Genomic DNA, 55,083 nt, shown 5'->3' with positions numbered 1-55,083 from the left:
TCTTGCTTATTTTAGTCTCATAAGGTCCCATCTATCAATCTGTTGAGTATTTAAGACAAATAGCTGCCTTTGCTTAAATACTCAACAGATTGATAGATGGCAAAAACAGCAAAAATCACGCCAATTCCAAACTTCCCATATATATTTCGACTAAAAATATATAAAAACTCATCTTTTATAGGTAGTGTTTCAAAATGAAACTCTTTAAATGACGGCTCTTTCCTTGTCCTTGCAAGCAATTCTACTAGATACCCAACAATAACATAACCCAAAACTAACAAGATTATTTTCCATAGGAAGGACAAGTGGCTATTCGAAACAGAAGTAAATCCATGTAGCAGCAGAATGCTCGCTGCGGGAACATATTTCGTGAGATCTAGATGGAATTGTGAACTATGAACATTTGCATAAATTTTATTAGTTTTTAGATCTAAATAATAGTTTCTACCTTGAAAGGTCAAGAGATAGGTTAAATATTCTTTTTCCTTCATTTCAATTGCTTTTCCAACCTTTTAAGGATAATCAATTTTTCTAATGGCCTATTTCCAAATAATAAGAGCCCAGATACTGGGAGAAAACCAATGATAGCTATAAAAGAAATAAAGCTTCCTGAAAAATAATAATCAATTATAAATTTAATTGACGTAAAAAATAGTATAGTCCCAAAAAACAATATTCCTTTACATTGTGTTTGTTGGTTATAAAGAAAATTAGGCCAGTCAAAATATAGTTTCTGATTAAAACTTTTTATAGTTCCTTTTCTAATATTTCTTAGAACAAATATTATCAAAACTAAAACGCAGAGAACAGTCGAACACAAAATAAATATTCTGATAGGCACACTGGCAACCTGAGGTGCTGTTGCTTCTGAATAAATGTTTCGTAAAAGAAAGGAAGCAGGCAGAATAGCCCAAGTGAGATTAGGAGCTTGCTCTTCTTTCTTATCTATAGAGTATAGTTGTCCAGTTTTTCTATCATAAAAAATATTTTTATCTCTGAAATTACCTAACCAAAATACATTCTTATTCATTGATTTCTTCYAAGTAACAACGGTTCATAATCATAGCACTTCCATTCAATAATTGATCATACATTACCTTAAACCATGGTTTATAAGCTAAAACTCTTAGTTTATTGTTTCATCAATTCCTTTATTGCTATCATTCTTTTCATAAAATTGCTTTTTGCTGTTACCATATAAAATATAAAATAAAAGGCAATAACTTCTATTAAGTTTGTCATGGTAGGAGCGTTCAAATATTCTCTCATTTGAAAAACAGTTAAGAAAGAACTCACTGCAAATGTAATTAGAAGAATGTATAATCGGTTTCTCTCTTCTTCTAAAAAATTCTTCCAACCTACATGTTCATATAATTTGGGATTAAATGCTTCAACGTTTTGCCCTAAATACTCATCTTTAAATCCAAAGTGACAAACCAAAGATATAAGAATAAGACACGCACTCAAAACAATTACTCTTAAAATAGGGGATTCAAGTTTTATATTGTTTACTTGAACGAGAAAGGCGTTTCCCAAAATTCCAATCGCTACTACTAACCACCTGAGATTAGGAAAAACTCTCTCATTTACTTTATTTGAAAATACTTTTTTACTTTTTACATCATAAAAGATGTTTTGACCTTGAAAGCCGCCTATGATAACCATAGATTTCGTTTTCTTCATTTTCAATACCATCATATTAATAAAAAACTAGAGCTGAAAGGAATCAAATCCTTCTAAACTTTACCTATCTACCCACTTGAGCTTCAAAGCGTGCTGGTTTGTCGTCCACATTGGTGATGTTGATGGAGTAAGGTTTGTTGTTAGTTACATCAAAAATTTTTTCTCCTTGATACTGAATAATTAAATTTGATTTTTCTATATAAATATCAGCTAAATCACTATTTTCTACATAAGATTCAGTCAACTCTCCCGACTCATCTCTGACCCATTTGAACACATTTTGATTACTTAAATCATAATGTAACTCACTACCACTTACAGACCAATACTCTCTGCCATTTAACTCTAGTTTATTTTTATCATTTTTCTTTAGAATTAACTCTGAATAATATTCCACATCCTGTATCCGAGGATTGACCGTTAGGCTGATCGACTGTCCAGGTTGTAGGGTATATTTACCAAGATTTTGTGCCCATAAATAAAAGAGAAAAGCTGCTGCCAGAACTCCAACAAGCAATAAACTACAACCTAAATTCCAATTCCATTGTTTTTTCAAGGTCATTTGTGAATCTCCTTATAGACCCCATATCATATTAGGACTCTATCCATTCTGCAATATTTCGTTCTCTTTCAATTTTCTCTGCTGACCCGACCACCTGATACATAGCAACAATACTATCATACGAAGAATCAAATAGACCAAACGAAAGATTCTCATCTTACTAAGAGCAGACAAAAACTCCTCCCTTGCATGTCCCACTTCCTGACCTAACTGATCAACCGTTTTGCCAGTTTCCTCTTTAATAGCAGCTGCATTCTTTGAAATCAAATAATAATTTTGGTCTAAACTASTGGTATAGGCTTTGGATATTGGTTCATCTAAGAAAAAATATACTCTATCAGCATACTTATCTTCAGACAAAGTATAGTATATTTCAGCTTCACTCTCCCATTTTTTAGGAAAACTAGTTATTCTAACATTTTCATAGTCCAGATGCATAATTCCATCCAAGACGTCACTAGTCCATTCTTCCGCAAAGTGGTATAGTTTTGCCTTTTTATCTACCATTGGCCAAACTATAACGTACCGACTATGCATGAATTCCTTGGCCAAAGACGAGTTGCTAGCCAGACTGGTCGCACCAATCTCATATACTGACCAAACAAGCAAAATGAGCATTAAGAAAGCTTGAGTTGGTTTGTTTTTAAAATAGTTTTTCATTTTTAACATTTTACTCTTTGATTGCATGCCTGATGGCCTGCTTCCATCCCAGCAATCTCTGTAGTATAGCTGAACTCTACCTGCTGATTTTGCTTGTCACTTGTATCTACCCCAACCAATTCACTAATAGCATTCTGAGCGGAAATACTATCCGACTTGATTTTTCCCATAGTTCTAAAACTCCTTAGAAAATTCATTTTTTATAACAATTTTATCACAAAAATATTACGTATATATTACAAAAATTGATTTCCCTTTTCACACTTCCTTGACATAAACCAACTCTTGTTCACTAGACAGGTCAGGTCGGTAAGTGAAGCCTGCGAAGTTTAATTTCTTCATCTGTTCGACTTCTGTCACTTGGTTAGTTATAAGAGCTGTTAAAAACTCGCCACGCGCTTTTTTAGAAATGGTCGAATGGATTTTCAGCTTGCCGCCTCGGTCTTCTAGAAATTTAAAGCTTATCATGCACTGGCGGATTTTCTTAGAAAAGACCGTTTCAAACTCGCTGGACAGAAGGGAGAAAATCACCTCATCTTCTGCCAGAGCTTGGTCATAAGCTTCTTTCCAAAATGCCTTGAGACTCTTCCCATCTAACTTGAGTGGCATCATAAAGTCCAAGCGATGGGGCGCTATGGGCTCCAGGGCAGGGATGACACCGTAAAGCGCTGATGTGATAGCAAGATGCTTCTCGATATACTGACTTTCCTCCTTGGTATAGTCCTGCCTCTTGATATGGCGGTACATAAGGCCATCAAATAGATAAAGTGCTGGAGCATGCTGCGCAGTCCCTTCTCGCAAAGCCTGAATGGCTTGCCACTCTACCTCCGCTCTTTCTGGGGAGATTTTATAAAATGATGCCAAGTCAGTTACTGACATGGTTGCCAACTCATCCAACACAGTTTGAGTTTGTGCTGAAGGTGGATTCGGGATTGCGGATGGCGCAGTTAGATTCAACTCTTTCGCAGTTGGGATAAGAATTTTCATAGTTTCCTTCTTTCATTTAGTGAATATGGCGGACAACCCATTTACCCAAGGCTGTCTCTAGTAGATAGCTGCCAATGATAAAGCCTAGCAGATTGGTCAAGATATCACCCAAGTCAAAAATGCCAAGATGAAAGAGATATTGGCTCCCCTCAACCAGACTGATAGCCAAGGTAAAATAAGCCACATGTTTCCATGACAGCTTGCAGAGAGAGCCCAGCGGAATGAACATAATGATATTCATGGTGGGTACCAGCTTATCTCCATAAATCCAATTATAGGTAAAAGATTGCAGATCCAGACTGAAGCCCTGCCTGCCGATATTTTTCAAAAAGAGGGTATAGAATAGAATGAGAAAATAGAGGGTGTAACTGGCTAGCACCAGCCAACGAGGAATGTGCCGACTGTAGAGGCCGCGAATAAAAAGCGAGCTGATGGCTGTCAATGTTAGAATGATAGAAGCTGGTATCAACAGGTTCCACTCTGGCTGATTCTTGTAAAAGACGACGGCTACGTAGGCATAAAAAAAGCGCATATAGAGCCAAGACCAAAAAATCAGACTGCCTAGGAAGGCTGCCATATCAAAGATTGTTTGTTTTTTCATCTGAAACCTCCCTTTCTTCTTTTTAAAATTATATCAAATTTCAATGGGACATTCTATTTTTTGCTTGACTTTAATTTACAGAGATGTTATCATCTAGTTATAAAGACTAGATAAGAAAGTGATAAAGATTTGAACGCTCAACAAGTTTTTCCCAAGTGGGACGAATTACCAGAACTGGACCTATATTTGGACCAGGTTCTGCTCTATGTAAACAATGTCTGTGGCTCTTCTATTTCAGCTGCTGACAAGGGACTAACCGCTTCTATGATTAACAACTATGTCAAGCATGGCTATATTGCCAAGCCGGTCAAGAAAAAATATCAACGCCGTCAGGTAGCACGCTTGATTGCCATTACGACCTTAAAAACGGTCTTTTCTATCCAGGAAATTTCAGCTACTTTAAATATGCTGCATAAAGAAGCAGATTCGCGAGAACTCTATGATGACTTCGTTGACTATATGAACGGTAGCAAGCTGGAGGTGGCACCCATCATTTCCACAGCCTGCCAGACGGTCAAACTCTATCAAAAAACCTTATCCCTAATCCAAGTACCAAATGAGGAGGAAGAAAATCTTGAACTACGCGCTTAAACTCAGTAAAAAACTATCCTTCGGAGAGGAAATTGCCAACGCTGTTACCCATGCGGTAGGGGCCGTTCTGATGCTGATTCTGCTGCCTATCTCAGCTATTTATAGCTATGAAGGGCACGGGTTGGTGGCCGCTGTCGGAACTTCTATCTTTGTCATTAGCCTCTTTCTCATGTTCCTCTCCTCGACAATCTATCACTCCATGTCCTATGGCTCGACCCACAAGTATATCTTGCGCATTATCGACCACTCCATGATTTATATCGCCATCGCTGGCAGCTACACGCCAGTCGTGCTGTCGCTGATGAATAACTGGTTTGGCTATCTCATCATTGCTATCCAGTGGGGCACCACCATCTTTGGCATTCTCTATAAGATTTTCGCTAAGAAGGTCAATGAAAAATTCAGCTTGGCTCTCTATCTGATTATGGGCTGGCTGGTGGTCTTTATCATTCCGCAGATTATCGGTCAAACCGGACCAGTCTTCTGGGGACTCATGCTGGCTGGTGGCCTCTGCTATACTGTAGGAGCCGGCTTCTATGCTCAAAAGAAGCCCTACTTCCACATGATTTGGCACCTTTTCATTCTAGCGGCCTCTGCCCTGCAATACCTTGCTATCGTTTATTTTATGTAAGAGAAAAACACAAAAACCGTCTTAGGATTTTCAGACGGTTTCTTTGTTTATGCTGATTATTGATTCATCCCTGCTTTTCCAGAGGACTTCTTTGCTTGTGCGCTTTTCTGACTTGCTTAAAGATTGGATATAAGATTGGGACAGCAATGACTGTCGCTAGACTGGAGCCAAATGTACCAGTAATCTCAGCTACTGCCAGCAAAAAGGCTGCTGGTAAACTACTCCCGCCAAACAGTGTTCCTATCAGAGTGTACTTGAGGATATTAAGCACAATCTTCACCAAAGCAGCTGCTACTGCTGTCACAAGAATATTTCTTAGTCGATCCTTTCTCTGAAAGAGTCCTTCATACAGAAAATGAATCACCACGGCTACCGCAAGAGCTTCTAGCAAGATAACTGGGATTTCCGCTGCATAACCATTTAGCAAGTCAAATATTCCCAATCCGATAGCAGCCGCTAAAAAACCGAGCTTACTGCCAAAAATCAGACAGCCCACTACCACCAGTGCATTCCCAAAGTGAATAAACTGAGCTCCCACAGGAATTTTAAAAAACTGAATGCTCAAAAAAATCAAAGCAGCAAATAAACTAATCATGGTTAAGGTTTGCAAATCAAGTGTTTGTTTCTTCATATTTTTCCTCCATTAAGGCTTGAAAATCAGCGAAAAGCTCTCCTAGATAGGGCTGGTAAACAACGCCCTTCTTTGGATCTATTTGCTCTTTAAAGCTAAAGGCCAAGCTCTTTTCAATAAATTTCAAAATCACCGGCAGGGCTTGTTTGATGTCAATCCCCTGAACAAAAGCCGCAGCTACAAGTGTCGTCAATATATCACCCGTTCCAAAAAATTGCTGGGGCAGAGCTGGACTAGAAAAGAGGTTAAACTCTTCTGTCGCCGCATCAAAATAGGCCACACCAATCTGCTTTTCTTTCATGGGCAAGCCAGTCAACAAGACCTTGCTCGGTCCTAACTCAGCCAAACGTTTGCAGTAGTCCTCCCATCTATCTTCTGATAAACTCTCTTCGTAGGATTCTTCTAACAACAAACAGGCTTCAGTCAAATTGGGCAGAACCAAATCGGCATGTTGGCAGAGGCGACGCATATGGTCTAGATGGGCATCTGAAAATCCCTGATAAAAAGTCCCCTTGTCTCCCATGATAGGATCCACGATAAGGGGCAAGCTTTTTTCCTTTTTAAAGCGCAGCAAATTTTCCACCTGTATGTCAGATTTCAAATATCCTGTTACCAGAGCTGAAAAATCGAATTCCAAGCTCTGCCATTGTTTCAAAAAGGCAAGCATCCCATGCGTATAATCATCTATATAGATGTCTGAAAAACCGCCTGTATGAGACGACAAAATCATGGTTGGCAAGAGAGCAACCTCTAGCTGGCAAATTGCAAAGAGTGGCAGGGCAGCTGTTGCAGCAACCTTACCTAAGCCAGAAATATCTGTGGCCAGAATAACTGTTTTTGTTTTCATGACTCCTCCTACTTGCTCTCTATTGTAAAATATCTGAAAATGAGTTACAATATGAAAAAATCAAATCTGTATGGGGACAGTTTTATGGTTAAAGCAAAATACCAACGCATAATTGATAAGATTACTAAGGATATTAAAGAGGGAAAATTGGCAACTGGTCAGAAAATTCCTTCTGTCCGGAAGCTTGCAGAGCGTTACCACTGCAGTAAGGATACTGCGCAGAAGGCTCTGATTGAGCTCAAATATCAGAAGTACATCTATGCCGTTCCCAAAAGCGGCTACTATGTGCTGGAGAATGCTCAGGAAAAAAAGCAAGATTTGGAGTTGCCTGTGAGGGATGACCGCCACCAAGCCTATGAGGATTTCCGACTCTGTGTAAATGAAACTCTGATTGGCCGAGAAAATTATCTCTTCAACTACTATCCTCAGCAGGAAGGACTGGAGGATCTGCGCCGCTCTGTTCAAAAACTGATGCTGGACTCTGCTGTCTATGCTTCTAGGGATCAGTTGGTACTGACTTCCGGCACCCAACAGGCCCTCTATATCCTTTCACAGATTGACTTTCCCAACCAAAAAGAGCGTATCTTGGTGGAGCAGCCGACCTACCATCGGATTAATGATCTTCTGCTAGCGCAAAAACTTCCTTATGAAACCATTGAAAGAGCACCACAGGGGATTGACCTGCAAGAACTGGAGAGGATTTTTAAAAGCGGAAAGATCAAGTTTTTCTACACTATCCCGCGTTTTCATTATCCCTTGGGCCACTCCTACAGTCGGCAGGAAAAGGAAGAGATTCTTCGGCTGGCACAGCTCTATGATGTCTATATCGTAGAGGATGACTATCTATCAGACTTTGATGGACGGCGGGAACTAACCTTTCACTATCTAGACAATAGCCAGCGGGTCATCTACATCAAGTCCTTTTCTACCAGCCTTTTCCCGGCCCTAAGGATTACTGCCCTGCTCCTTCCACCCCAGATTCAAAAGACCTTTATCGCTTACAAAAGCGCCGTGGACTATGACAGCAACCTCATCATGCAGAAGGCTCTATCGCTCTATATCGACAGTCTCATGTTTGAAAAAAATAGGCTGGCGCTGCTGCAGCTTCAAGAAGAGGAAGCAAGAAAGGCGCAGACACTGCTAGAACAAGCTCAGCTTCCACTATCCAGCTATCTGACCAAGGATGGCATTCTGTTAGACTTGAGGTCACTTTCTTCCGTCAGTGCTCTCAAACACAGCAGCCTGCCGCTTGACTTCTTTGAACAGAGTTACCTTGCTAGCTGCCCTTACCAGTATGCCAAGCTGCCTTATGATAACTTGGAAGAAAATTTAGAGAAATTAAAAGACTATTTAAAACAGGTGTAGAATTCATTTGGAATTCTACACCTTTCATTTATAATCAGGTTTTTCAAGACTCCATCATCCCAGCCTGCAGTTGGTACATTTTCTTATAGGTGCCATCTTGAGCTAGCAATTCTTCGTGGCTGCCGGATTCGATAATGCACCCCTTATCTAAGACATAGATGCAGTCGGCATCCTGAATGGTAGACAGACGGTGGGCAATGGCAATGGTTGTCCGACCCTGCCGCATCTTTCTCAGTGAGGTTTGAATCAGCTCTTCTGTCTCCGAATCAATATTGGCTGTCGCCTCATCCAAAATCAAGATTTTAGGTTTGGTGGCGATGGTTCTGGCAAAGGCTAGAAGCTGCCTTTGTCCGCTAGAAAAAGTCGCTCCCCGCTCAGTCACAGGGGCATCATATCCTTGAGGGAGCTGACTGATAAAGCCATGAGCATCTACAAACTTAGCCGCTTCTATAATTTCTTCTCGCGTCAGCTGCTCTTGGTAAAGCTGAATATTGGAAGCAACGGTACCATGATAAAGGAAGGGATCCTGCAAAACAAGGCCAATCTTTCGCCGCAGCTCCGCCTGACTAAAGTCTTTAATATCACGGCCATCAATCAAAATCTGTCCCTGCTCAAACTCATAAAAACGTAGGAAAAGATTAATAATAGAGGATTTACCAGAGCCAGTCGAACCCACAAAGGCAATCGTCTGGCCTTTTTTGACAGAAAAGGAAATATCCTGTAAAACATTACGCTTTCCATCATAGGAAAAGGAAACATGCTTGAATTCAATATTGCCATCCTGAATTTGCAAGTTTAGATTAGCCTGATCAGGCTCGTAGTCGGTGCGGTCCATAATTTCAAAAACCCGTTCCGCAGCAACCATAGATGTCTGTAAAACAGAGTAATTCTGCATAACATCAATCAAAGGATTAAAAAGCTGATTAACATACTGGATAAAGGCATACATAATACCTGCTGTAATACCCGCCACTTGCCAAGTCAAGCCAAAGTAAGTCAGAATCACTCCATAAGCCAAGATTTTCAGCAGGGACATGGCCGGTCTCAGAAAGAGACTGTTGATATTGAGATAGCGATTGGTAAAGCCTAAATGCTGACCGTTGATTTCTTCAAATTCCCGCAGCAAGCGCTTCTCTTGCCCAAAAGCTTGGATAATCCGCATCCCTTCAATACTCTCAGATAGCTTGACATTCAAATCGCTGAGTTTATTCCGGACCTGCTTCAGCTGACGATTGGATAAATGCTGATAAAGCAAGATAGAAGCTGCCATCAGAGGTAAAAAGAGAGCGATCATGAAGGTCAATTGCCAGTTGAGGGCAAACATGGCGCTCAAAGTAACAACTAGAATCAGTAAGGAGCTCAAAAAATTAGAAAAAATCTCACTGAACATATCTGCGACTGCCTGAGTATCATTAGTCAGGCGGGAAACGATAGCACCAGCTGGCGTCCTGTCAAAATAAGCCATTTGCAGACGCTGGATATTGGCAAAGCTTTCCTGTCGCAAGTCCCGAACCACACTTTGAGCCACACGTGCAAAGAAATACTTTCCCAAGAAGGTAAAAAGTACCCGCAAGAGGAAAAGGCCATAGTAAAGAGCCAGCAAAGGCAGGCCAGCCCAAGCTTGATTACGGCCGATAAACTGATCAATAAAATAGCGAGCCAAGAGCGGCAATGCCGTTGTGACCAGAGTCGTCAGCAGGATGAAGCTCAAGGCCATGCTGCTTACTATTCTGTAGCGCCACATATAGCCTAGGAGGCGATGAAAAGTTGCTTTCTTTTTCATATTAATCTTCCTCCTTCAAGCTTTCTGCCAGCTGCTGATTATGGTATGTCTGAGCATACCAGCCCTTTTGCTCCAGTAGCTCTTGGTGAGTGCCCCGCTCCTTGATTCGTCCCTCTTCCATGACCAAAATCAAGTCTGCATGCACCAAGGCCGACAGACGATGAGCTGTGATGATGGTTGTCTTGCCAGCACGCTCTGACTTTAGATTTTCTAAAATCAGATGCTCTGTCTTGGCATCAACAGCCGACAGGGAATCATCTAAAATCAGAATTTCAGGATTGGTAATAATAGCACGACTCATCGCCAAGCGCTGCTTCTGTCCACCAGACAGAGACAAACCCCGCTCACCGACAACCGTATCCAGCCCCTCTGGCATAGCTTGGATATCCTCATAAACACCGCATAGTTGAGCAGCAGCTAGAACCTGGCTATCTGTCAGCTGGGGGTTAGCAAAGCGGATATTGTCCCGAATCGACAGAGCAAAGAGCATCTGTTCCTGTGGTACATAGCCGATAAGACGGCGCAAGTCTTTGAGGCGGTACTCCCGGATATCATGGCCATTCAGATAGATAGCCCCCTCCTGAATATCCTGCTCCCGCAGCAGCAAGCGCAGAAGAGTGGTCTTCCCAGAGCCCGTCTGACCAACAATTCCCAGTGTCTGTCCCTGCTCAATGGAAAAATGAATAGCCGATAAACTAGTCTCCTCTGCATAAGCAAACTTCTGAATGTCATAATCTAATCGACCATTTTCCGCATGAGAGAGGGGGTGTTCAGACTCCTTGACATCTGACTCCTGAGCCAGCAGTTTCTCAATCCGCTCATAAGAAACAGCACCTCGCTGGCCGATGTTAAAAAGATAGCCTGTAGCCTGCAGCGGCCAAACCAGCATATCCAGATAAGTGATAAAAGTTACCAACTCTCCTATGGTAAACTGCCCTTGGGAGATAAAAATTCCACCGAAAATCAAGGTCAAAACATAAGAAAGACCGATAAAAAGCAAAACCAAGGGGTCAAAAAGAGAATCGTACTTGGCAGCCAAAACATTTTTTTCGTAGACTTCTTGATTGGTCTTAGCAAAAGACTGAGTCTCAGCTTCATGATAACCAAAGGACTTGGTCACTCGAATACCTGAAACACTCTCCTGTACCTTATTGTTCAAATCTGAAAAAGCCTCTTGAGCAGCCTTAAAACTTTCATGATTTTTTCGACCAATCAAGCCTGTGCCCCATGACAAGAAGGGCATGGGCACAATGGCAATCAAGGTCAGACGCCAGTCCAAAATGAAAAACATAGTCAGCAGGGTCACTAGAGCTGTAATAGAAGCATCCACAGCTGACATGACTCCACCACCAGCCAGACTAACAACTGCATTGATATCGTTTGTTGCATGAGCCATCAAATCCCCTGTTCGGTATTTCTGATAAAAAGAGGGAGACATGTGAGTAAAGTGCTCGAACAATCGAGAGCGCAGAATCCGTCCCAGATTATTGGACGTCCCTAAGATATAAAGACGCCAGACATAGCGCAGGCCGTACATGATAAAAGCTGAAGCAATCAGCAACAGCAAATTAAATAGCAGCTCTTGAGAAGTCAGATGTTTGCTAGCAATTCGGTCAATAACCTGACCGATGACTCTGGGCGGTATCAGATTGAAGACACTGACCAAGGACAAGGCCAAAATACCGATGATATAGCGCCGCTTTTCCAACTTAAAAAACCAGGCTAATTTTCTAATGAGGTTCATAATTTCTCCTATTCTTACTAGTCTTTTTATTATACTGTTTTTTGAGGAAAAATGAAACACAGCGGATTGGAACGCTGTGCTTCGATTCTATTTTTTACTGGTCAGCTGGTAACTAACAGCCAGTAAATCAAAGATTTCCTGATCGCTCAGTCTATCATCCAAGGGCAGACTGAGCCAGTATTTCTTATTCATGTGAAAGGCCGGGTAAATCCCCTTTTTCTGAATCAGCTCTGCCACATGATCATTCTTAACATTGAGCACCTCAATAGCGCCGCTTCGCTCTGCTTCAAACTTAGACCAGTCTGTGGTCAAAAAAGCTCCGTACCATTTTTTACTATCCTGGTGGCGGAAAACCCCTGCCTTAGTCGAGCTCTTTCTGGACGACTTCTCCCAGAGGTACTCTATTTGCCCCTGATAAACCTCAGCTGCATGATCCCGCAGTCGCTTACTCTGCTCATAGAGAAAGCCAACTTCGTCAAAACAGTGCTGACGGATAGCCAGCAGAGCTGCCTGACAAGCTTCACGAACCTGACCGACAAACTCACCCGTCACCTGCTCCATCTTGACCTGCAGATAGGCGTCATCAGTATCACAATCAAAGACCTGATAGTCCAGCTTCCCATCTCTGATAGTCACCTCCAAGCGAAAGTCACCCTTCATAATCTTCTGCGAGAAATGGTAAACTCCATCAGACTCCTTAAAACCGTAAGTCTGAAGCTTATTTGGATTAGACTTGTATTTTTCAAATAGTTCCAACATTTTATTAGGAGCCGCTAGAGCCCTTCTCCTCCTTAAAATACAATTTTAGTTCCATGCAACTGATCAACTGCCAGACTATCTATAATTTGCTGACGATTGCCTAGATCAATGCCACCTCCCGGCATGATATCAATCCGATCAGCAGCATGCTCGATTAATTCATCCAGCCAAGCAAAATGCTCCTCAATCGGCTCATTAGCAGGTCCTCCGTGGGTCAAAATTCGCTGGACACCGTTCTCAATCAGCCAATCCATTTCGCTAAACTGGTATTCAGCGGGTATCGCGTCAAAAGCCATGTGAAAGACTACTTCCAGTCCCTTGCAAGCCTCTAGCAGGCGCTGCATCTTCGAAACATCTATTTCGTTCTTCTCCGTCAAGACACCAAAAACCACTCCCTGACTGCCGGCTTCCTTGGCTTTTTGGATATCAGCTAGCATAATTTCAATCTCAAAGTCAGTGTAAACAAAATCACCGCCCCGAGGCCGAATCATGGTCATCACTGTCGCACCGTAAGGCTGAGCTAAATTCACCGCTGCTTGAATCACGCCATAGCTGGGCGTCGTGCCACCAACAGCTAGATTATCACAGAGCTCAATCCGCTGGGCTCCCGCCTTCATAGCCTTTTCTAACAAGGTTACATTTTCCGCACAAAATTCATAAAGCATCATCTCACCTCTGATTTAATATATTGATTTCCTTTATCTATTATAACACAAGAGCTTCGCAATATCAGCTCTTATCAAATTTCCCAGCTTCTCTCTTACACCAATCAAGCCATTTGGTCTGATAGTCTTCCTTGGACAAAATGTGGTTCTGTAAGCATCTTTTCTCCCTCACAATGCTATTGCTCAAATAATAGTATAAAAACTCCATTTGATTCGGAAGACTTCTTCCTCAAATGAAGTTTTCTTTTTTAGATTCCATAACCCATGCTGAACTGGATTTTAGCAGCTCCGTTCTGGAAGCTAATCTTGTTAATGCTGAATTGACTCTGCGGCAGAGCTAGTAGGAAACTATCCCCCTCCGTTGTGATAGATGAATTAGAGGCCTGCATTTGTTGCTTCAGCATTCCTGTCACCCAAGATTTAGGGATAGGAAGAGAGCCCAACTTGGCACTATCGATTGTGATGTGCAAGACATTATCTCTCACCGTCACATCCACCTCTAGGTCCAGCTTACTGCCAATGAAGAGCAGTTTGACTGGATACTGGATGCGCAGCTTATTGCCTTCAATGCTGTAAACACTATTCAGCAGCTCCTGATTCTCAGAGTCAGTCAAAGAAGACTTGAGCACCTGATTAAGCTGGACGCTATTGAGAGAAACCTCCGTGCTGACTCCCTGAGCCGTTACATTGGCATTGCTCAAAGCCGGCTCAATAATGCTCATCCAAGAAGCACTACCTTGAACATTTTTTAATTGTTCACTTTGATTAACAGATGCAGGAACCAGAAATAGCACCGCTGCAAGCAACAGCACCAAAGCAATTCCCACTACTCTTTTTACCATTTTCATGTTTGTATTCCTTTAATTTGAGAAAATCCCTTTAGCTAAAAACACAGAAAGGATTTATCTTATTTTACACTATTTTTGCATAATTTTCTGTAACAAACATATTAAAAAGCTAACAATCCTGTGAGAAAAGGCTGGGACAGATAATCCCAGCCTCTCAATCACATAGCGCTAGTTTTACAAGCCTCATCATAGATAGCCTATTCTTATTTAATCACTTCCTGAGTCTTAGCATAGTTAGCCTCGACTGCTTCTTTTTCTGATTTCCACCAGTCTTGGTTGTCCGTGTACCACTTGATTGTTTCTTTGAGTCCAGCTTCAAAGTTGGTGAACTCTGGCTTCCATCCTAGCTCATCGCGAAGCTTGCTAGCATCAATAGCATAGCGGAGGTCGTGGCCGGCACGATCTGTCACATGATCATAAGCATCAGCTGGCTGTCCCATTTCCTTGAGAATCAGCTCCAGCACTTCCTTGTTATTCTTCTCACCGTCAGCACCGATCAAGTAAGTTTCACCAATTTGACCCTTGGTCAGGATCGTCCAAACACCTGATGAATGGTCATTGGTATGAATCCAGTCACGGACATTCTTGCCTTCACCGTAGAGTTTTGGCTTGATACCGCTCAGGATATTGGTAATCTGGCGCGGAATAAACTTCTCGATGTGCTGGTAAGGACCATAGTTGTTTGAACAGTTAGAAATAGTCGCTTTCACACCAAATGAGCGCACCCAAGCTTTAACGATCAAGTCTGAAGCTGCCTTGGTTGATGAGTAAGGCGAGCTTGGATTGTACTTGGTTTCAGCCGTAAATTTCTCACCTGGGCCTTCTCCATGACCTGGCAAATCTTCACGCAGAGGCAGGTCACCATAGACTTCGTCAGTTGAAACATGGTGGAAACGAATGTTGTATTTACGAGCTGCTTCCAAAAGTGTGTAAGTTCCGATGAAGTTGGTATGGATAAATGGACTCGGGTCATTGAGCGAGTTATCATTGTGGCTTTCTGCCGCATAGTGAACGATAGCATCCGCTTCGGAAGCCAGCTTATCTACCAAGGCTGCATCAGCAATATCTCCAACAACCAACTCAACGCGGTCGCCTAAAATTTCTTCAATGTTAGCCCGATTACCCGCGTAGGTCAGCTTGTCCAGCACTGTCACATGAACATCTGGAAAGTTATTGTAAACATAGTGGACAAAGTTAGAACCGATAAAACCAGCTCCACCTGTCACGATAATTTTTTTGTATTCAGTCATTGATTTATTTTTTCTCCATAATAAAACAAAATAAGGAATTATTTGTTTCGTAAAAAATAGTAATTTTGAAATTATATAAAGGGCTAAGAAAATAAACAAAAAGAGGAGAACCATCATCAGAATGAATCCTAATGGTCCTAGAGAAATAAGAAAATAGAATATAATCAGCAAGAAATAGATAATATATTCAAACACTTGTTCTATTCACTCTTCTTACAAATCTTCTTTTCTTAGAGGTTTGACATCCTTAAGTAGCGGATGGTTCTTGTCTGCTTCTGAGACTTCTGCTTCTTCTAGGTTTTCCCACTGAATGCTCAGAGCTGGGTCTGCATAGTTGACAAAGGCATACTTGGGTTTGAGTTCCAGAGCCCAGTAGTCATTCACCAGATAGCTATAGGAAACGGTGTCAGAAAGGACTTGGAAGCCGTTGGCGACGCCCCGAGGTACAAAAATTCCCTTGCTGGCATCAATTACTGTCTGATAGGTATTGCCAAAGGTGTCACCCTCGCGCAGGTCAACCCAAGACCCCAGTACCTTACCGTCATCTGCAACAGAAATGTACTTGTCCCAAGGCTCAGCATGAAGACCACGCAGGACATTTTTACGAGAAAAGCTGACATTATTTTGCAGTTTTCCTTCTGCAAAGAAGCTTTCAGGAAAGCCTAGCGGCAGCATTTTTTCCTTTTGAAAATTCTCCTTAAACCAGCCTCGGTTGTCCCCACGAACAGGGATATCAAACTCCAGCATACCTGGGATTCCGGGAATCTCACGCGCTGCTAATTCCTTATCAAAAAATTGTTCCGTCATCTTCTTATTCTTCTCCAATCAAGCGCAAGAGATAGTGACCATATTCATTCTTTTTCAATGGCTGCGCCAATTCATGCACTTGCTCTTTAGTGATATAGCCCATACGATAGGCAATTTCTTCCAGATTTGCCACTTGAACGTTCTGCATCCGCTGAACAGTTTCAATATATTGAGCAGCCTCTAAGAGACTTTCGTGAGTTCCTGTATCCAACCAAGCAAAACCACGTCCCATAAGCTCTACAGACAAATCACCACGATCCAAGTAAGCCTTGTTAACATCTGTAATTTCCAATTCTCCGCGAGGACTTGGTTTGATGTTCTTGGCAATTTCTACAACATCGTTATCATAGAAATACAGTCCTGTCACTGCATAGTTAGAGCGCGGCTGTTCCGGTTTTTCTTCGATGGAAATAGCATTCATATTCTCATCAAATTCTACTACACCAAAGCGTTCTGGATCCTTAACATGGTAGCCAAAAACTGTTGCCCCTTTTTCCTTAGCCGCAGCATTTTGGAGCATTTTACTCAAACCTGGGCCATGGTAAATATTATCCCCAAGAATCAGCGCCACGCGGTCATCTCCAATGAAATCAGCCCCAATGATAAAGGCTTGCGCCAATCCATCTGGACTAGGTTGCTCTGCATAAGAGAGCTTGATACCAAACTCAGAGCCATCTCCCAGCAGATCCTCAAAACGAGGCAGATCCGTCGGAGTGGAGATAATCAAAATGTCCTTGATACCAGCCAGCATAAGAGTTGACAGTGGATAATAAATCATGGGTTTGTCATAAACCGGCATGAGCTGTTTTGACGCAGCGCGGGTCAATGGATACAAACGTGTACCAGAACCACCTGCAAGAATAATACCTTTCATATGAGTTTCCTCTCTTAATGTATTCTCCTTATTCTACCATTTTTGAAAGCGGATGTCATCCTTTTCACTAGCCTTAAATAAAAGAAAAAGAGCGGAAATTCCGCTTTCTTCCGCTCTTTGATTCCAAGTTGGTATCAGCCCAAAGCCACATACAAGACCATCATGAGAACAAAGCCCATCATGAGACCTAAAGTCGCCACATCTGTATTGCCATTGGTCTGCGAATCCGGTATCAACTCCTCTACCACCACGAAAATCATAGCTCCTGCTGCAAAGGAAAGGGCATAGGGCAGAATAGCCGTCATGGCCATAACAGCTACTGCTCCCAGAACAGCTCCGATTGGCTCTACAATCGCAGACATGGAGCCCCAGTAAAAGGCTTTAAGCCGAGACTTGCCGTCCGTCCGAATCGGAATGGACAAAGCCGCTCCTTCTGGAACATTCTGCAGGCCAATTCCCAAAGCTAGGCCAATCGCGCCGACAAAGGCTTCCGGGCTAGGATTGGCGGCCAAAGCACCAAAGGCTACTCCAACTGCCAAACCTTCTGGGAAATTGTGAATGGTAATGGCTAAAAAGAGTAGGGCTGTCTTGGACAGCTTCTTTCGGCTATGCTCAGAAACACTCTCTGCCTCCGAAATATCCTTGCTCAAGTGCAAGTGAGGCACCACTGCATCAATCAGCCGCAGGAAAAAACCTCCCACTAAAAAGCCAATCGCTGCGGGCAGCCAGGACAGCTTGCCATAAGAACTTTGGGCATATTCAATCGACGGCGCCAGAAGCGACCAAAAGGAAGCCGCAATCATGACCCCTGCCGCAAATCCCATCATAATATCCAGCAGCTTACGACTGACCTGTTTAAAGAAAAATACAACAGCCGAGCCTACAATGGTACATCCCCATGTAAAAAGCCCAGCCAAGAATGCCTGCATAACCACAGGCTGCGATCGTAACCAGTCCATAATTTCTCCTTATTCTCTAAAATCAATCATACAAAATCGTCTTGGTTTCTCCGATACAGTGTTCTTCCTCATTCCAGTAATGAATCCGCTCGAAAGAGCCTTTCCGCCAGTAGAGAGGCAAACGTTCACGTATGTCGTCCTGCATATCTATTTGGCCAAGTTCCGAAATCTTCCACCATTTGGGCTCCCCTTCATGATCGTTTCCCCTAACTTGCCCCTCAAAGGCAGTACAAAGAAAATCGTAATACACATACCGTTCTTTTTTACTCGGATTAGTGAAGCCTGAAATTCCCTTCAATTTCATGTTTAGAGCAGTCAGCCCTGTTTCTTCTTTTAATTCGCGCCTTGCAGCTTCGAAGAAAGATTCTGGAAACTCCACCTTCCCGCCTGGTTGTATCCACCCTTTAAAGTTATCATGCTGGCGATTAAGCAGTAAAATTTCATCATCTTTTTTTACACAAACATTGACCCAATTCAAAATAGTTTCTGTCATATCAAACCTTCTTCACATACCGCTCAATAGGATAGTCAGCTGGATTCAGCAGCCCCGCTTCTCCTAAAGCCATCTGAGCCAATTGGCGTCCGATGAGTGGGCCAGTTGTCAGACCAGAAGAGCCTAGACCGCTGGCTGCGTAGACATGCGGCAAGTCTGGAACAGACCCAAAGAAAGGAGCAAAGTCGCTGGTATAAGCTCGTGTTCCCACGCGCTCACCTAAAATCTCTGCTTTAGACAGCCTTGGCAAGTAAGTTTCCGATTCTCGCTGCAACTGATTCAGCACCGTCTTATCAACCGTCAAATCAAAGCCCTGATCATTTTCATGACTAGCACCGACACTGACCTTACCTGCTAGAAAAGGAATGATATCCAACTCGCCCTCAGGCATCACAACAGGGTAGTCATCTGTCTTTTCAGCCAGCTTAAAATCACGTAGCTGTCCTTTTTGCGGCCGAACATCTGTCTTATAGTCCAGTGGCTGCAAGATTTCTCCCATCCATGCCCCCACAGCTAAGATAACACAGTCAAAGCTGCGTCCGTCCACAAGAAGTTGCTCTCCTTCTACTGTCAATCTTACCTTTTTCTCAACCAACTCTGCCTTGCTAGCTTTCAGAAGCGTCTCCGTCAAGAGTGCTCCCTCCACACGAGCCCCGCCGGAAGCATAGAGAAGCCTCTCAAAGCCTTGCAAGTCTGGAAATTTCTCATGGACTTCCTGACGATTGAGAAGACTCAAGTCTCCTATTAAGGGCGACTCTTCCCAACGATTAGAAGCCAAATCATAAAGCTCCTGCAGCTTGCTCTCATCCTTTTTCAGCAGATAAACACCTGTTTGTTGGTAAAAGTCTGTCTGAATACCAGCCGCTTTCAGATCCGCAATCAAGTCCTGATAAAAATCAGCGCCCAGACGCGCCATCCTGTACCAAGCTTTGTTGCGACGCTTTGAAAACCAAGGACTGATAATGCCAGCGGCTGCCTTGGTTGCCTGCCCCTTGCCGTCATCAAAGACAGTCACTTCCACATCCGGGGATTGGGACAGATAGTAAGCTGCTGTTGATCCGACAATCCCAGCACCAATTACTGCTACTTTTTTCATGTCGCTCCCTATCAAATATGTCGGAAAGGATTGGTCCAAGCCTGACTAGCCAGAATCTCAAGCTCCCATCCCTCTTCTGCCTTCCATGCATCAAGCTTTTCTTTCAATTTCTCTGTAAAAAGAACCTCAATATGATGTCCAGGATCCAGCGCCAAAAGCCCCTCTGTCAGCATTTCCTGAGCTGTATGATAGTAAATATCACCTGTAATGTAGACCTGCGCTCCCTTGGCAATAGCCTCTGGATAAAAGGACTGACCGCTTCCGCCACAAATAGCCACACGCTCAATCACGCGTTCGAGATCTGCTTCTTCATAAGCGACCAGACGCAAGCTATCTAGTCCAAAAGTTGCCTTGACCTTAGCCGCAAAATCCCCAAAGGTCTGAGGAGCAATCTTCCCAACACGGCCAATACCATGATCTGGACTCGTTTGACTGAGAAAACTTGTCTCTTGAATCTCTAAAAGCTGACAGAACCAGTCATTAAGACCGTCCTCCACAACATCGATATTGGTATGACTGACATAGACAGCAATATCATGCTTGATGAGGTCTAAAATCATCTGATTTTGCGCCTTATCCGCCACTAGGTCCTTGAGCGGGCGAAAAATAGGCGCATGCTTAACGATAATCAGTCCAGCACCTGCCTCAATAGCCTCCGCCACTGTCTGCTCACGAATATCCAATGCCACTAGAACCTTGTCCACTTCCTTATCCAAGGTCCCGATTTGCAGTCCTGAAATGTCGCCCTCCATGGACAGTTCTTGCGGGCAATAGGCTTCATAACGGGCGATGATTTCACTTGCTAGCATGGAGCACCTCCTTGATACTTTCGATTTTTTGGGACATAGCAGAGCGTTCTAGCTCATTTTTTTCTGGGATATGGGCCAGAGCTCCTTCAAGTTTCTTCAATTCTTTCTGCCATCTTAGCTGAAAAACAGGCGATTGCTGCTCTAGCAGAAAAGGTCCGAAACGCTTTTCTTGCTCTGTCAAAGTTTGCTGGCCTGCTTCAGCAATTATGATTTCATAAAACTTTCCAGCCTCTTCTAAGATATCCTCAGCCAGCAAGCGAAAGCCGTTAGATACCAGCCAGCTGCGAAGCTCATTCTCTCGGTTATTGGGCTGCAAAATCAAGCGGGAAATAGACCCAAGCTTAGCTCTGCCATTTTCCAAAATCTCTGAAATCAAGCGACCACCCATGCCAGCGATAACGATGGTGTCAATCTGCTCTTCTACTTCAAAAGCCGCCAGACCATTGGCAAGACGAACCTCAATCTGCTCCGTCAGCCCATGCTCTGCCACATTTTTCTGGGCAGACTGAAAAGGCCCCTCTACCACTTCTCCGGCCAGAGCCTTCTCAATCCGTCCTTGCTGAATCAAATAAATAGGCAGATAGGCGTGATCGCTCCCAACATCCAGCAACTTTGCCCCATCCGGCACAAAAGCAGCTACTCGCTCCAAGCGTTGGGAAATAGTCTTTTTTTGCATTGCTCACTCTTTTCTAAACATTCTTCTATTCAGTATATCATTTTTAAGGGTATAAAAAAAGCAACGAAAGAAAAATCAGCCTGTTGATAAACTAATTTTGTCTCGTCACTTGGTGATGGGATATTCCCACCCGACACTTTTTTATTTGATTTCTTGATACTCAGCAGCTAAACCTCGCTGGACTGCCGGACGAGCTGCAAGCTTCTCCGCCCAAGCAGATAAATGTTTATAGGAGGTGGCATCCAAGAACTCAGCTGCGCCTGGATAGAGCCTATCCTGCACCAACTGACCATACCAAGACCAGATAGCAATATCAGCAATACTGTAGTCATCTCCAGCGATATAAGCTTTCTTGGCCAATTCTTTGTCCAACAAATCCAGCTGTCGTTTGGCTTCCATGGTAAAGCGATTGATAGGGTATTCTAGCTTTTCTGGAGCATAGTTAAAGAAATGACCGAACCCACCACCCAAGAAGGGCGCCGCGCCTGTCTGCCAGAAGAGCCAGTTGAGCACCTCAGTCCGACCAGCCAAATCTGACGGAATCAGCTTCCCAAACTTCTCTGCCAGATAGAGCAGAATATTGGCTGACTCGAAGACAGGAATCGGCTTATCAGCTGACTGATCCAACAAGGCCGGAATCTTAGAGTTGGGATTGATTTTCACAAAATCTGAGCCAAATTGGTCGCCGTCCATGATGCTGATCTTATAGAGGTCATAGGCAGCCTCTGTCACACCTGCTGCAAGTAGTTCCTCTAGCATAATCGTCACCTTGACCCCATTAGGAGTCCCAAGTGAATAAAGCTGAAAAGTCTCTTTACCGACAGGAAGCTTCTGCTCAAAGCGCGCGCCAGCAGTAGGCTGATTGATACCTGAAAATTTCCCTTGGTCGCTGTCCGCAGCAGACCAGACTTTTGGCAATTGATAGGTCATACTTTTCTCCTTTTTTATAAAATCAAGGGCCTGTCATATCTAACAGGCCGCTGTAAATCAAATAAAGTCAGTCCTTCCACAAATTCATGGCATTGAGGAAATCATCTGAAACTGTCACATTTTGAGGATTAGCTGCTTCACGTTCTTCCCGCTTGGCTTCTACCTGAGCAAGTGTGGTGATACCTTCTTTACGCCAATTGCGCAAGATAGCCTGAATATATTTCCAGTTGGCCTTGCCATTAAACACAGCCTCACGAAGGGCAGCCTTGACCAAGTCAGGATTGGTTTTATCATCTTGAACAGTCTTGGTCAAGTCCTCAATTTCAAAGGGTGTCAAGAGACGACCCAGCTCCTGCTGGAAGGTCTCCACCAAGTCTTTCAAAACATTCTGAGGCGCCTTTGCTACAGTCTGATGACCGCTTTTTGCTGCCAGCAGTTCATCCAGCTTTTCCAAAGCCGGTGAAGCATCAAAGATAACCTCTGTCTCTCCATTCAGCTCAATGGTCTTATACTGTAAGAGACCTTTCTCCGTCAAATGGGACATAGAGCGATTGACTTCCGACAGGGTCTTGCCAATATGCTCCGCAATCTGACTAGGCGCCAGCTCTTCCAGAGAAGTCGTATTTTGCAGATAGAAAAACTGCCAGACCAAAAAATCATCGCTGGAATCAAAGATGTCCTTAAAATGTAAAAGAAGGGCACTCGGGATTACAAGATTGCCCGATTTAAAAGCTGATAAATAAGTCATGTTACCTCTTATAGATAAGCAAAAAACGATACATCATTTTCAGGACTTTCCCAGTCAAAAGGCGTCTCCTGATAGACAGCGTAATTGACCCAATTGCTGAAAAAGAGTGCCGCGGCTGAACTCCAACGCAAGGCCGGTGTAGCATGGACATCATCGTTTTTGAAATAATTCTCTGGAATGTGTGGATTCTTGCCCGCCTTTAAATCGCGGAAATACTCCTTGGATAGAGTATCGCGGTCGTATTCCATGTGACCGAAGCTATACACCTCTCGCAAGTCTCGGCTAGCCAGCACGGAGAGGCCGGTATCTTCACCATATGAGAGAATTTCCAGATTGGTCAGGTTGACAATATCTTCCTTCAGAACTTCAGTATGACGGGAATGCGGTGCATAAAACTCATCGTCAAAGCCACGGAAAAGCAGATTGCTGCTATCAGCTGACTGGCTATAAACACCCGATAATTTGCGCATCATCTGGTGCTTGTCAACGCCGTAGCGAGCGTAAAGTCCAGCCTGAGCTCCCCAACAGATATGCAGAGTCGAAAAGACATGGGTCTTGGACCATTCAATCACCTGCTGGAACTCTTCCCAGTAGTCCACCGCTTCAAAAGGCAGATGCTCTACTGGCGCACCAGTGATAATCAAGCCATCAAAATAGCGATTCTTAACCTCATCAAAAGTCTTATAGAAAGTCTCCATATGCTCTGCACGTGTCGTTTTAGACTGGTGAGAGCTCATGTAGAGGAAGTCAATAGTCAACTGCAGCGGGGTATTAGCCAAATGGCGCAGTATCTGAGTCTCCGTCACCATTTTCTGGGGCATGAGATTGAGTACCAGAATATTCAGAGGGCGGATATCCTGATGGTCCGCCCTGTCGTCATCCATGACAAAAATATTCTCAGAACTTAAAATGTCAACAGCTGGCAGTTTCTTATCAATCTTAATTGGCATGAAAATATCTCCTTCAATCGTTAGAAAGGCTTGGAAATACTTTTCCAGCCTATTCTTTGTTTATCCAATGTACTTTCATTATACTGAAAGGAGATATAGTTTTCAATTATACTTTTTCTCTAACTAGATATAGCTAGAAACTATGTATTAATAGTGCATCAGAACCTTGTAGTCGTATTCACCGATAGCTTCGCGACCATTGAGCTCATCCAGCTCAATAAGGAAGGCACAGCCAGCTACTACGCCGCCAAGGCGCTCAATCATCTCAATCGTTGCCTTCACTGTTCCACCAGTCGCAAGAAGATCATCGACAATCAGAACGCGCTGACCTGGCTTGATAGCATCCGCATGCATGGTCAAGGTATCCATACCATACTCTTTTTCATAGTCAGCTGAGATAACCTCACGAGGAAGCTTACCAGGCTTACGGACTGGAGCAAAGCCGATTCCTAACTCAAAGGCAACTGGACAACCCACGATAAAGCCACGAGCTTCCGGTCCAACGATCATGTCAATCTTCTTGTCTGTCGCATACTGAACAATCTCACGAACAGCGTAGCTATATGCATTTCCGTCAGCCATCAATGGGCTGATATCACGGAATGTCACGCCTTCCTTTGGATAATTTTCGATTGTTGCAATGTAATCTTTTAAATTCATGATATACTTTCTTTCAAAAAAATTTTTTACTCTCTATTATATCACTTTTTCATCCAAATGGTAACAGAAAACTTACTTTTTATTGGTATCTATTATTTAATCTGAAAAATCATGTCTGAGCCATTCATAGACCATCACATTGAGGCCGGGATTAAGTTGGTTATTCTTTATTATCGTTTTTCTACTAGTTCCAAGAGCGAAACTTCCTTTTCCCTAACATGCTGAGCCATAGGTCCAAGACACTCACTTTTTAACGAGATTAGCTGAACAATTTTCAGTCTGCTTCCATCAAATAATCATAAATCTCCTGCACAGTTCCCAGTGCCATGAGTTCTTGTTCTTTGACTAGGCGCTTGAGGTCTTGGTAAATGTGACTGCTGTCAATTTCTTTCTTTTCAGCTTCCTTATTGACCGTCATGACTCCTTCTGTGATGCTGACAAAGCCCAGCTCTTCAAAAATTTGAATCATTTTGACCAAGAGAATTGGGTCAATTTTCAGATAATCTGCTAGATCCTTAAGCTTATAGCGAACGTCAAACTCGGGAAACTGATAGATAGTCTTGTAGAGTTTGGCAAATTGCTCACGGTTACCATAACCAGTCAGATAGTAAGGCTTGGCAATCTCATTCTTAAAGTAAATAGCTTCGAAATCCTGAGACTGAAAAATCGTCTTCAAGTCCTGCAAATCATCAGGCAGGTCATAAACCACAACCGCTCTGCTATTTGTCAAATCTGGCAGCTCTTCTGTGAAACGCAAGACTGGAACCTTGTCAGGCAGCGTCGCATTTTTGCTGCGGATATTGAAAAGCTGAACGCCGTCCACACGAGCATCTACCAGCATGAGCTGGAGACTAGTCTGTCCATTCCATTTATTAACAGAGAGGCTGACAGACAGCTCCAGATTCTTGGTTTGGGCAAACTCTGTCGCCAGGCTTCCTTGCCCAAAAGCTACTACTTCAAAAGATGCATCTTGTTGAGAAATTTTTAGCTTGAGATGGCTATTGCCAGCTCCCATAGTCCGAGTATTGTCCACTTTAAAATCCTTGAGGTAAAAAAGCGGCTTCTTATTATCCATACCAAAAGGCGCCAGTTTTTCAAAGCTTTTGAGTGTATCCAGGGTCAGTTCTGGCAGGTGCAGCTCCTCGTCCAAATACAGGACTGTTTTGCCAGTCAAATCTAAATCATTGTCTAAGATGTAGGCTGTCAGGATATCAGATAGCTCTGCTAGTTTGTCTGCTTCAAGAGTCATTCCAGCCGCTCCAGCATGGCCACCAAAAGCTACAAAGAGATCACGATGACTGTCCAAGGCTTCAAAAATATTGACCGCTTCAATACTGCGGGCGCTGCCCTTAGCGATACCATCCTCAATATTGAGCACTATGACTGGCTGGTGCAACTCTTCCAGCAAGCGCCCAGCGACAATCCCTAGCACTCCAGGATTCCAGCCTTCCTTAGCCAGTACCTGCACTGGTCTCTTAGGGTCCAGCATGGTTTGTGCTTCTTCATAAATCTGCTGGACGATTTCCTTGCGCTCGTCATTTTTCTGGTTAATCATGAGAGCAATATCACGAGCTTCTTCGTCATCAAAGCCTGTTAAAAGCTCAACCGCTGGATTTGGATCATCCAGCCGTCCCAGTGCATTGAGTCGAGGAGCAAGCTGGAAGCCAACCGTTTCTTCGTCTAGCTCATCTGGCTGAATGCCTGCGATTTTGAAGAGCTCCTGAAGACCCACCCGCTGGGTATTTTTGAGGACGGAAAGGCCGTATTTGACCAAAATCCGATTCTCTCCCGTCAGACTGACCATATCAGCAATGGTACCGATAGCCACTAAGTCCAAAAGTTCGACTTGGACTTCTTCCAGCAAGGCTGTTGCCAACTTAAAAGCCACTCCACAACCAGCTAGATGCTTGAAAGGGTAATCCGCTCCTCTATGTTCCGGATGAACAATCGCATAGGCATTTGGCAACTCCTCAGGCATGGAGTGGTGATCCGTCACGATGACATCCACGCCCAGAGATTGGGCCAGATCGATAGCTTCGAGGCCCGCTACTCCATTATCCACTGTAATAATGAGCGAGATGCCTTGATTTTCAATAAAATACTTGTAAACACTGCTATTAGGACCATAACCGTCCGTAAAGCGATTAGGCAGATAAACTTGACACTCAGCCCCCAGCTGCTCCAAGGTTTCCTTGACAATAGATGCCGAGGTCATACCATCAGCATCATAATCACCATAGATTAAAATCTGTTCATAATTCTCAATTGCTGAGCGAATGCGATTCACTGCCCGCTCCATATCATGCAGATCATAAGGGTCGTGAAGCTGGTCTAAACTAGGCTCCAAAAATTCCTGTAAAGCCTCTTCAGTCTGCACACCTCTTTGGTAAAGGAGACTGGCAGCGGCGGGTTCCAATCCGGCTTTCTTGGCCTTTTTTAAAAATTTTTCGTCTGTAAAATTTGTGGCAAACTGCCAGTCGTATTTTGAGCTAATCATGATAAGTGAAACACTTTCTCCGTTCAATCTTGTCTGAATATTATAACACGAAAAGACTGGTTCAACCAGTCTCAAACTTTCTATCTACGAGCAAAACTCTCAGGATCACTCATCTAGGTAAAGCCCCTTGGCAACACTTTGGTCAATAACTTCCTGAGCCAATTCCCAAAGATTTTCAGAGGTTTCTTGGATAAAGGATTTCTTTGCGATGACCTGCGACTTGGTCAGGCCATGAGGGTTGTCATGGGGCTGAGCGACTTCCAAGTGATTGAGCAGGGGAACCAGAGCATCCAGCACTCGGGCATATTTAGCCTCCATGCTAATACCGGTTTCAAACTCCTGCCAAAGCCCTAAAAAGGATTCCTGCTGATCCGACGGCAGCTTGTCTAAACTGATTTTCAAGGACTCAAACTCTCTATCGTAAGAATCGCTCTTGCCCACATCGTCAAAGATAAAGGTATCGCCAGCATATATTTCGCCCAAATCATGAATCAGTAACATAGACATGACCTTTTCCAGATTGACTTCTTCGGGGATATATTCTCGAAAGACTAGCGCCATAAGCGCCCCCTGCCAACTATGCTCAGCAGAATTCTCAAAACGATAGGCGTCCAAGGTTCGATTGTTGCGATGAGTGGCTTTCAGCTTTTCCAGCTCATTGGTAAAAGCCAGTTGCTGTTGTAGACGTTTAAGCATGTGGAACTCCTTTGAAATGTTTTTATAGCTAATTCTATTCAAAATTGATAGTTGCTCTTAACGTTCTATATGATTTTCTTCAAAAACTAAACTTTCACTTCTTTTCTGTTTTTTCCCTCGCCATCGAATCACCAACTCTGACGTCAGATGGGTTAGGATAATCGTCAGAAGGAAGGTCCAACGGCCATTTTCCCACTTGGTCAGCTGCTGGGATTTGAGCAGAAAGAAAGATAACTCAATAAAGATAGGATGGAGAAAGAAATAAAGGATACTTAAATCTTTTAAATGTCGCCAGTTTTTTTTTACGCTTCCACTGAGTTTTTAACAGCCAATTGAATAAGAAGAGCGTAAAGGGAATGAGAGCAAAGAAAAAGTTTTTATCCAGTCCCTGCCTGATGTAAACCAGTATTCCTTCGCCTGCTAGGAAAAGACTTGCCAACAGAAGAGACAGCCAGCGTTTTTTCTGAAATAAGGCTATCTGCCCGTAATCAGCTAGAAAGTAGCCTAAATAGATAAAAATGGGCGTATAGAAGAGGCCATTCCTGCTGGTGAAAAAGAGCTTGGCATAAGCATCATACCAGTCTGTCAGCAGACTAGGCGACAGATAGGCGTGATAAGTCTCAATAGCACCTAAGGCGTAGAGAATTAACAAAAGGGCAAATGTTTTCTTGGGACCCAACTTCCTATACAAAAAATGGACCAGCAGCAAGCCTAAGAGAAAGGCGGGGATATACCAGAGCTGGTAACTCATTCCGATGTAGAGGAGCGCTGCTAGAATAGCCAGAGGAGCTAGATAGAGGGGGAAATGCAGAGATTGGAAATAAGTCAAAGCATAGGGGAGATAGACCAAGCTCCAAAAGCCATAGACCTTTAAAATACCTTTAATATACAGAGTAAGTTTCACGTCTTGAGGCTCTTGCTTCCAGCGTACTCGGAAAAAATAGGCTGAAGAAATTAAAAAGAAAGGGACCGCCATGCGGCCAAACATACTCTTCTGAATAAAATGTAGAGCTTCATGTTCAAAAAGCCTCTGGCAATGGACCATAATCACAAACACAGAAGCGATATATTGAAAAAGGCTGAGCAGGGCATAATTGACTGGCTACCCTGGCTCTATGACTTCTCTCCCTTGCATCAAGTTTTCTCCTTACGAGGTTTGTTTAAGATGTAAATGAGCGCTTTTTCATTCAATTTAGGACTTGACTAGCCAAACATGCTGAAAGGCAGCGATGTCTCGATAAGGAGATTGGTTGCAGACAGCCAGCTCCATCTCAAGCATCTTTTCAGCCCAGTCAGGGGCAGTTTTGTAGTAATTGGATTGCAGCCCGTAAAAAATTCGTACTCCCTGATAATCCTCAACTTCTAATGGAAGACCTGAAATCACTTCTTTAATCTGATAGACCTTTGCAGCTCCCATGCTGTGGGTTTGATATTCCTGACCCGCCAAAAGCTGCTGGGCCTTTTCTGGGTCATTTTCAAAAACTACCGTATGCATAATACGCCCAACCTCGTGATGCTTAACCAGAGAAATTTTGCCGCCCTTTTTTAATAGTCTGGAAAATTCTGCTAAATAAAGAGCAGGGTCAGATACATACTCTAAGACATTATGACATACGATGACATCAAAAGACTGGTCAGGTAATTTTTGCAGAAGATCCAAGCTGCCATGCAATTGCTCATAGGAAAAGTTCTGCTTGCGCTCGGAAATCAATTCTGAACTCGGCTCGATGGCGGTCACTTGGTTCTTTTCCGCTAGAAAATCAGCCACAATTCCAAAACCACTGCCGAAATCCAGGATTTTCTTGTCCTTCAGTGACTCTAGAAAGGCAAAAACAATATCATACTGAAGCTTGCCCCAAGGCGCCTGCAGATGAGCTTTGTAGGCTTGTAGATTAGCTGTCATAAAACCTCACTTATAGTTAAACATATTGGCTGCCATCTTGTCGGCAATTCTTGGAAAAAGGGTATAAAGCTTGTGCGCTAGATTGAGAATCCCAGGTAGATTCATTTCCCGCTTCTTTTTGCCAAAGGAGCTGACAATTTTGCTCGCTACAAAGTCAGGCTCAAGGATATACTTGTCGACTGCTTTTACATAGGAACCATCAGGATCCGCTTGATCGAAAAAGGAAGTTTTAATAGGACCTGGGTTCACCGTCGTGACATAGACCCCAAAAGGCAGGAGTTCCAAACGCAGGGCGTTGGAAAAACCAATAGCCGCAAACTTAGTCGCTGAGTAAAGACTAGACTTGCTACTAGCAATGAGGCCGGCCATACTAACGATATTGACGATATGTCCTTGACCTGCCTGCTTCATGCGAGCTCCAAAGATCCGGGACAGGTTCATCAGGGCAAAGGTATTGACCTCAAACATGGCCTCGATATCACTGGAGCTGATTTTGTCAAATTCCTCAAAAATCCCATAGCCAGCGTTATTGACCAGGACATCTACGTGGCCATACTGACTGTCAATCCGCCCAGCAAATCTTTCCAAAGCTGAGCTGTCAGTGATATCCAGCTCCACTAGGTCAAGATTTTCCCTTTCTCCATATAGTTTTTCCAGCTTAGCCTTGCTCCGTCCGACCAAAATCAGTCGGTCATGGTGCAAGAGCTTAACCATTTCCTGAGCCAGTCCACCGCTAGCCCCTGTGATGATGATGGTTCTCATATCTCCACCTCTTCCAAGTCCTTGACCACATGGACCTTTTCAAAGACAGCACTGGCATCGCGACGCATTTGGCTGATGTCCTTGGCTAGAAAGCGAGCACTGATATGATTGAGAAGGAGGCGCTTAGCACCAGCTTCCTTGGCTACTTCTGCGGCTTGCATATTGGTAGAATGACCGTGGTTACGGGCCAATTTTTCGTCTCCCTTGCCATAAGTTGCTTCATGGACCAGTACATCTGCTGCCACTGCTAAGCGAACGCTGGCAGCAGTCTTCCGAGTATCACCCAGAATAGCAATGGTCTTGCCCGGACGAGGGGCTGAGATATAGTCGGCTGCAATGATTTTGGTCCCATCCTCTAGGACGATATCCTGACCGTTCTTGACCTTGCCAAAGAGGGGGCCAAAGGGAACACCCACAGCTCGTAGCTTATCTGCATCCAGCGTTCCTTCCAAATCTTTCTGCATCACCCGATATCCCACACAAAAAATCGTGTGATCCAGCTTATCCGCATAAACTGTGAACTTGTCCGTTTCAAGAATCTTGCCCAGACTATTTTCATCAAACTCATGAAAATCAATCCGATAAGGCAGACGAGAACCAGACACGCGCAGGCTAGACAGGACAAAGTTTTTAATGCCTTTGGGACCATAAATTGCTAGGTCTGTCTGTTCTTCATTAGCCTGAAAAGAACGACTGGATAGAAAGCCCGGCAAGCCAAAAATATGGTCGCCATGCAGATGCGTGATGAAAATCTTGCTGATTTTGCGCGGTTTAATCGTCGTCTCCAAAATCTGGTGCTGGGTACCTTCACCGCAGTCAAACATCCAGACCTCATTGATTTCCTCCAACAGCTTGAGGACAAGGCTGGACACATTGCGAGCCTTGGATGGCTGACCGGCTCCGGTTCCTAAAAATTGTAATTGCATATTGTTCTTTCTAAATGATATAAATCATGGCAGAGCGATTCTGCGAGTGATAGTATTTTTTGCCAGCATAGGACTGGGCTAACTGACTAACTTCATCTTGATTGTAGCCCAGAACTCTCTGACTGCCATCTGCTAGCTGCTGCCAATCGGTCAAAGCAGTAAGCGCCTGACTGTCCACGACTTGAGACTCAGCATTGAGAGGCACCATTTTTATTCTCCCAGCTTCTTCGTAGACCAAGTACTGTGGAAAGACTTGGGCGATTTCAAAGAGTAAATCGGCTGTTACTGGCTCTGGCTTTTCAGGAAAGACCAAGCCGACTTCCTCGCTCTCATAGCAAAATCCATAGGACTTGCCAGAAAGATTAAGCCGTACAAAAGGCTTGCTTTCTACAAAGCTAGGCTCCGCATTCCACAAGTCCAGCGCCTGGCTAATCTCTAAAAAATAGGCTGTCGCGGCTTCCGGACTTTTCTTTTGATAAAGCTCAGCAAAGTAAGCATTGATAACACTGGGGGGCGGAGTGATAAAGCTACGCTTCTGCTCCTCTGTCAGGCCAGCCAACACTTGCTCTAAGTAGACCCTGTCTAGGCTTGTAAAACCGCCGTATTTGAGGGCCAGGTCAATATAATCAGTCATAAAATTCTTCCAGTTTCCATTTGTTTTTCTCGGCAATCCAGCCTGAAATGACTTCGACATCGTCTATGTATTCTCGATTTCCGATAATTGCAACTTTCTCTAAATCATGAATCTTGTAAGCTTTAGCCGGTGCTACCTTGATGGTAAAAGGCAAAAAGAGCTCTTTCATCCGCTCCAGCAGGACTTGCTGCAAAATAGCTCTGCTATTGTCCGCCTTAGCCGAAATCAAAGAATAAGGAGTCAAGGTCGGGGTGAAATCCTCCGCCTTATCCGCTTTGTTATAGAGAGTCAGCCGGGGAATATCCAGCATGTCCAGCTCATTCATGATGTCAAGGACGGTCTTTTCATGCTCCTCATGATGAGGGTCGCTGGCGTCAATGACATGAACCAGCAAATCAACATTTTTGCTCTCTTCCAGTGTGGATTTAAAGCTGGATACCAGCTCTGTCGGCAAATCCTGAATGAAGCCAACTGTGTCTGTCAGAGTGACATTGAGTTGGCCACTGAGGTTGATGTTCTTGGTCGTAGCGTCTAGCGTCGCAAAGAGTTCGTCTGCCTCATACTGGCTCTTACTGGTCAAGCAGTTCATGATCGTAGACTTTCCAGCATTGGTATAGCCGATGAGGCCGATTTTGAAAATACTGGATTCCAGCCGCTTTTCACGAACGGTTGCCCGGTTTTTCTCCACAGCCTTGAGCTGGCGCTCAATATCATGAATCTGATTGCGAACACTGCGTCGATTCAGCTCCAGCTGACTTTCACCAGGACCACGAGAGCCAATGCCACCTGCCTGACGGCTGAGCATGATGCCCTGTCCAACCAAACGTGGCAGGAGGTACTTGAGCTGGGCCAGATGCACCTGCAACTTGCCCTCGTGACTCCTAGCTCTCATAGCAAAAATATCCAAAATCAGCTGCATCCGGTCAATGACCTTGACGCCCAAACTTTCCTCTAGATTGACATTTTGGCGGGGTGTCAGGCGATTATTGACAATGACAGTCGAAATTTCTTCGGCATCAACCATCTGTCGGATTTCTTCTAACTTGCCAGATCCGACAAAGGTCTTGCTGTCATACTTTTCCCGCTTCTGGCTATAGGAGCCAACTACCTCAGCCCCTGCCGTCTTAGCTAGACTTTGCAGCTCCTCCATGGATAGATCAAAATTCTCCGTATCTGCCAGCTCCACACCTACCAGAAAGACACGCTCTGTTTTTTTCTCTGTTTCTATCATCTCATATCCTTACTAAGACTTGGTCAGCCAGCTACTTGTCCAAAAATTTCCTGATGTCTTCCATGACCTGATTTTTATAGTCTGGATTTCCCACCTGATAAAAGGTTACAGACATGCGGTTGCGAAACCAAGTCAGCTGGCGCTTGGCAAAACGACGGGTGTTCTGCTTGAGCTTATCCACGGCCTCATCTAGGCTCATCTGACCTTCAAAGTAAGGGAAAAGTTCCTTGTAGCCGATGCCTTTGCTGGCTTGGCAGGTTGGAGCATTCTCAAACAGCCAACGGGCTTCTTCTAAAAGTCCGGTTTCTATCATCAGAGCTACTCGCTGATTGATTCGCTCATAAAGTTTTTCTCTCTCATCATCAAGGCAAATCAGCAAAGCTTCATAATCTGGCTGGCTGTTTTCTAGCGAACCTCCCAGATGGGAAATCTCCAGCGCCCTCATAGCCCTGCGTCGATTTATCTGAGGAATCCCGATACCCAGCTCTGCTATTTTCCCAAACAAAGCTTCATCTGACCAACTATCCAGCTGCGCCCGATAGGCCAGAATCTCCTCGTGAGGGACGGAACCACCCAGATGGTAGCCCTCGAGTAAGCTCTGGATATAGAGCCCTGTGCCACCGCAAATGATGGGAAGCTGACCTTGAGCCGCAATCTCACGAATAGCCTGAGCCGCCTCAGTCACAAAATCATAGGCCGAGTAGCTTTCTCCAACCTCCCTCACATCCAGCAGATGATGGAGAACACCCTCCTGCTCTTCAGGACGAATCTTAGCTGTACCAATATCCAAGCCACGATAGACCTGCTGGCTGTCACCGCTGATGATTTGGCCATTGAAGCGCTTGGCTACCTCGATACTCAGAGCCGTTTTTCCAACCGCCGTAGGCCCCACTATCACAATTATCTTGGTTTTCATCTTTTTTCCTTGAAAAAATTTTGATTTTTCGTTACTATTAATTATAACATAAATAATAAAAGTTCAGAAAAGGAGAAATCACATGGCTAAAGGATTTGGAAAAGGCGTTCTTACAGGAGTTGCAGCTACTGTTGCTGCTGTGGCAGGCGCAGTATATGCAGTCAAGAAAAAAGTCATCGAACCTGAAGAACAAAAAGCGGCTTTCATCGAAGAAAACCGTAAAAAAGCAGCTCGCAAACGTGTAGCACACTAAGCCTGCACATTTCAAAAAAAAGCCTGGAAAAATCCAGGCTTTTTTTGAAAAAACAGCAATCAAATTGACTGCTGCAAACAAAGCTATTATACTCTAAGAGCCCTCTCTTTCTTGGGCGGTTGAATGCCCTGAGAGCTAAAGATATAATTGCTTAAGAGCAAGAATATTAACAACTCAAGCACAAAAAACAAATCGAAAGCAGGATTGGAAGACAAGGAAATGAAAGAAATCGCAAGACACACAATTGTGACATAAAAGATTTTCAAGCCTTTGATATAAAGCCAGAAGAGGTCAAGGCTTTGCCTGCCATTGATCTGCGACTTAGACTTACTTCCTGAGTACCAGATGATAAATACTTCCGCAAAAAAGAATAGACCTAGCAAAATGATCATTCTCCAAAAATGAACCTGCAGTAGAATGCCCACTGCTAGCAATAACAAAACACCCAAACTCAGTGCTAGCACTGCTCGCCTAGTATTAGTCATAAAATCAACTCCTTTATATGACTACGAAGAACAGTCAAATTAATTGTTCCTAATCGATTAGATTGCTCTAGGAGAACATATTTTATTTCGGCTTTATTTTACCACTTGGCAAGAAAACTTACAAATAATACGATAAAGCATTTGTAGAAGTCATTGGTTACTGAAAAAAGCCACCATTCGGTGACTTTTCTACATGCTTATCTCCCTTGCATAAACTCTTGGAAACGATGAGTATCAAAGTAAATAGTAGATGCAATTAATTTGTCTGATTCGTCAAATTTTAAAAATTCTGCGACATCCAATTCTAGTTCTTTTCCGTGTGGTGACTGCAGGCGATAGCGATTTAAAGCTGCTGCTTCTCGTCCCCCTACCAATAACTTCTTCACTTCAAGATGCTGGCTTAAAGCATAGAATTGACCTGCACCTTGCAGATAAACATCACGCCCTTGCCTGATCTCCTGACTGTCGCACATTCCATAATTAAAGTTTTCTGCTACGAAATCTTCCCATCCACCTTTATTGACTGCAGTAAAATAGCTTTCTGCTAATGTTCTTGTATCCATTTGGAACCTCCAAAAATAATTTAGGCAGTTTTCAAACTAATGAAAGCTTGAGCCCACTTAAGAGTATACAAAAAGCAATATGACTACAGTCTGTCATATTGCTGAAGATTTTTTTGAAGAGTATCAATTAGTTTATCCTGCAGTTCTTTTGGTGATATGACTTTTACTTGATGAGCAAAACTTAAAATCAATTCGAAAAAGGCCGGTGTCAATGCTCTGAAAGCATGGACCTTTATCCTGGTTTGCTCAACAGTGATTTCTTCTTCTGTGAAATGGTCATAAATCTTTGGGAGCGCAGACTCTGTGAAAATCAGCTCTACTTCTTCTTTATTGCCCTCAACTTTATCTTTGGATGGATTTAGAAAAAGATCTAGCTTTTCTTGAGATAAAAGAGGGTAATCTCCAGCTTCGATACCCTCTTCTACTGGATGCAAATCACGAATCCTACTGAGTTTGAAAAAACGAAAATCTAACTTTTCTAAACAGTAGCCGATAACATACCAAGCATTTAGTTTAAAAATCAGACGGTAAGGAAGAATCGTTCGCTGGCTTCGTTCTTGTTTTTTAGAAAAATAAGAAAAGGAAACTTTCTTCCCAGTTTGTATAGCCTGCTCAATTTCAAGTAAATAATTTGTATTGAGAGACCAGGAAGTAAGATCAAAGTAAAATGGATTGACCTTATCGGTCGCCTCTTGAGAAGTAAGCTTATGCTCAATGCTGTCAAAACTAGGATGTCCAACAATTTTGCCAACATTTTGGCTCATATTGATGATAAACTGCTTTTCTTCTTCTGTGAAAAAGCTGCTGTCCATCTTGTAGTCATCTGGTATATAAAAACCACCCTTATCCCCACGTTCAGAGTAGATAGGGATTCCAGCTAAGCTGAGCGTATCCATATCTCGATATACTGTGCGGGTAGATATTTCAAAACGTTCAGCAATTTCTTTAGCTGTTATCTGCCTTTTATTCAAAAGGGCTAGTAGAATATAGATTAATCGTTCTAGTTTCATGAGTTTTCTTTTCTTATTACAATCGGCACAGCATCAAATAATCATCTTCCCTCTCTTCAACCGTAACAAAGCCCAGTCTTTGATAAAAGCGAAGGGCGGGATTGTCTTTTGAAACGGAGAGGGAGACACTTGGGTAGCCTTTGGCTTTGAGCAAGTCCAGCATGGCCGTCATCAACTGCTGGCCTAGTCCTTGCCCTCTGAAGTCAGGCAGGAATGAAATGGATAGAGAGGGTGTCTGGTCGTCAAAATAGCCGTAATCTTTCATGATGCGAATCCAAACGGCTCCGACCAACCGGTCGTCCACTTCTGCTGCTAAAGCCCAATCATCTGACTGCTGACCAAAGTCCTTGATATACATCTCTAAATCTGGCTCTTTCAGGATGCTTCTAGAAAGCGGCGCTAGACCTTGGGGAATAAAAATAGCTTGGTAAAGAAATTCCTCTAAGAGCGGGATTTCCTCTGATTTTAAGGGCCTAATCTCGGCCATGATTTCTCCTTCTAGATCAACTGCTCCTCGCCTACACCAGCCTCAGCTAAGATTTTGGCAACTCGGTCAAATTGCAATCTAAAATGCTCCAGCTTGTGGCCGTCTGATCCCACTGAAAAGCGCTGGCCGCCCAGCTCCTTGACTAGAGAGAGAGCATAGATATAGAGTTCCTCGTGACCATATAGATACATGGACTTGCAGTTAAGCTCAAAGGCCAAACCATGGTCAATCATCTTCTGGAAAAGCTGTCGCAGCTCTGGTTCAAAAGTTTTTAACTCCTCTACGGTAAGCTCAAATTTGCGGAAACCGTAGTCAAAGTGAGCTAGTACATCTGCTGGCACAGCCTCGATAGCCTCTTCTAACTCTCTCAGGTATCGGGGAATCAGCTCCATCTTATCCAGCTGCAGGACCGGATCTTCCAGATAGTCAAAACTGCCATTGTGGTGGACAGACAGGAGCTTGAGGTCATAATCCTTGTCTGCTAGGAAAGCTAGGATATCATCCTTACGCGGAGCGTAATAGCCAATTTCAATTCCCTTTTTGATGCGGTTGCCATACTGCTGGTTCAGCTCTGCTATTTTTGCTGAATAGGCCGCATAGTCAGGTACATCATCATGGGGCGAGACAGCTTCGTAGGGGTAGGGATTGGACAAATCATAGTGCTCAGTAGTGACAATCTCGCCCTCATAATGGTCCAGATAGTCACAGAAATCCGCCTCAGAATCATAGGAAAAATAGGTATGAAGATGGTTGTCGCGCATGCTGGGCCGCCTTTCTGCAAATCTTATATCCGTTTAGTATTGGTCGATTTCAGGTCGATCATGAATCCGGCTCTGCTTGCCCTGACGGGCCTGGAGGACGGCCTCTACCTCTTCCAGACTGACGCCGGTCTCGACGAGAGCGACCGCCAGATGGTAGAGCAGATCAGCTGTCTCATTGGCCATCTCGTTCTTATCAGCGTTTTTGGCCGCAATGACTACTTCAGTCGCTTCTTCACCGACTTTTTTGAGAATCTTGTCCAGCCCCTTGTCATAGAGATAGCTGGTATAGGAGCCTTCCTTGGGCTCTTTTTTGCGTTTGAGGGCTTCTTGATAGAGGGTTTCTAGCATAGTATCTCCTTGTTACTGTCCTTATTTTACTATAAAAAGCAATTCTTTCCAATGGCAGGCCGGTTTCTTGATACTGACTTCTTAGTTTTATATTTGCATTAACCAAGTACTAAAGTAAAGCAAGGGAGCTTTTAGTCAGTTTTGCTGGCTTGTTCATCCCAGATTTTATGGAAAAAGCAGGATTTAGCGCCGGTGTGGCAGGCTGCTCCCAGTTGGTCTACCTCGATCAGCAGAGTATCTAAGTCGCAATCAGCTGTGATTTTTTTGACGGTCTGGTAGTGGCCGCTGGTGGCTCCCTTATGCCAAAGCTCCTGACGTGACCGACTCCAGTACCACATCTGACCGCTGGTGCGAGTCAGATGGTAGGCTTCTTCATTGAGATAGGCCAGCATGAGGACTTCTTTGCTGGTGTGGTCTAGGATAATGGCAGGTATAAGACCGCCTTGCTTTTGAAAATCTAACTTCACTTCTGTCATCAGATGCGCACCTCCAATCCAGCTTCCTGCATGGCTTTTTTGGTCTCTGAGATGGAGACCTGACCATAATGGAAAATTGAAGCTGCCAAAGCACCTGTCGCTGCAGTCTTTTCAAAAACTTCTAGGATATGCTGGCTACTGCCAGCACCACCAGAGGCGATGATAGGAACGGAAACCACTTGGGAGACGACTTCCAACATTGGCAAGTCAAAACCAGACTTGGTCCCGTCCTTGTCCATACTGGTCAAAAGAATTTCCCCCGCTCCAAGACTGACAGCTTCTTGAACCCAGTCTAACAGGTCGCGACCACTGTCCTTACGGCCACCAGCCAGATAGACATGCCAGCTGCCATCCGCTTCTTTCTTAGCATCCACGGCCAGCACCACACATTGGCTGCCGAATTTCTCAGCGCAGTCAGCCAAAAGCTGAGGATTTGCCAGTGCTGAGGAATTAACTGCAACCTTATCCGCACCAGCCTGCAGCATCCGCTTCATGTCCTCAACCGTGCGAATGCCGCCCCCGACGGTAAAGGGAATGAAAACCTGCTCCGCCACGCGCCGGACCATCTCGACCGTCGTATCCCGCTCCTCATGAGTAGCGGTAATGTCCAGAAAGACCAACTCATCGCAGCCAGCTTCATAGTAGGCCTTGGCTGCATCGACTGGATCTCCTACATCAGTCAGATTGACAAAGTTGATGCCCTTGACCACCCGGCCGTCCTTGACATCCAGACAGGGAATGATTCGTTTTTTCAGCATGGCTAGCCCCTTTCTGCTTCCTTGATCTGCTCTAGGCTAATTCGTCCACTGTAATAGGCCTTGCCTACAATGGCTCCAGCCAAGCCTAGTTTTTTCAGCTCTTCTAAGTCATCCGCTGACTGGATGCCGCCAGAGGCAATGACTTGAGCATGCTTGAGGGACGCCAGCAATTTTTGATAATGCTGGATATTGGGGCCAGTCAGAGTACCGTCTCGGTCTACATCCGTATATACAAAGAGTCGGACACCGATCTTTTCCATGGCCAGCGCCAGGCTGATATAGTTCTGATTGCTGGTCTCCAGCCAACCCTCAGTCGCAACCAGCCCCTCTTTCGCATCAATGCCAATCACGATTTTGCTGCTTCCAAAGCTCTCTAGCGCAGCCTCAACAAATTCAGGATTCTTAACAGCCATAGAGCCAATAATGACACGGTCAATGCCAACCGCCAGGTAATCTTCAATCTGCTCCAGACTGCGGATGCCGCCCCCGACTTGGATAGCTAGACCAGTCTCCGCTTTAATCTGGGCAATCAAATCTCGATTGGCCGCCCGACCTTCTAAGGCCCCATCCAAGTCAACCACATGAATCATGGTAACCCCAGCTTCTTTGAAAACTTGAGCTTGCTCCAAGACATCGGGATTGACTACCGTCTTCTGATTAAAATCCCCTTTAAAAAGGCGGACGGCCTGGCCATCTTTGATATCAATAGCGGGCAGTATTTTCATAGACATACTCCTTAAACTTCTCTAGGATACCGAGGCCAACAGCACCAGACTTTTCTGGGTGAAACTGGCAGCCAAAGACCGAGCCTCGGTGAATCATGGCTGGGATAGGCAGCCCATAATCAGCCGTCACATCCAAGTACTCCTCTGGAACATCCGTATAGTAGCTATGGACGAAATAGACTGACTGGCCATCAAGACCAGCTGTCAAAGCAGACGACTGCTGAATTTGTAAGTCATTCCAGCCCATGTGAGGTACAGGCAGACCAGCCTGGTCCGGAATCCGGCGGCAAACACCGGGAATCAAACCCAGTCCAGAGCTTTGACCATTCTCCAATCCAACCTCCAGCAGGAGCTGCATCCCTAAGCAAATCCCCAAGAGAGGCTTGCCATCAGCCACAGCCTGCTGAATAACTGACACCAGCCCTCGCTTTTCCAACTCCTGCATAGCCGCAGGAAAAGCACCGACACCAGGTAAAACCAAACCATCAGCGTCCAAAATTTCCTGCGGGTCAGCTGACAGACGCGCTTCTACTCCGACCTGAGCCAGAGCGCGGAGAACATTGGCAGTATTTCCCGCGTCATAATCAATAACAATCATCATCTCTACATCAACTCCTTTCACTCAGAAGGACAAGCTAGAGCAAGCCCTTGGTGGAGTTGACTCCATGAATCTCAGGATTTATGGTAATAGCCTCCCGCAGAGCTCGGCCACTCGCTTTAAAGAGACTTTCCGCCTTGTGGTGGCTGTTCTTGCCATGAAGGACTTTCAGGTGCAGATTCATCTGCAGATTAAAGGCTAGGGCTTGGAAAAATTCCTCCACTAGCTCGGTGTCAAAATTTCCAAGCTTGGGATTGTCAAAATCCGCCTCAAAGACCAGATAGGAGCGACCGGATAAGTCCAGACTGGCCATGCCTAGGGTTTCGTCCATAGGCACAAAGCTAGTGCCGTAGCGGTTGATACCTGCCTTGTCTCCCAAAGCCTGACGTAGAGCTTGCCCTAGCACGATGCCCACATCCTCAACCGTATGGTGGCTGTCCACCCATAGGTCGCCTTCAGCCTTGACCGTCAGAGAAATCCGACTGTGGCGGGCAAAAAGGGTCAGCATATGGTCAAAGAATCCGACACCGGTCTCGATAGCTACCGGCTCCTGTTGGTCAAGATTGACAGCCAGTTCAATATCGGTCTCCTGTGTTTTACGCTTGATTTCAGCTTGTCTCATGGCAACTCCTTTTATTTTTCCTGTCTGCGGGCTTCGATGGCCTTAGCATGTCCCTGCAGGCCTTCTGCATAGGCCAGACTGGTAATATCCTTGTCAGCTGCACCTACAGCAGCACGGCTGTACTGGGTGTACTGGATGCGCTTGATGAAGTCATAGACACCCAGAGCTGATGAAAAACGGCTGGTGCTGGTTGTCGGTAAAACGTGGTTGGCTCCCGCATAGTAGTCACCGATCGGCTCGCTAGTATAATGCCCCAGAAAGACAGAACCAGCATTTTCAACCTGATCCAGATAGCTGTAAGCATCATCCATGGCAATTTCCAAATGCTCAGGTGCCACCTGATTCATGAGCTCAAACATGGCTTCCTTAGAAGGCGCAAGAATGATGCGGCCGTTGTTCTCAATCGAAGCACGCGCGATTTCCTCTCGCGGCAGCTCTTTCAACTGTCTGTCCAGCTCTGCTTCGACTTGATCTGCCAGCACCTCCGAGTCGGTCACCAGAATAGCCCGAGCTAGCTTGTCGTGCTCAGCTTGCGATAGAAGGTCGGCCGCCACATAGACTGGACTGGCTGAACGATCCGCAATGACTCCAATCTCCGAAGGCCCAGCAATCATGTCAATTCCCACGACACCATAAACCATCTTCTTGGCCGTAGCCACAAAGATATTGCCAGGTCCCGTTATCTTATCTACCTTGGGAATGGTCTCAGTTCCATAAGCCAGAGCTGCTACACCTTGGGCTCCGCCAATTTGGAAAATCCGATCCACACCAGCCAGCTTGGCTGCGACCAAAATCGCTGGGGTAAAATGCTCCTGGGGCGGTGTAATCATGATGATTTCTTTGACACCGGCAATCTTAGCTGGGATAACATTCATGAGGACGGAGGACGGATAGGCTGCGGTGCCGCCAGGTACATAGGTGCCGACCCGCTCAATCGGCCGAATCAACTGACCACGGACAACGCCCTCGCTGGGACTATCCTCAAAACCAGTCTCCAACTGCTGGCGGTGGTAGGATTCGATATTGGCTTGGGCATGTTTCAAGGCGGCCAAGACCTCTGGATCAATCTCCTCAAAAGCCTGATCAATCAGCTCCTGCCCAATCTCAAAATCTGTCACCTCAACCTTGTCAAAGAGCATGGTATAGTCTCTTAAAGCTTGGTCACCGTCCTGTTTGACCGTTTCTATAATCTCAGCCACCGCTTCTTCCACATCTAAGTTCTGCTGGCTGAGCTGCAGCTGCTCTTCGTATAAAATCCGTGAAATTTCTTCGTTACTTCCACTTAAACGCTTGATAATTATCATTTAAAAGCCACCTCTCTTCTTCCTACTAGGGATTCAAACTTTGCCACAAAAGGCATGATATCCGGGTTATTTTTCAGGGAAGCCTGATTAGCAATGAGCCGGGCTGACACCCGACAAATGTCTTCAAAAACCAGCAGGCCGTTAGCTGACAGGGTATGCCCTGTCTCCACAATATCGACAATGGCATCCGCCAGACCCAGCACCGGTGAAATCTCCACGCTACCTTGGATGGAGATGATTTCCACATCTTCCCCCTTTTGATTAAAATAATCAGTCGCCACCGTCGGGTACTTGGTCGCAATCCGCTTGCGCTTGTGATCATGAGGGTCATAGCTGGGCACCGAGGCCAGTGAAAATTTACAAAGCCCAAAGTTCAGATCCAGCAGCTCCAGATAGCCAGTCGGATGCTCAAAGAGAATATCCTTGCCGACAATGCCCAAATCAGCGACTCCATGGCGCACATAGGTCGTCACATCAGGCCCTTTGACCAAGAGAAAGCGAAAGCGACTGTCTGGACTTTCAAAAATCAAGCTGCGCCCCTTGTCTGCCATGAAGGACATATCAAAGCCAGCCTGGGTCAAGAGCTTGACCGTATCTTTCTCAATCCGCCCCTTGGTCAGGGCAATGGTAATCTGACTCATCTGCCATCACCTTCCTTTCCACCCTCGTCCGGTAGGTCATCATGAATGGCCTGATAGACACTGTCAATGTCTAGGGACCAGCCGATAGCTGTCAGTTCTGCTGCCCCAAAGCGCTTGAAAAGCTGGTCATAGCGACCACCAGATAGAAAAGCATCTGGCACTCGGTCACCAAAGACCTTAAAGGTCAGACCAGTATAGTATGGCATGGCCGCTACCTGCCCTAGGTCCATGGTTGTCTGATCCAGCAATCCTGATAGGCTCTGCAGAACCTGCTCTATATCATCTAGAGCTGTCAATATTCTCTCGTTGTCAACCAGCTCTCTGGCCCTAGCTAAAACCTGTTGGCTAGGGCCGAACAGATAAGGCAGCTCCTGTAAAAAATCATCAAATTCACTCGATCTGGTCTGGGTGAATTCAAAGAGTCCCGTCCTGTTTTTCTTGCGAATATAATCAAGCAGCTGGGCCTCCTCCTGCGAATCCAAGGCCAGACTCTCTAGGATTGTCTGCAGGATTGCTGCATGGGAAAACTCAAACTGATAAGACTTAACCTGCGCTAAATCCAGCGACTGCTTGGCTGTCTTGATAGCCTCAAGCACCGCCTTGCGAGCTGGATAGCCGATAATCTCAATACCAGCTTGGCTGAGCTCGTTGGCAAGACCGCGCAGCTCTTCTTGATAGTGAAAGACCTTGCCCGAATAGGAAAACTTGGTAGGCGTATGCACCCTGGTCGAAGCAATAACCCGACCAATCTGGCTGGTCACATCTGGCCGTAGAACCAGTAGCTCGCCTTTTTTATCGAAAAGATGATAATGATGGGGCTCCACATAGTCACTGAAGACCTCGAAGTGCTCCAAAGTCGGTGTGTCAATCCGATTGAAGCCCTGAGCCATCAGGAAATCACTGATGTCCCGCTCAATCTCGTAAGTCACACGCGCCCTCTTGAAAAGCTTGTCATGCATGCCAATCGGAAGGGTGATTTTATTCATAGGCTGCTTTCCTTTCTTGCTCTATTTTTACACTGGATGGCTTTGAGTCTAACTCTCAGCTACTGCAAATGTCCTTGATAGCTGCCAGTACTTTTTCCATCTCCTCTCGCCGTCCGATAGAGATGCGCAGGAAGTCCTTGATTCGTTCTGCTTTTGGAAAATACCGCACATAAATCCGACGCTCCTCTAACTGCTGAAAAAGCTCTGCTGCAGAAATTCCACTAGGCTGGGCTAAGACAAAGTTGGTCTGACTAGGCAGGACTTGGAAATCCAGCGCAGACAATTCCCCAGCAAACCAATCTCGGGTCTCTTGTATGGCTCTGCCAGTCTCCAGATAATAATCCCAATCTTCCACCGCAGCAAGGGCCAAGCGCTCTGCCAACAGATCCACCGAGTAAGGATTAATGGAATCCTTGACAGCTTTCATGACAGCTATTAAGTCTGGATGACCGATACCGTAGCCCACTCGCAGACCAGCTAAGGCAGCATCCTTGGAAAAGGTCCGTGTGATAAAGAGGTTGGGATAGGTGTCTAGCAGAGGCAAGGCAGATTGACCGCCAAAGTGAATATAGGCCTCATCCACCACCACGACCACATCCTGATTGGATGCTAGAATTTCCTCCAACTGATCCAGCGGCAGATAAATCCCCGTCGGAGCATTGGGATTGGCTAGGATAATACCGCCATTATCTCCAAAATAATCTGACGGATGGACCTCAAAATCGGCTGTCAGAGGGATTTCTCGAAAAGGCACGTGGTAGAGGTCCGCCCAAACCTTGTAAAAACCATAGGTCAAGTCCGGAAATAAGACCGACTCGCCGCTGTTAAAGAAGGCCAGGAAAGCCATGGACAAGATGTCATCACTCCCGTTACCAATAATGAGCTGGTCGGGCGAAATACCTAAATTTGCCGCCAAAGCTTGACAGAGCTCCGCCTGATCCAAACTGGAATACTTGCGCAACTCCTGGACATCAAAGTTCTGCAGGACCTCTGCCACCTTAGGACTTGGTCCATAAGCATTTTCATTGGTATTGAGCTTAATCATGTCTGGCTCATTGGGCTGCTGCCCTGCTACATAGGGATTAATCTGCCTGAGACCTTTTAGCTTAACCATCTTGTCACCTCTCTTTCACACACTAGCCATTATCTGACTCTGATTATCTTTTAGAACTTCTAATAAATGAAAGACGGAATTTACCGCTTTGGTAACGAAAATAGGGAATCTTCTGGTTTAAATATAATAAAAAGCCCTCGCAAAAAAACTTTGCAAGGACGTTGACACGTGGTTCCACCTTTATTCGGACCTCAGTCGCCTGAGGACCCTCTGGGAGTACGGGACTCCAGATTGATAACGGCAATCAGCCGTCGGACACTAGTCTCAGACTGCTGACTGATTTCGCATCCGCACTCAAGAATGTGTCGTCTAAGGATTGCATGCCGTCTCACCATTAGGCACTCTCTGTTTCTTGTCTCAGACTTTTTCTCTCATCGCTTTCAATTTATTGTTGAATATTCTACATGAATTTTTATTAAAAAGCAAGAGGAAAATTGAAAAAAATTAATTATTTTTTTCTTTCTAAATAAATTAACGTTCTTTCAGCATGGCACTAGACAAATCCAACAAACTAATCGCTGTTTCAAAATGCTCCCCCATCAGATCATAGACAGCATCTTCGCTTAAGACGCCGCAAGCTATATTTTCAGGGAAATCCGGTCCATTCGAGAATTCTAAATCATCAAAAAATTCCTGACCAGTATAGTAGTCCCTCAGCTGGATATAATCTGACTGGAAGCGCTCTAGTTCAGCTAAAGCTTCCTGAGCTCTTGCCAATACCTGAGAATATTTATTCAGGTGCTTTTCCATTTTTTGAATCCGTTCTAACTGTTCCACAGGCTTCCTTCCTTTCCGAACACGACAAACGAATCAGTCCACCTGAACTACCTGCAGCTGCTCACCGCCTAGCAGAATCAAATATTTTTCAATCTGCGAAATGCCATAAGAGCGGCTGAGAGCTTGAGCATATAAGTCTAGCTGGCTACGGTAGCGAGCAATCAACTCAGACGAATCCTTGTATTTATCCGTCTTGTAGTCAAAGAGGATAATCCGGTCCTCAAAAAGCAGGTAACCATCCAAAATACCCCGCAAAACAAATTCCTGACCGCTAGCGTCATCCCTCTTGAGCATGGCAAATGGTGCTTCTCGACGAACTCTGTCACTGTTCTCAATCAAGAGGCGTCCCAAATCCGTCTCGAAGAAAGATGCAATCTTAGGCAGCTGAATCTGATTTTTGACCGCTTCATCGGCCTGAACCTGAGCCAAGGCAGAACGAAGTACAGCCATGCTGGGCCTGCTATCTAAAGGAATCCGCTGCATGAGTTCATGAACGGCACTGCCGACTTGAGCCCCAGTCACTTTGGCTTTCTTGCCAAAATCAGGCAACTCAAAGCTGGGCTGCGGCCGAAAAACTGCTCGCTCATCCATGATATCCAGACCATCCATATCCATGATTGGCTCATAGAATTTCTTAATCTGACTAGGTGTCCGCACACTAGGCAGCTCAATGGCAGATTGGTACTGGCTATTCAGCCGATCCACGCTTTCTAAAATATCCAGAGCCCGACGGATGTCGTCCGACTGACGATTATCCGCCAAATCATCCGCTGGAAAGTGCACAGGCTCATTAATTCGCCCTATCTCTTCAGCAGTTAGCTCCTCATCAGTAACAAAACGGGTCTCGTAGGCAAGATTCTCATCGGAAAAAACAGCCTGAATGGCATAGAGCCAGTCTTGGAAATTACTGAGCTGGCTGCGCAGACTGGCAGACAAACGCCCTTGTTGGCTCTTGCCCCACTGACGCTTATCCAAAACCTCTTGACTGCCCTTGCCGACCAGATAAAGCTTGGTTTCAGCCCGCGTCATGGCCACATAAAGCAAACGCATTTGCTCAGACAAACTGGCCAACTGCAGCTCCGCTAGATTCTGCTGATAAGGCAGCGTATCCATGGAAATACGCAGCTGATTTGGCGCATAAGGATCTTCCACAGACACCGATACATTCGCCACATACTTGATGCCGACTCCTTTGGTCCGGCTAAGGATGATAGCAGAGCTGCTATCCTGACGGTTGAAAGCCTTGTCCATATTGAGCAGAAAGACATACTTGAACTCCAGCCCCTTACTCTTATGAATGGTCATGAGACGAACGGCGTCCTTAGGCGCCGCCACTGGCACACTGGCTAGATCGTGCTGATTTTCTAAGATACGGTCTATCATCCCGATAAAGCGAGAGAGACCTTTAAAGCTAGACTTTTCATACTCATTAGCCCGCAAAGAGAGAGCATAGAGATTGGCCTGTCTCTGGGCACCATTGACTAGAGTCCCCACCATGTCATAGTAGAAACGGTCCTGGTAAATCTTCCAAATCAAATCATACAGCGAATGCGTCTTGGAATAAGTCCGCCAGCCTTGCAGGGTCTCATGGAAATGCTGCAGCTTTTTCTGCAGTTCCTGGGTGACTAAAGCTGTTTGCAAACCTCTACCTTCAAGGGCATTAACCAGCTTTTCATAAAGATTTTCCTGAGAACGCTCTTGACTGACCTGCAGGGACAGCCGAGCTAGCTCGTCCTCACCAAAGTCAAACATGGGAGACTTGAGAAGGGCGGTCAGGGCATAGTCATTCAGCGGATTATTGATGGTCCGCAGAGTATCTAGCATGACTAAGACCTCAACCGACTGCAGATAGTTTGCTGCACCATCATCTGGTACCAGCGGGATTTGGTGCTCCTCAAAGGCAGCCAAAATCAAGTCATTACGAGTTCTGGATGCCGTCAGGAGCGTGATATCTTTAAAAGCCACTCCCTCTTCATTGTGCAGGCGGATGATTTCCTTGATGACTAGGTCCACTTCCCCAGCTGATACTGCCTGTGGCAAGCCTTCATCAGTCTCCTCTTCCGGACTCTCCTTGGAGCCTTCATAGATTAAGAAGGAAGCGCGGTTAGCTGGATTAGGCTCTCGTTTGGCTGGATTTCCAGCTACCAGATAGTGGGTTTCATTGTAGTCAATTTCTCCCACTTCTTCATCCATCAGGCGTTTAAAAACATCGTTGGTCGCTTCCAGCACCTCAAGATGACTGCGAAAATTTTCCTTAAGGACGATTAGTTTACCCTGACTGCTATCCTCTTGATAGACTTTAAACTTATCACTGAAAATCTGTGGATCCGCTTGACGGAAACGATAGATAGACTGCTTGATATCGCCCACCATAAAACGATTTTGCCCTCTGGAAAGTAAGTCCAGCATTCGCTCCTGCGTGTGGTTGGTATCCTGATACTCGTCTACCATGACCTCGTGGTAGCGCTCCTGATAAAAGCGCCGCACCTCTGGGAATCTCTCTAAAATCTCAATAGCAAAATGGCTGATGTCACCAAATTCAAAGGCATTTTCTACTTTCTTTCGCTCCAAGTAGGCCTGTGCAAAGTCCGCCACAAAATCCCGCAGAAGCTCAACCAGAGGCAGGCATTCATCCTGGTGCTGCTCGATAAAGTCCATCTGATAAAGCTGCTGGTCAAAGCTTCGCAGCCGCTCAATCATAGGCTTCCTGGCCTCATTGTAGTCCTTGGCCATTTCTTTTTTGAGCTCGTCAGCATTCTTGCCAACCCGAGCTGTAAAGGCCTGGCCATTGGAAAGTTGGGAAAGTGTCACGATCTGCTTGAGAATCTGAGCCGTGTCCTCTATCGATGACAATTCATTCAGGCCTGCTAAGACGGTCAGAGCATCTTGGACATTTTCCTGATATTTAGCACCTGCAAATTCTCTTCCTTCATGCTCCAGATGGGCAGAAAAGAAAGCTTCCAGCTCCCAAAGGGCTGATTTGATTTGGTCAAATACCCGCTCTCTTTCTGCTGCAAAGTCGCTGTGCTCATAACCATAGAGGAAGGTCTCTTCCAGCCAGCGCTGAGGACTGCTGGTTGATTGCAGAAAGCTGTAAATCCGATAAACTTGCTCTCGGAAACCTGATAAATCCCTGCGCTTACCAGTGAAATTCTTAACCAAACGGCTAAACAAAGCCTGACGCTCGCTGTCATAGTAACGGTCAAACACTTGACTGAAAACTTCATTTTGCAGAATCAGCTGCTCACTGGCAGACTGGAGAATCCGAAAATTTGGCGCTAAACCAAGCAGGTAACCATAGCGACTAAGCACTTTCTGAGTAAAGGCGTCCATAGTACCAATATCGGCATTGGGCAGATCAGCCAATTGCTGAGCCAAATGTTGCTTGAGTTCAGGACTATCGGCCTTTTTCAAGGCCTGCCCCAGTTCCTTCTCCAACCTCTCTTTTAGCTCGCCTGCTGCCTTAACAGTAAAGGTTGAGATAAAGAGCTGACTGACAGCAACACCTCTTAGAATCTGGTCAATAATCCGCTGGACCATGACAAAAGTCTTACCCGAGCCGGCCGAAGCGGAGACCAGAATATTCTGGCCAGAGGAGTAGATGGCCTCAATCTGCTCTGCCGTCTTTTTCTGTGGCTTGTCCGAAGCAGCTTCTTGGGCTTGCTTAAGAGCAATTTCTTCTGCAGTTAAAAAAGGAATTCTCTTCATTTTTCCATCTCCTCCCTCATCTTTTCTAGCCAGGCCTGGCGCAACTTCTCACCAGTCGGACGCCTATCAAACTTGCTTGCATCCAGCTTTTCTAATTGGCGTGCCTGTCCCAGGTGTAGATTGGCTTCAAAGCCAGTAATAGCCTTAAACTGCTCTACATAAGGAGCAATGCTGCGCCCATTCTCTATATAAGGATTGACTGCAAAATGGCCCGATAGAATGCCTTCTGCAGCTTTTTTGTAGAGATAAGCATTATAGGCCAGCAGTAAGTCCAAGTCCTCCCGGCTCAGCAAGTTGGTCTTATTTTTTTCATAGAGCGGACCAAGCTCCTTGACAGCATCAGCCACAAAAAGTCCCTTGTACTGCAATGGCTTCATAGACTGATTGACCGCATCCGCCAAGGTCTTGGTATCTTTAAGCGCCATAATCGGATCAGTCATCTGCAAATACATGGCGCCAAAAGTTCCCTTATCCTCTTGATAGTCTGCTAACTCCTCAATCGCTGCCAGATAGGTCGGCAGCTGAGAATTCAGTCCGTTAAAGAATTTTTCAAAGCTGAACTTAATATCGCCAGACTTATAGTCCACCACTCCCAAACTCTCGGTCTTAGTCAGACGGTCAATCCGGTCCACCTTACCGCTCACGGTCACTGCTCTGCCATTTTCCAAGGTCAGGAAAGGCTTAGAAGCTGAGCCAAAGCCAGTCTCCTCGCCAATAGTCTCAATCCCGGTTGGATGAGCCAACACACGGCCGGTCGCCCGCGCCGTATCTAGCAAGAGCTGGCGCGCAAAACGGGTCTGACCTGACTCACTGTAGATGTTCTCAAACTCAGACTCTCGGCTGGTCTCTTCCATAGCCTGCGCCAAACGCCGGTCAAAATCAGCTGACGAATCATCCTGCAGGACCTTTTCAAAGATCCGATGGAGGAAAATCCCATGACTGCGAGCATCGGGATGAATAGTCCACTCTTCCTGCAGGCGCAGAACATACCTGAGAAAATAACCATACTGATGCCGGAAATATTCGTTGAGAGCAGAGGCTGAAAGTCGGAGAGGCTGCTCCTGAGGGTAGAGGGCTTGCAGAGTTTCCGGCTGCAGAGTCTCCGTTTTTAGTTCCTTGCTGATTTGCGGAATGCTGATGCCCTCTGCTGCTAACTTCTTGCGGAGAACCCGCACAGCCACTGCCCAAAAAGTCTGCTCCTCCGTTGTCCACTCTCGATCAATCTCCTCTTGGTGGAGCTCGATGATTTGAGACAAGAGAGCTCGGTAGCTGCCAATATCGTCACTGGAAGCTTGAGGCTTTTTGACAATGATGGGCAAGGAAAGGGGAGCTGCAATCAATTCCAGTAGATAGGTCGACATGCTGTCCTCTACTTCATTGACCAAGGCTGGCGCAGACAAGACCAGCTCTTTAGTAGAAGAATTAATCAACGAAAGCGCTGTATAGCGATTCTTCTTGAGATTTTCTGAACTGGCAATCTGCAGTTCGGCCTGAGAATCCGTTGCGTCATTGAGCCGAGCCCGATCTTCATCACTAAGCAGACTCTTGTTTTGCGCGATTTTCGGGAAACGCTCTTGGGTCAGTCCAATCGCGTAGACATAAGGAGCTGCTAAAGGCTCTATCAGGTCATAAGACTGTACCTTGACCACATCTACTGTCGCCGGCACCGTCCGATAGTTGGACAAAAGCATGCCTGAGAGGACCAAAACTAGAAAATCATCCAGTTTGACCTTGCTATCTGCAAAGACCTGAGCAAACTGCTCTAAGACATGACTGAAAGCCTTCCAGACTTCCTCATGGCGCTCCTGCTCCTGCTGACTTTCTCCCTGTAGTAGAGCCGTCAAATTGTCAGACAAACGGGCTGCTTGGACGAACTCCGTAAACTTAGCTAAGAGACCAGACGCCGTCTGACTACGGGATTTGAAAAAGTCTTGCAGTGGAGTCATGACCCGACGACGAATATGATTGAGACGGTCTAGGTCAAATTTCCCTTGGCTATTGGCCGTGAAATCCTTAGCTAGCTTGCTAGCTCCCTTGATATCCGCAAAGCGCAGATATTGCTCAAAATGATCCAGCTCCTCCTGAGTCAAATCTCCGTAGAGCCCTGTCTTTAAGAGATTGAGCAGGTCTTCCAGTTGGAAGTTATAGCGTTTGAGCCGCTCCAAGGACTCAACAAACTGAACCAGCGGATGCTGAACCATTGACTCGCTCCGCCCCAGATAGTAGGGAATCTGATAGTGGTCAAAAATGGTCTTGAGCTGAAGCTGGTAGGCTTCCACATCTCCCAAAAGCAGACGAATATCCTTATAGCGCACACCATCATGAACCCGCTGCCGGATGGACTTAGCCACATACTCCAGCTCTTCTTTCTGGTTCATAGTAGCCCAAATTTGAAGCTGTGAGCGGTCTATCTCACTAACTTCAACAGCCGGCTCAGAAAAATCATAACGACTCTCCAAGACCTTAGAAATCCGTCCAAAGGCATCTTCTGCTTCCGCATGAGGTATATAGTCAGGCTTGACCTGATAATCCTCGGCCAGCTTTCTCAAAAAATCCACGCTGGCTTGATAGAGATTGCCCTCACGAAAGGCCGCTCGATAGGCTTTTTGGCTGGCATAGGTCCCGATAACAATCTCCACACCTTTTCGATGCAGGAGACCGACCAGGTATTCCTCTTCGGCAGAAAAACGAGTAAAGCCATCGATGACCAGAGCCAAATCTGCCAATTCTTTATCTGTGTCGCCAGCCAGAATATGCTGGGTAAAAGCAGCAATCTGAGAAGACGAATCAAAATTGCCCTTATTCAGAGCAGCAGTCACCGCAGTAAAAATCTTGACCAGTTCCTCCCGCTTCTCAGGCTCCTCAAGAAATTCCAGATCCGCAAAGGACATTTGAGCGGTCTGCAGTTCATGGTAAAGGTCCATCAGTTGCTGGATAAACTGGGCATCCTTCTTAATCCGGCCATAGACCTTAAGATCTCCATCATCCAGCTCTGTCAAGGTCCGATAAATCAGCATTCCCAGACCAATATCGTCCAAACTCTGCCCTTGCCGAACATCATTGAGGACAAAATACCGAGCCATCTGGGCAAAGCGCGTCACCGTAATGGCAAAGGAAGCCTGAGTCTTCAGGCACTCCAAAACCGCCCGCTCCTTCTCAAAAGAAAGCGAATTAGGCGCAATATAAAAGACTCGCTTACCGGCCGCCACCAAGCTCTCAGCCTCAGCCACCAAAACCTTGGTCAAAGAATGGCGAATATCTGTATAAAGTAATTTCATAGCCTGCCTTTTCCTCTAGAAAATATAGGAACATTATACCATTTTTACCGATAATTCTCATGAGCTATACTTTCAAAGCCGGGGCAAACTTTATCGCTAAAATAGTACTTCTCTGACAATCATGCCGCACCAAGAAATAAATGAAAAAGCCACTGCCTCCAGTGACTTCCTAAGGCTCTCACTTCTTTCAAAGTAAGGGCTCATTTAATCTTATGCTTATTCATCTTTTCTTCAAAAATGCTTGTCATAACCACGCGCAATTCTTCTCTTTCCTTGTTAGGAAGTTCGCCTTGCTGCTTAGCAACAGCGAATAGTTCAGGATATTGCTTGGCAACTCTCTCAACCGTCTTGGTCATCGCATGGCCTCTCACGAAGAAAGGAATCCTCTTAATCCATTCCTCAGGCACGAGTGCCAGAATCTTTTTGGCAGCTTCCTTATCGGAAATTTCTGCGGTGCTGAGCCCTTGATTGATCTGCTCTTGCTCTTTTTCTGTAAAATCTTTTAATTCCATACGCTAAATCTCCCAGTTCTATTTTCTTAATGCCAACTAAAGCACACTATTTACCCTCTACCCACTTATCGTTGTCCATGATAAAAGGTTTGGCCAAACCTTCCCCTGTATAGTCTTTATATTTGGTCTGCAAGTATTTGTAGACATCTTCCTTGGTCGCAAACTTGATAGCCTGGTAAGGCTCTTCAAAGGTCAGCTTTTCGATAAATAAATATCCGTCTTTATCTGGAACCAAGACGCCGACATGCCCTACAAAGAGAGAATCACCGTCAAGATTGTCGTGGACAATGACAGAAAGCATCCGTGCTTTTTCACTAAACTTGAACTGTTTGAAGTATTCCTCCATCTTCTTAGCATGGACTTTTACATCTTGAGTCGCTTCAGTCTTGACTCTTGAAAACAGGATATTAAATTCTTCCTTATCCTTGGCATCAAAGAGCTTGCCCTTGTCAATCGAATCATTATCTATGAACAAGAGTTCGTCATCTTTTTCTATTTGAGGGATGTCGATGCTATTTTTCAACAAAGTGTAAGTATTAATCCGACAATTTGTCCCGATAAAATCGCCCTTCTTTGCCTGCCACAGAGGATTAATTTTTTCTACATCATATTCGGTTTTGGTAAACTTAGTGAAATCGCCCGTTAATCCAGTAGAGCCAACAAGTCCATTGTAGTCATTGACTAGATTGACAAAGTTATCGACACTGTCTTTATCCAAGTCGGCTGCCAACAAATTCTTAACTTCTTCGACACTCTTTTTACTGTTTAGATTTGAATAAGTCGATGTAGTTTGACTTGTTTCTTTATTTTTCTGCGAACTAGCACATGCCACCAGCCCAAAAGCCAAAGCTAAGCAGGCGCAGGACATGATTATTTTGCTGTATTTCTTCATTCTTATTTCTCTCCACTATTTGTATTCAATTGACTATTTTGCTTTACAATTTTTCTGATGAGCCTTCAACTTTTTTATAGCCCAATCATAATGGCTGGAAGTAGCACTTACAAAATAGGAACCTAGTTCAGTCCCTCCGACCCATTTATAGACTTTTTTTGAAAATAATTCTTCGTTTGTAAATGTGTCTGCCAACTTCAAAACATCTTGATGGGACTGATGAAAGATCTCAGTTGCCTCTTTTAGAGAAGTCTTTTGATGTTTCTTCCAAAATTCCAGATTCAGCTCTCCATAGGTCCTCCAGTTGTAGGGCGCAGGAAGAAAGGGCTGCTCTTGCCCCTTTTGATTGGAATACACCCAATCCAACAAGAGCTGATGCCATTCATAGAGGTGAATCAAAACATCTCTTACATTTTTATCTCGTCTCCAATGGGCCTCTTTCTTCTTTTCATCCCGAGAAAAATCAAAAGGGGTATGTAACTCTTGATCAGATAACTTGGAAATGAGAGTTTGTAACTTCTCATAGTTTTCCTTAGCAGCTAGCATCAAATCTTCTTTAGTTTTCGGTCTAGGCATAAGATTGCACTCCTTGCATCTTTAGGCTCTTGGAA

60 protein-coding genes and 2 pseudogenes are annotated in these 55,083 nt (G+C 44.9%); 4 read left to right on the top strand and 58 right to left on the bottom strand.

Going from position 1 to position 55,083, the window contains the following annotated elements:
- Positions 1 to 50 precede the first annotated feature (50 nt).
- The 8 genes and pseudogenes from K4H96_RS04505 to K4H96_RS04470 form a co-directional block, all read right to left on the bottom strand.
- A complete protein-coding gene (locus K4H96_RS04505) occupies positions 51 to 491 on the bottom strand; it encodes a hypothetical protein (RefSeq protein ID WP_227956369.1) in 441 nt (146 codons plus the stop codon).
- Positions 488 to 1,030 (bottom strand): hypothetical protein, encoded by a 543-nt coding sequence (locus tag K4H96_RS04500; protein ID WP_223336998.1) that lies wholly within the window; start codon positions 1,028 to 1,030, stop codon positions 488 to 490. The genes K4H96_RS04505 and K4H96_RS04500 overlap by 4 nt, the downstream gene beginning before the upstream one ends.
- A gap of 101 nt (positions 1,031 to 1,131) precedes the next feature.
- Entirely contained in the window at positions 1,132 to 1,683 is a 552-nt protein-coding gene (locus K4H96_RS04495) for an ABC transporter permease (protein ID WP_227956367.1), read from the bottom strand.
- 64 nt (positions 1,684 to 1,747) lie between these two features.
- Complete coding sequence (locus tag K4H96_RS04490) at positions 1,748 to 2,245, bottom strand: hypothetical protein (RefSeq protein ID WP_223337000.1); 498 nt, start codon at positions 2,243 to 2,245, stop codon at positions 1,748 to 1,750.
- 39 nt (positions 2,246 to 2,284) lie between these two features.
- Positions 2,285 to 2,914 (bottom strand): hypothetical protein, encoded by a 630-nt coding sequence (locus K4H96_RS04485; protein ID WP_227956366.1) that lies wholly within the window; start codon positions 2,912 to 2,914, stop codon positions 2,285 to 2,287.
- Positions 2,914 to 3,102 (bottom strand): annotated as a pseudogene (locus K4H96_RS04480) (TIGR04197 family type VII secretion effector); the annotation flags it as partial. The gene K4H96_RS04485 and the pseudogene K4H96_RS04480, both read right to left, overlap by 1 nt.
- Positions 3,103 to 3,163: 61 nt before the next feature.
- Positions 3,164 to 3,892, bottom strand: coding sequence for a peroxide stress protein YaaA (yaaA, locus tag K4H96_RS04475; RefSeq protein ID WP_223337002.1), 729 nt, complete (start codon positions 3,890 to 3,892; stop codon positions 3,164 to 3,166).
- 16 nt (positions 3,893 to 3,908) lie between these two features.
- A complete protein-coding gene (locus K4H96_RS04470) occupies positions 3,909 to 4,493 on the bottom strand; it encodes a VanZ family protein (protein WP_223337003.1) in 585 nt (194 codons plus the stop codon).
- A gap of 129 nt (positions 4,494 to 4,622) precedes the next feature.
- On the opposite strand from K4H96_RS04470, the gene K4H96_RS04465 reads away from it, so the two are divergent.
- Positions 4,623 to 5,084, top strand: coding sequence for a DUF1836 domain-containing protein (locus tag K4H96_RS04465; protein ID WP_125356244.1), 462 nt, complete (start codon positions 4,623 to 4,625; stop codon positions 5,082 to 5,084).
- Positions 5,068 to 5,715, top strand: a complete 648-nt coding sequence (gene trhA / locus K4H96_RS04460) for a PAQR family membrane homeostasis protein TrhA (RefSeq protein ID WP_032906598.1) — start codon at positions 5,068 to 5,070, stop codon at positions 5,713 to 5,715. Before K4H96_RS04465 ends, trhA begins: the two co-directional genes overlap by 17 nt.
- A gap of 64 nt (positions 5,716 to 5,779) precedes the next feature.
- Here trhA and K4H96_RS04455 read toward each other — a convergent pair whose 3' ends face one another.
- Positions 5,780 to 6,346 (bottom strand): ECF transporter S component, encoded by a 567-nt coding sequence (locus K4H96_RS04455; protein WP_223337004.1) that lies wholly within the window; start codon positions 6,344 to 6,346, stop codon positions 5,780 to 5,782.
- On the bottom strand, positions 6,327 to 7,193 hold the full coding sequence (locus K4H96_RS04450) for a pyridoxamine kinase (protein WP_223337005.1): 867 nt from the start codon (positions 7,191 to 7,193) through the stop codon (positions 6,327 to 6,329). Before K4H96_RS04450 ends, K4H96_RS04455 begins: the two co-directional genes overlap by 20 nt.
- A gap of 39 nt (positions 7,194 to 7,232) precedes the next feature.
- Between K4H96_RS04450 and K4H96_RS04445 the strand changes: the two genes are divergently transcribed.
- Positions 7,233 to 8,558, top strand: coding sequence for an aminotransferase-like domain-containing protein (locus K4H96_RS04445; protein WP_223337006.1), 1,326 nt, complete (start codon positions 7,233 to 7,235; stop codon positions 8,556 to 8,558).
- A gap of 43 nt (positions 8,559 to 8,601) precedes the next feature.
- Here K4H96_RS04445 and K4H96_RS04440 read toward each other — a convergent pair whose 3' ends face one another.
- The 27 genes and pseudogenes from K4H96_RS04440 to miaA all read right to left on the bottom strand — a co-directional run bounded on the left by K4H96_RS04440 (position 8,602) and on the right by miaA (position 34,174).
- Entirely contained in the window at positions 8,602 to 10,341 is a 1,740-nt protein-coding gene (locus K4H96_RS04440; RefSeq protein ID WP_223337007.1) for an ABC transporter ATP-binding protein, read from the bottom strand.
- A gap of 1 nt (position 10,342) precedes the next feature.
- Complete coding sequence (locus tag K4H96_RS04435; RefSeq protein ID WP_223337008.1) at positions 10,343 to 12,085, bottom strand: ABC transporter ATP-binding protein; 1,743 nt, start codon at positions 12,083 to 12,085, stop codon at positions 10,343 to 10,345.
- An 87-nt stretch (positions 12,086 to 12,172) separates the two neighbouring features.
- Complete coding sequence (locus tag K4H96_RS04430) at positions 12,173 to 12,844, bottom strand: MmcQ/YjbR family DNA-binding protein (protein WP_223337009.1); 672 nt, start codon at positions 12,842 to 12,844, stop codon at positions 12,173 to 12,175.
- 32 nt (positions 12,845 to 12,876) lie between these two features.
- The gene (locus tag K4H96_RS04425) at positions 12,877 to 13,509 is read right to left on the bottom strand and encodes a copper homeostasis protein CutC (RefSeq protein WP_223337010.1); all 633 of its coding nucleotides are present in this window, start codon (positions 13,507 to 13,509) and stop codon (positions 12,877 to 12,879) included.
- 64 nt (positions 13,510 to 13,573) lie between these two features.
- Positions 13,574 to 13,663: pseudogene (locus tag K4H96_RS04420) on the bottom strand (GNAT family N-acetyltransferase); the annotation flags it as partial.
- A gap of 94 nt (positions 13,664 to 13,757) precedes the next feature.
- Positions 13,758 to 14,357: a hypothetical protein gene (locus K4H96_RS04415; protein ID WP_002909478.1), complete on the bottom strand. Its 600-nt coding sequence runs from the start codon at positions 14,355 to 14,357 to the stop codon at positions 13,758 to 13,760.
- Positions 14,358 to 14,560: 203 nt separating this feature from the next.
- Positions 14,561 to 15,607 carry a dTDP-glucose 4,6-dehydratase gene (gene rfbB, locus K4H96_RS04410; protein ID WP_223337011.1) on the bottom strand — a complete coding sequence of 349 codons (1,047 nt, stop codon included), beginning with the start codon at positions 15,605 to 15,607 and terminating at the stop codon, positions 14,561 to 14,563.
- 213 nt (positions 15,608 to 15,820) lie between these two features.
- Positions 15,821 to 16,414 (bottom strand): dTDP-4-dehydrorhamnose 3,5-epimerase family protein, encoded by a 594-nt coding sequence (locus K4H96_RS04405; RefSeq protein WP_223337012.1) that lies wholly within the window; start codon positions 16,412 to 16,414, stop codon positions 15,821 to 15,823.
- A 4-nt stretch (positions 16,415 to 16,418) separates the two neighbouring features.
- The gene (gene rfbA, locus K4H96_RS04400) at positions 16,419 to 17,288 is read right to left on the bottom strand and encodes a glucose-1-phosphate thymidylyltransferase RfbA (protein WP_002897349.1); all 870 of its coding nucleotides are present in this window, start codon (positions 17,286 to 17,288) and stop codon (positions 16,419 to 16,421) included.
- A gap of 134 nt (positions 17,289 to 17,422) precedes the next feature.
- Positions 17,423 to 18,247: a ZIP family manganese transporter TmpA gene (tmpA, locus tag K4H96_RS04395; protein ID WP_223337013.1), complete on the bottom strand. Its 825-nt coding sequence runs from the start codon at positions 18,245 to 18,247 to the stop codon at positions 17,423 to 17,425.
- Between the two features lie 22 nt (positions 18,248 to 18,269).
- A complete protein-coding gene (locus K4H96_RS04390) occupies positions 18,270 to 18,740 on the bottom strand; it encodes an 8-oxo-dGTP diphosphatase (RefSeq protein WP_223337014.1) in 471 nt (156 codons plus the stop codon).
- Between the two features lies 1 nt (position 18,741).
- Positions 18,742 to 19,836: an NAD(P)/FAD-dependent oxidoreductase gene (locus K4H96_RS04385; RefSeq protein ID WP_223337015.1), complete on the bottom strand. Its 1,095-nt coding sequence runs from the start codon at positions 19,834 to 19,836 to the stop codon at positions 18,742 to 18,744.
- Between the two features lie 11 nt (positions 19,837 to 19,847).
- On the bottom strand, positions 19,848 to 20,645 hold the full coding sequence (locus K4H96_RS04380; protein WP_223337016.1) for a Nif3-like dinuclear metal center hexameric protein: 798 nt from the start codon (positions 20,643 to 20,645) through the stop codon (positions 19,848 to 19,850).
- The gene (locus tag K4H96_RS04375) at positions 20,632 to 21,321 is read right to left on the bottom strand and encodes a tRNA (adenine(22)-N(1))-methyltransferase (protein ID WP_223337017.1); all 690 of its coding nucleotides are present in this window, start codon (positions 21,319 to 21,321) and stop codon (positions 20,632 to 20,634) included. Before K4H96_RS04375 ends, K4H96_RS04380 begins: the two co-directional genes overlap by 14 nt.
- A gap of 141 nt (positions 21,322 to 21,462) precedes the next feature.
- A complete protein-coding gene (gene yghU / locus K4H96_RS04370; RefSeq protein WP_223337018.1) occupies positions 21,463 to 22,251 on the bottom strand; it encodes a glutathione-dependent disulfide-bond oxidoreductase in 789 nt (262 codons plus the stop codon).
- Positions 22,252 to 22,318: 67 nt separating this feature from the next.
- The gene (locus K4H96_RS04365; RefSeq protein ID WP_002909462.1) at positions 22,319 to 22,999 is read right to left on the bottom strand and encodes a DnaD domain-containing protein; all 681 of its coding nucleotides are present in this window, start codon (positions 22,997 to 22,999) and stop codon (positions 22,319 to 22,321) included.
- An 8-nt stretch (positions 23,000 to 23,007) separates the two neighbouring features.
- Positions 23,008 to 23,949, bottom strand: coding sequence for a homoserine O-acetyltransferase MetA (metA, locus tag K4H96_RS04360; protein ID WP_002895181.1), 942 nt, complete (start codon positions 23,947 to 23,949; stop codon positions 23,008 to 23,010).
- A 147-nt stretch (positions 23,950 to 24,096) separates the two neighbouring features.
- Positions 24,097 to 24,609, bottom strand: a complete 513-nt coding sequence (locus K4H96_RS04355) for an adenine phosphoribosyltransferase (protein WP_002895180.1) — start codon at positions 24,607 to 24,609, stop codon at positions 24,097 to 24,099.
- Positions 24,610 to 24,883: 274 nt separating this feature from the next.
- Positions 24,884 to 27,106, bottom strand: a complete 2,223-nt coding sequence (gene recJ, locus K4H96_RS04350) for a single-stranded-DNA-specific exonuclease RecJ (RefSeq protein ID WP_125351069.1) — start codon at positions 27,104 to 27,106, stop codon at positions 24,884 to 24,886.
- A gap of 105 nt (positions 27,107 to 27,211) precedes the next feature.
- Positions 27,212 to 27,802: an HD domain-containing protein gene (locus K4H96_RS04345; protein WP_002895177.1), complete on the bottom strand. Its 591-nt coding sequence runs from the start codon at positions 27,800 to 27,802 to the stop codon at positions 27,212 to 27,214.
- A 235-nt stretch (positions 27,803 to 28,037) separates the two neighbouring features.
- Positions 28,038 to 28,847: an acyltransferase family protein gene (locus K4H96_RS04340; protein WP_260468526.1), complete on the bottom strand. Its 810-nt coding sequence runs from the start codon at positions 28,845 to 28,847 to the stop codon at positions 28,038 to 28,040.
- A gap of 147 nt (positions 28,848 to 28,994) precedes the next feature.
- Positions 28,995 to 29,705: a class I SAM-dependent methyltransferase gene (locus K4H96_RS04335; RefSeq protein WP_223337019.1), complete on the bottom strand. Its 711-nt coding sequence runs from the start codon at positions 29,703 to 29,705 to the stop codon at positions 28,995 to 28,997.
- A 6-nt stretch (positions 29,706 to 29,711) separates the two neighbouring features.
- Positions 29,712 to 30,467, bottom strand: coding sequence for an SDR family NAD(P)-dependent oxidoreductase (locus K4H96_RS04330; protein WP_125351071.1), 756 nt, complete (start codon positions 30,465 to 30,467; stop codon positions 29,712 to 29,714).
- On the bottom strand, positions 30,464 to 31,393 hold the full coding sequence (gene rnz / locus K4H96_RS04325; RefSeq protein ID WP_061589109.1) for a ribonuclease Z: 930 nt from the start codon (positions 31,391 to 31,393) through the stop codon (positions 30,464 to 30,466). The genes K4H96_RS04330 and rnz overlap by 4 nt, the downstream gene beginning before the upstream one ends.
- A gap of 10 nt (positions 31,394 to 31,403) precedes the next feature.
- Complete coding sequence (locus tag K4H96_RS04320) at positions 31,404 to 32,027, bottom strand: hypothetical protein (protein ID WP_002903088.1); 624 nt, start codon at positions 32,025 to 32,027, stop codon at positions 31,404 to 31,406.
- Positions 32,020 to 33,258, bottom strand: coding sequence for a GTPase HflX (hflX, locus tag K4H96_RS04315; protein WP_125351072.1), 1,239 nt, complete (start codon positions 33,256 to 33,258; stop codon positions 32,020 to 32,022). Before hflX ends, K4H96_RS04320 begins: the two co-directional genes overlap by 8 nt.
- Before the next feature lie 31 nt (positions 33,259 to 33,289).
- Complete coding sequence (miaA, locus tag K4H96_RS04310) at positions 33,290 to 34,174, bottom strand: tRNA (adenosine(37)-N6)-dimethylallyltransferase MiaA (RefSeq protein WP_125351073.1); 885 nt, start codon at positions 34,172 to 34,174, stop codon at positions 33,290 to 33,292.
- Positions 34,175 to 34,256: 82 nt separating this feature from the next.
- Here miaA and K4H96_RS04305 point away from each other — a divergent pair, with 82 nt between their 5' ends.
- Positions 34,257 to 34,427: a DUF3042 family protein gene (locus K4H96_RS04305; protein WP_002895160.1), complete on the top strand. Its 171-nt coding sequence runs from the start codon at positions 34,257 to 34,259 to the stop codon at positions 34,425 to 34,427.
- Positions 34,428 to 34,513: 86 nt separating this feature from the next.
- Here K4H96_RS04305 and K4H96_RS04300 read toward each other — a convergent pair whose 3' ends face one another.
- From K4H96_RS04300 to K4H96_RS04200, 21 genes are all read right to left on the bottom strand, one after another.
- Positions 34,514 to 34,912 (bottom strand): hypothetical protein, encoded by a 399-nt coding sequence (locus K4H96_RS04300; RefSeq protein WP_223337020.1) that lies wholly within the window; start codon positions 34,910 to 34,912, stop codon positions 34,514 to 34,516.
- Positions 34,913 to 35,109: 197 nt separating this feature from the next.
- Entirely contained in the window at positions 35,110 to 35,475 is a 366-nt protein-coding gene (locus K4H96_RS04295) for a hypothetical protein (RefSeq protein ID WP_223337021.1), read from the bottom strand.
- Between the two features lie 83 nt (positions 35,476 to 35,558).
- Positions 35,559 to 36,485 carry a helix-turn-helix transcriptional regulator gene (locus tag K4H96_RS04290; protein ID WP_223337022.1) on the bottom strand — a complete coding sequence of 309 codons (927 nt, stop codon included), beginning with the start codon at positions 36,483 to 36,485 and terminating at the stop codon, positions 35,559 to 35,561.
- A gap of 16 nt (positions 36,486 to 36,501) precedes the next feature.
- Positions 36,502 to 36,972: a GNAT family N-acetyltransferase gene (locus K4H96_RS04285; protein ID WP_223337023.1), complete on the bottom strand. Its 471-nt coding sequence runs from the start codon at positions 36,970 to 36,972 to the stop codon at positions 36,502 to 36,504.
- A gap of 11 nt (positions 36,973 to 36,983) precedes the next feature.
- Positions 36,984 to 37,733, bottom strand: coding sequence for a PHP domain-containing protein (locus K4H96_RS04280; protein ID WP_223337024.1), 750 nt, complete (start codon positions 37,731 to 37,733; stop codon positions 36,984 to 36,986).
- A 33-nt stretch (positions 37,734 to 37,766) separates the two neighbouring features.
- Positions 37,767 to 38,081: a phosphoribosyl-ATP diphosphatase gene (hisE, locus tag K4H96_RS04275; protein ID WP_002924252.1), complete on the bottom strand. Its 315-nt coding sequence runs from the start codon at positions 38,079 to 38,081 to the stop codon at positions 37,767 to 37,769.
- A 131-nt stretch (positions 38,082 to 38,212) separates the two neighbouring features.
- Positions 38,213 to 38,557: a phosphoribosyl-AMP cyclohydrolase gene (gene hisI, locus K4H96_RS04270; RefSeq protein WP_223337025.1), complete on the bottom strand. Its 345-nt coding sequence runs from the start codon at positions 38,555 to 38,557 to the stop codon at positions 38,213 to 38,215.
- A complete protein-coding gene (gene hisF / locus K4H96_RS04265) occupies positions 38,557 to 39,315 on the bottom strand; it encodes an imidazole glycerol phosphate synthase subunit HisF (RefSeq protein ID WP_223337026.1) in 759 nt (252 codons plus the stop codon). Before hisF ends, hisI begins: the two co-directional genes overlap by 1 nt.
- 2 nt (positions 39,316 to 39,317) lie before the next feature.
- Positions 39,318 to 40,040 (bottom strand): 1-(5-phosphoribosyl)-5-[(5-phosphoribosylamino)methylideneamino]imidazole-4-carboxamide isomerase, encoded by a 723-nt coding sequence (hisA, locus tag K4H96_RS04260; protein ID WP_223337027.1) that lies wholly within the window; start codon positions 40,038 to 40,040, stop codon positions 39,318 to 39,320.
- Complete coding sequence (gene hisH / locus K4H96_RS04255) at positions 40,018 to 40,641, bottom strand: imidazole glycerol phosphate synthase subunit HisH (protein ID WP_223337028.1); 624 nt, start codon at positions 40,639 to 40,641, stop codon at positions 40,018 to 40,020. The genes hisA and hisH overlap by 23 nt, the downstream gene beginning before the upstream one ends.
- A gap of 34 nt (positions 40,642 to 40,675) precedes the next feature.
- On the bottom strand, positions 40,676 to 41,260 hold the full coding sequence (gene hisB / locus K4H96_RS04250) for an imidazoleglycerol-phosphate dehydratase HisB (protein WP_002930878.1): 585 nt from the start codon (positions 41,258 to 41,260) through the stop codon (positions 40,676 to 40,678).
- 11 nt (positions 41,261 to 41,271) lie between these two features.
- Positions 41,272 to 42,564: a histidinol dehydrogenase gene (hisD, locus tag K4H96_RS04245; protein ID WP_223337029.1), complete on the bottom strand. Its 1,293-nt coding sequence runs from the start codon at positions 42,562 to 42,564 to the stop codon at positions 41,272 to 41,274.
- A complete protein-coding gene (gene hisG / locus K4H96_RS04240; protein WP_223337030.1) occupies positions 42,561 to 43,205 on the bottom strand; it encodes an ATP phosphoribosyltransferase in 645 nt (214 codons plus the stop codon). Before hisG ends, hisD begins: the two co-directional genes overlap by 4 nt.
- Positions 43,202 to 44,191, bottom strand: coding sequence for an ATP phosphoribosyltransferase regulatory subunit (locus tag K4H96_RS04235; RefSeq protein ID WP_002909408.1), 990 nt, complete (start codon positions 44,189 to 44,191; stop codon positions 43,202 to 43,204). Before K4H96_RS04235 ends, hisG begins: the two co-directional genes overlap by 4 nt.
- A 55-nt stretch (positions 44,192 to 44,246) precedes the next feature.
- The gene (gene hisC, locus K4H96_RS04230) at positions 44,247 to 45,305 is read right to left on the bottom strand and encodes a histidinol-phosphate transaminase (protein ID WP_223337031.1); all 1,059 of its coding nucleotides are present in this window, start codon (positions 45,303 to 45,305) and stop codon (positions 44,247 to 44,249) included.
- Positions 45,306 to 45,776: 471 nt separating this feature from the next.
- The gene (locus K4H96_RS04225; RefSeq protein WP_223337032.1) at positions 45,777 to 46,082 is read right to left on the bottom strand and encodes a DUF4298 domain-containing protein; all 306 of its coding nucleotides are present in this window, start codon (positions 46,080 to 46,082) and stop codon (positions 45,777 to 45,779) included.
- Between the two features lie 33 nt (positions 46,083 to 46,115).
- Entirely contained in the window at positions 46,116 to 49,790 is a 3,675-nt protein-coding gene (addA, locus tag K4H96_RS04220) for a helicase-exonuclease AddAB subunit AddA (RefSeq protein WP_223337033.1), read from the bottom strand.
- Positions 49,787 to 53,068, bottom strand: coding sequence for an ATP-dependent nuclease subunit B (rexB, locus tag K4H96_RS04215; protein WP_223337034.1), 3,282 nt, complete (start codon positions 53,066 to 53,068; stop codon positions 49,787 to 49,789). The genes addA and rexB overlap by 4 nt, the downstream gene beginning before the upstream one ends.
- A gap of 200 nt (positions 53,069 to 53,268) precedes the next feature.
- Positions 53,269 to 53,580 (bottom strand): hypothetical protein, encoded by a 312-nt coding sequence (locus tag K4H96_RS04210; RefSeq protein WP_004186406.1) that lies wholly within the window; start codon positions 53,578 to 53,580, stop codon positions 53,269 to 53,271.
- Between the two features lie 46 nt (positions 53,581 to 53,626).
- Positions 53,627 to 54,472 carry a DUF4300 family protein gene (locus K4H96_RS04205; protein ID WP_002900069.1) on the bottom strand — a complete coding sequence of 282 codons (846 nt, stop codon included), beginning with the start codon at positions 54,470 to 54,472 and terminating at the stop codon, positions 53,627 to 53,629.
- 33 nt (positions 54,473 to 54,505) lie between these two features.
- A complete protein-coding gene (locus tag K4H96_RS04200) occupies positions 54,506 to 55,048 on the bottom strand; it encodes a ClbS/DfsB family four-helix bundle protein (protein WP_049553315.1) in 543 nt (180 codons plus the stop codon).
- Positions 55,049 to 55,083 lie beyond the last annotated feature (35 nt).

The organism is Streptococcus sanguinis, from assembly GCF_020729765.1.
Taxonomy (GTDB): Bacteria; Bacillota; Bacilli; order Lactobacillales; family Streptococcaceae; genus Streptococcus; species Streptococcus sanguinis_Q.
The sequence above is the reverse complement of the archived record's forward strand: the minus strand, read 5'-3'. Positions and strand labels throughout refer to the sequence as shown.

Excerpts from the sequence above, each read along its gene's own strand:
- K4H96_RS04430 (WP_223337009.1), bottom strand. The coding sequence starts at position 12,844 with ATGTTGGAACTATTTGAAAAATACAAGTCTAATCCAAATAAGCTTCAG.
- K4H96_RS04300 (WP_223337020.1), bottom strand. The coding sequence starts at position 34,912 with ATGACTAATACTAGGCGAGCAGTGCTAGCACTGAGTTTGGGTGTTTTG.
- K4H96_RS04330 (WP_125351071.1), bottom strand. The coding sequence starts at position 30,467 with ATGAGAACCATCATCATCACAGGGGCTAGCGGTGGACTGGCTCAGGAA.
- K4H96_RS04390 (WP_223337014.1), bottom strand. The coding sequence starts at position 18,740 with ATGACAGAAACTATTTTGAATTGGGTCAATGTTTGTGTAAAAAAAGAT.
- K4H96_RS04355 (WP_002895180.1), bottom strand. The coding sequence starts at position 24,609 with ATGAATTTAAAAGATTACATTGCAACAATCGAAAATTATCCAAAGGAA.
- K4H96_RS04405 (WP_223337012.1), bottom strand. The coding sequence starts at position 16,414 with ATGACGGAACAATTTTTTGATAAGGAATTAGCAGCGCGTGAGATTCCC.
- hflX (WP_125351072.1), bottom strand. The coding sequence starts at position 33,258 with ATGATAGAAACAGAGAAAAAAACAGAGCGTGTCTTTCTGGTAGGTGTG.
- hisG (WP_223337030.1), bottom strand. The coding sequence starts at position 43,205 with ATGAGTCAGATTACCATTGCCCTGACCAAGGGGCGGATTGAGAAAGAT.
- K4H96_RS04375 (WP_223337017.1), bottom strand. The coding sequence starts at position 21,321 with ATGCAAAAAAAGACTATTTCCCAACGCTTGGAGCGAGTAGCTGCTTTT.
- K4H96_RS04470 (WP_223337003.1), bottom strand. The coding sequence starts at position 4,493 with ATGAAAAAACAAACAATCTTTGATATGGCAGCCTTCCTAGGCAGTCTG.
- addA (WP_223337033.1), bottom strand. The coding sequence starts at position 49,790 with ATGAAGAGAATTCCTTTTTTAACTGCAGAAGAAATTGCTCTTAAGCAA.
- K4H96_RS04280 (WP_223337024.1), bottom strand. The coding sequence starts at position 37,733 with ATGCGCGACAACCATCTTCATACCTATTTTTCCTATGATTCTGAGGCG.
- miaA (WP_125351073.1), bottom strand. The coding sequence starts at position 34,174 with ATGAAAACCAAGATAATTGTGATAGTGGGGCCTACGGCGGTTGGAAAA.
- K4H96_RS04435 (WP_223337008.1), bottom strand. The coding sequence starts at position 12,085 with ATGAACCTCATTAGAAAATTAGCCTGGTTTTTTAAGTTGGAAAAGCGG.
- K4H96_RS04235 (WP_002909408.1), bottom strand. The coding sequence starts at position 44,191 with ATGAATAAAATCACCCTTCCGATTGGCATGCATGACAAGCTTTTCAAG.
- K4H96_RS04345 (WP_002895177.1), bottom strand. The coding sequence starts at position 27,802 with ATGCTTAAACGTCTACAACAGCAACTGGCTTTTACCAATGAGCTGGAA.
- hisD (WP_223337029.1), bottom strand. The coding sequence starts at position 42,564 with ATGATAATTATCAAGCGTTTAAGTGGAAGTAACGAAGAAATTTCACGG.
- K4H96_RS04425 (WP_223337010.1), bottom strand. The coding sequence starts at position 13,509 with ATGCTTTATGAATTTTGTGCGGAAAATGTAACCTTGTTAGAAAAGGCT.
- rexB (WP_223337034.1), bottom strand. The coding sequence starts at position 53,068 with ATGAAATTACTTTATACAGATATTCGCCATTCTTTGACCAAGGTTTTG.
- K4H96_RS04445 (WP_223337006.1), top strand. The coding sequence starts at position 7,233 with ATGAGTTACAATATGAAAAAATCAAATCTGTATGGGGACAGTTTTATG.
- K4H96_RS04340 (WP_260468526.1), bottom strand. The coding sequence starts at position 28,847 with ATGGTCCATTGCCAGAGGCTTTTTGAACATGAAGCTCTACATTTTATT.
- K4H96_RS04450 (WP_223337005.1), bottom strand. The coding sequence starts at position 7,193 with ATGAAAACAAAAACAGTTATTCTGGCCACAGATATTTCTGGCTTAGGT.
- K4H96_RS04490 (WP_223337000.1), bottom strand. The coding sequence starts at position 2,245 with ATGACCTTGAAAAAACAATGGAATTGGAATTTAGGTTGTAGTTTATTG.
- K4H96_RS04205 (WP_002900069.1), bottom strand. The coding sequence starts at position 54,472 with ATGAAGAAATACAGCAAAATAATCATGTCCTGCGCCTGCTTAGCTTTG.
- K4H96_RS04455 (WP_223337004.1), bottom strand. The coding sequence starts at position 6,346 with ATGAAGAAACAAACACTTGATTTGCAAACCTTAACCATGATTAGTTTA.
- K4H96_RS04365 (WP_002909462.1), bottom strand. The coding sequence starts at position 22,999 with ATGACTTATTTATCAGCTTTTAAATCGGGCAATCTTGTAATCCCGAGT.
- K4H96_RS04415 (WP_002909478.1), bottom strand. The coding sequence starts at position 14,357 with ATGAAAATGGTAAAAAGAGTAGTGGGAATTGCTTTGGTGCTGTTGCTT.
- K4H96_RS04285 (WP_223337023.1), bottom strand. The coding sequence starts at position 36,972 with ATGGCCGAGATTAGGCCCTTAAAATCAGAGGAAATCCCGCTCTTAGAG.
- rnz (WP_061589109.1), bottom strand. The coding sequence starts at position 31,393 with ATGCAATTACAATTTTTAGGAACCGGAGCCGGTCAGCCATCCAAGGCT.
- K4H96_RS04200 (WP_049553315.1), bottom strand. The coding sequence starts at position 55,048 with ATGCCTAGACCGAAAACTAAAGAAGATTTGATGCTAGCTGCTAAGGAA.
- K4H96_RS04335 (WP_223337019.1), bottom strand. The coding sequence starts at position 29,705 with ATGACAGCTAATCTACAAGCCTACAAAGCTCATCTGCAGGCGCCTTGG.
- K4H96_RS04295 (WP_223337021.1), bottom strand. The coding sequence starts at position 35,475 with ATGGATACAAGAACATTAGCAGAAAGCTATTTTACTGCAGTCAATAAA.
- hisI (WP_223337025.1), bottom strand. The coding sequence starts at position 38,557 with ATGACAGAAGTGAAGTTAGATTTTCAAAAGCAAGGCGGTCTTATACCT.
- K4H96_RS04210 (WP_004186406.1), bottom strand. The coding sequence starts at position 53,580 with ATGGAATTAAAAGATTTTACAGAAAAAGAGCAAGAGCAGATCAATCAA.
- K4H96_RS04305 (WP_002895160.1), top strand. The coding sequence starts at position 34,257 with ATGGCTAAAGGATTTGGAAAAGGCGTTCTTACAGGAGTTGCAGCTACT.
- K4H96_RS04500 (WP_223336998.1), bottom strand. The coding sequence starts at position 1,030 with ATGAATAAGAATGTATTTTGGTTAGGTAATTTCAGAGATAAAAATATT.
- K4H96_RS04380 (WP_223337016.1), bottom strand. The coding sequence starts at position 20,645 with ATGCTAGCAAGTGAAATCATCGCCCGTTATGAAGCCTATTGCCCGCAA.
- K4H96_RS04290 (WP_223337022.1), bottom strand. The coding sequence starts at position 36,485 with ATGAAACTAGAACGATTAATCTATATTCTACTAGCCCTTTTGAATAAA.
- K4H96_RS04385 (WP_223337015.1), bottom strand. The coding sequence starts at position 19,836 with ATGAAAAAAGTAGCAGTAATTGGTGCTGGGATTGTCGGATCAACAGCA.
- rfbB (WP_223337011.1), bottom strand. The coding sequence starts at position 15,607 with ATGACTGAATACAAAAAAATTATCGTGACAGGTGGAGCTGGTTTTATC.
- tmpA (WP_223337013.1), bottom strand. The coding sequence starts at position 18,247 with ATGGACTGGTTACGATCGCAGCCTGTGGTTATGCAGGCATTCTTGGCT.
- yaaA (WP_223337002.1), bottom strand. The coding sequence starts at position 3,892 with ATGAAAATTCTTATCCCAACTGCGAAAGAGTTGAATCTAACTGCGCCA.
- K4H96_RS04495 (WP_227956367.1), bottom strand. The coding sequence starts at position 1,683 with ATGAAGAAAACGAAATCTATGGTTATCATAGGCGGCTTTCAAGGTCAA.
- recJ (WP_125351069.1), bottom strand. The coding sequence starts at position 27,106 with ATGATTAGCTCAAAATACGACTGGCAGTTTGCCACAAATTTTACAGAC.
- K4H96_RS04505 (WP_227956369.1), bottom strand. The coding sequence starts at position 491 with ATGAAGGAAAAAGAATATTTAACCTATCTCTTGACCTTTCAAGGTAGA.
- hisB (WP_002930878.1), bottom strand. The coding sequence starts at position 41,260 with ATGAGACAAGCTGAAATCAAGCGTAAAACACAGGAGACCGATATTGAA.
- hisF (WP_223337026.1), bottom strand. The coding sequence starts at position 39,315 with ATGCTGAAAAAACGAATCATTCCCTGTCTGGATGTCAAGGACGGCCGG.
- hisC (WP_223337031.1), bottom strand. The coding sequence starts at position 45,305 with ATGGTTAAGCTAAAAGGTCTCAGGCAGATTAATCCCTATGTAGCAGGG.
- rfbA (WP_002897349.1), bottom strand. The coding sequence starts at position 17,288 with ATGAAAGGTATTATTCTTGCAGGTGGTTCTGGTACACGTTTGTATCCA.
- K4H96_RS04320 (WP_002903088.1), bottom strand. The coding sequence starts at position 32,027 with ATGACTGATTATATTGACCTGGCCCTCAAATACGGCGGTTTTACAAGC.
- metA (WP_002895181.1), bottom strand. The coding sequence starts at position 23,949 with ATGCCAATTAAGATTGATAAGAAACTGCCAGCTGTTGACATTTTAAGT.
- K4H96_RS04440 (WP_223337007.1), bottom strand. The coding sequence starts at position 10,341 with ATGAAAAAGAAAGCAACTTTTCATCGCCTCCTAGGCTATATGTGGCGC.
- hisA (WP_223337027.1), bottom strand. The coding sequence starts at position 40,040 with ATGAAAATACTGCCCGCTATTGATATCAAAGATGGCCAGGCCGTCCGC.
- yghU (WP_223337018.1), bottom strand. The coding sequence starts at position 22,251 with ATGACCTATCAATTGCCAAAAGTCTGGTCTGCTGCGGACAGCGACCAA.
- hisH (WP_223337028.1), bottom strand. The coding sequence starts at position 40,641 with ATGATGATTGTTATTGATTATGACGCGGGAAATACTGCCAATGTTCTC.
- hisE (WP_002924252.1), bottom strand. The coding sequence starts at position 38,081 with ATGCTAGAAACCCTCTATCAAGAAGCCCTCAAACGCAAAAAAGAGCCC.